This is a genomic window from Streptomyces sp. NPDC006365, assembly GCF_042870755.1.
Classification (GTDB): Bacteria; Actinomycetota; Actinomycetes; order Streptomycetales; family Streptomycetaceae; genus Streptomyces; species Streptomyces xiangluensis.
The window spans coordinates 1-55,188 of sequence record NZ_JBIAHS010000011.1 but is presented as its reverse complement, the minus strand read 5'-3'; the positions used below and the strand labels follow the sequence as shown (position 1 = coordinate 55,188).

Annotated in this window: 50 protein-coding genes and 2 pseudogenes (1 of these 52 only partly in view); 29 read left to right on the top strand and 23 right to left on the bottom strand. The window is 70.2% G+C overall.

The annotated features are described in order from the left end of the window. Positions 1 to 401 carry the 5' portion of a spermidine synthase gene (locus ACFYO0_RS27475; RefSeq protein WP_388681158.1) on the bottom strand. Its footprint begins 295 nt before the window's first position, so only the first 401 of its 696 coding nucleotides appear in the window; its start codon is at positions 399 to 401; the stop codon falls past the left edge of the window. A 98-nt stretch (positions 402 to 499) separates the two neighbouring features. Beyond that, positions 500 to 955 (bottom strand): ASCH domain-containing protein, encoded by a 456-nt coding sequence (locus ACFYO0_RS27470; protein ID WP_388681156.1) that lies wholly within the window; start codon positions 953 to 955, stop codon positions 500 to 502. 47 nt (positions 956 to 1,002) lie between these two features. Between ACFYO0_RS27470 and ACFYO0_RS27465 the strand changes: the two genes are divergently transcribed. The 3 genes from ACFYO0_RS27465 to ACFYO0_RS27455 all read left to right on the top strand — a co-directional run bounded on the left by ACFYO0_RS27465 (position 1,003) and on the right by ACFYO0_RS27455 (position 4,819). Beyond that, the gene (locus tag ACFYO0_RS27465; RefSeq protein WP_388681153.1) at positions 1,003 to 1,506 is read left to right on the top strand and encodes an HAD domain-containing protein; all 504 of its coding nucleotides are present in this window, start codon (positions 1,003 to 1,005) and stop codon (positions 1,504 to 1,506) included. A gap of 140 nt (positions 1,507 to 1,646) precedes the next feature. Beyond that, on the top strand, positions 1,647 to 4,064 hold the full coding sequence (gene lon / locus ACFYO0_RS27460) for an endopeptidase La (protein ID WP_388681151.1): 2,418 nt from the start codon (positions 1,647 to 1,649) through the stop codon (positions 4,062 to 4,064). Between the two features lie 218 nt (positions 4,065 to 4,282). Continuing rightward, the gene (locus ACFYO0_RS27455) at positions 4,283 to 4,819 is read left to right on the top strand and encodes a MarR family winged helix-turn-helix transcriptional regulator (RefSeq protein ID WP_388681149.1); all 537 of its coding nucleotides are present in this window, start codon (positions 4,283 to 4,285) and stop codon (positions 4,817 to 4,819) included. A gap of 30 nt (positions 4,820 to 4,849) precedes the next feature. On the opposite strand, the gene ACFYO0_RS27450 is transcribed toward ACFYO0_RS27455, so the two are convergent. After that, positions 4,850 to 5,635 carry a protein phosphatase 2C domain-containing protein gene (locus tag ACFYO0_RS27450; protein ID WP_388681146.1) on the bottom strand — a complete coding sequence of 262 codons (786 nt, stop codon included), beginning with the start codon at positions 5,633 to 5,635 and terminating at the stop codon, positions 4,850 to 4,852. A 432-nt stretch (positions 5,636 to 6,067) separates the two neighbouring features. Between ACFYO0_RS27450 and ACFYO0_RS27445 the strand changes: the two genes are divergently transcribed. The 5 genes from ACFYO0_RS27445 to ACFYO0_RS27425 are packed head-to-tail and all read left to right on the top strand — an operon-like array spanning position 6,068 to position 11,776. Further along, on the top strand, positions 6,068 to 8,914 hold the full coding sequence (locus ACFYO0_RS27445; RefSeq protein WP_388681143.1) for a nitrate- and nitrite sensing domain-containing protein: 2,847 nt from the start codon (positions 6,068 to 6,070) through the stop codon (positions 8,912 to 8,914). After that, the gene (locus ACFYO0_RS27440) at positions 8,911 to 9,417 is read left to right on the top strand and encodes a roadblock/LC7 domain-containing protein (protein ID WP_388681139.1); all 507 of its coding nucleotides are present in this window, start codon (positions 8,911 to 8,913) and stop codon (positions 9,415 to 9,417) included. The genes ACFYO0_RS27445 and ACFYO0_RS27440 overlap by 4 nt, the downstream gene beginning before the upstream one ends. Continuing rightward, positions 9,414 to 9,827, top strand: a complete 414-nt coding sequence (locus ACFYO0_RS27435; protein WP_388681136.1) for a DUF742 domain-containing protein — start codon at positions 9,414 to 9,416, stop codon at positions 9,825 to 9,827. Before ACFYO0_RS27440 ends, ACFYO0_RS27435 begins: the two co-directional genes overlap by 4 nt. After that, entirely contained in the window at positions 9,808 to 10,446 is a 639-nt protein-coding gene (locus tag ACFYO0_RS27430; protein ID WP_388681134.1) for an ATP/GTP-binding protein, read from the top strand. Before ACFYO0_RS27435 ends, ACFYO0_RS27430 begins: the two co-directional genes overlap by 20 nt. A gap of 34 nt (positions 10,447 to 10,480) precedes the next feature. Then, entirely contained in the window at positions 10,481 to 11,776 is a 1,296-nt protein-coding gene (locus tag ACFYO0_RS27425) for a styrene monooxygenase/indole monooxygenase family protein (protein ID WP_388681132.1), read from the top strand. On the opposite strand, the gene ACFYO0_RS27420 is transcribed toward ACFYO0_RS27425, so the two are convergent. The 4 genes from ACFYO0_RS27420 to ACFYO0_RS27405 all read right to left on the bottom strand — a co-directional run bounded on the left by ACFYO0_RS27420 (position 11,707) and on the right by ACFYO0_RS27405 (position 15,205). Then, complete coding sequence (locus ACFYO0_RS27420; protein WP_388681130.1) at positions 11,707 to 12,915, bottom strand: NlpC/P60 family protein; 1,209 nt, start codon at positions 12,913 to 12,915, stop codon at positions 11,707 to 11,709. The genes ACFYO0_RS27425 and ACFYO0_RS27420 overlap by 70 nt on opposite strands. Positions 12,916 to 13,016: 101 nt before the next feature. Beyond that, the gene (locus ACFYO0_RS27415; protein ID WP_388681127.1) at positions 13,017 to 13,343 is read right to left on the bottom strand and encodes a hypothetical protein; all 327 of its coding nucleotides are present in this window, start codon (positions 13,341 to 13,343) and stop codon (positions 13,017 to 13,019) included. Then, positions 13,340 to 14,074 carry a TetR/AcrR family transcriptional regulator gene (locus ACFYO0_RS27410; RefSeq protein WP_388681124.1) on the bottom strand — a complete coding sequence of 245 codons (735 nt, stop codon included), beginning with the start codon at positions 14,072 to 14,074 and terminating at the stop codon, positions 13,340 to 13,342. Before ACFYO0_RS27410 ends, ACFYO0_RS27415 begins: the two co-directional genes overlap by 4 nt. Before the next feature lie 192 nt (positions 14,075 to 14,266). Further along, positions 14,267 to 15,205, bottom strand: coding sequence for a diiron oxygenase (locus ACFYO0_RS27405; RefSeq protein WP_388681122.1), 939 nt, complete (start codon positions 15,203 to 15,205; stop codon positions 14,267 to 14,269). 143 nt (positions 15,206 to 15,348) lie between these two features. Between ACFYO0_RS27405 and ACFYO0_RS27400 the strand changes: the two genes are divergently transcribed. Then, the gene (locus tag ACFYO0_RS27400; protein ID WP_388681120.1) at positions 15,349 to 16,461 is read left to right on the top strand and encodes a ferritin-like domain-containing protein; all 1,113 of its coding nucleotides are present in this window, start codon (positions 15,349 to 15,351) and stop codon (positions 16,459 to 16,461) included. Positions 16,462 to 16,542: 81 nt separating this feature from the next. Next, positions 16,543 to 17,181: a Uma2 family endonuclease gene (locus ACFYO0_RS27395; RefSeq protein ID WP_388681117.1), complete on the top strand. Its 639-nt coding sequence runs from the start codon at positions 16,543 to 16,545 to the stop codon at positions 17,179 to 17,181. A gap of 5 nt (positions 17,182 to 17,186) precedes the next feature. On the opposite strand, the gene ACFYO0_RS27390 is transcribed toward ACFYO0_RS27395, so the two are convergent. After that, positions 17,187 to 17,693 (bottom strand): DUF3291 domain-containing protein, encoded by a 507-nt coding sequence (locus ACFYO0_RS27390; protein ID WP_388681114.1) that lies wholly within the window; start codon positions 17,691 to 17,693, stop codon positions 17,187 to 17,189. Between the two features lie 236 nt (positions 17,694 to 17,929). On the opposite strand from ACFYO0_RS27390, the gene ACFYO0_RS27385 reads away from it, so the two are divergent. Next, a complete protein-coding gene (locus tag ACFYO0_RS27385; RefSeq protein ID WP_388681111.1) occupies positions 17,930 to 19,891 on the top strand; it encodes a nitrate- and nitrite sensing domain-containing protein in 1,962 nt (653 codons plus the stop codon). 100 nt (positions 19,892 to 19,991) lie between these two features. On the opposite strand, the gene ACFYO0_RS27380 is transcribed toward ACFYO0_RS27385, so the two are convergent. Both ACFYO0_RS27380 and ACFYO0_RS27375 read right to left on the bottom strand, forming a co-directional pair. Beyond that, positions 19,992 to 20,750 carry an SH3 domain-containing protein gene (locus ACFYO0_RS27380; RefSeq protein ID WP_388681108.1) on the bottom strand — a complete coding sequence of 253 codons (759 nt, stop codon included), beginning with the start codon at positions 20,748 to 20,750 and terminating at the stop codon, positions 19,992 to 19,994. Between the two features lie 198 nt (positions 20,751 to 20,948). Further along, positions 20,949 to 21,380, bottom strand: coding sequence for a protein phosphatase (locus ACFYO0_RS27375; protein WP_388681610.1), 432 nt, complete (start codon positions 21,378 to 21,380; stop codon positions 20,949 to 20,951). Positions 21,381 to 21,544: 164 nt separating this feature from the next. Between ACFYO0_RS27375 and ACFYO0_RS27370 the strand changes: the two genes are divergently transcribed. Beyond that, the gene (locus ACFYO0_RS27370; protein ID WP_388681105.1) at positions 21,545 to 22,348 is read left to right on the top strand and encodes a nuclease-related domain-containing protein; all 804 of its coding nucleotides are present in this window, start codon (positions 21,545 to 21,547) and stop codon (positions 22,346 to 22,348) included. Positions 22,349 to 22,495: 147 nt separating this feature from the next. Here the strand turns inward: ACFYO0_RS27370 and ligD are convergent, their stop codons facing one another. After that, the gene (ligD, locus tag ACFYO0_RS27365) at positions 22,496 to 23,377 is read right to left on the bottom strand and encodes a non-homologous end-joining DNA ligase (RefSeq protein ID WP_388681103.1); all 882 of its coding nucleotides are present in this window, start codon (positions 23,375 to 23,377) and stop codon (positions 22,496 to 22,498) included. A gap of 50 nt (positions 23,378 to 23,427) precedes the next feature. Here ligD and ACFYO0_RS27360 point away from each other — a divergent pair, with 50 nt between their 5' ends. Continuing rightward, positions 23,428 to 24,441: a Ku protein gene (locus ACFYO0_RS27360; RefSeq protein WP_388681101.1), complete on the top strand. Its 1,014-nt coding sequence runs from the start codon at positions 23,428 to 23,430 to the stop codon at positions 24,439 to 24,441. 34 nt (positions 24,442 to 24,475) lie between these two features. Here the strand turns inward: ACFYO0_RS27360 and ACFYO0_RS27355 are convergent, their stop codons facing one another. Then, entirely contained in the window at positions 24,476 to 25,435 is a 960-nt protein-coding gene (locus ACFYO0_RS27355) for a helix-turn-helix domain-containing protein (protein ID WP_388681099.1), read from the bottom strand. 349 nt (positions 25,436 to 25,784) lie between these two features. Here ACFYO0_RS27355 and ACFYO0_RS27350 point away from each other — a divergent pair, with 349 nt between their 5' ends. Genes ACFYO0_RS27350 through ACFYO0_RS27330 form a run of 5 tightly spaced genes read left to right on the top strand, consistent with a single transcriptional unit; the run spans position 25,785 to position 30,054 of the window. After that, entirely contained in the window at positions 25,785 to 27,302 is a 1,518-nt protein-coding gene (locus tag ACFYO0_RS27350) for an ATP-binding protein (RefSeq protein WP_388681096.1), read from the top strand. Then, a complete protein-coding gene (locus ACFYO0_RS27345) occupies positions 27,299 to 27,712 on the top strand; it encodes a roadblock/LC7 domain-containing protein (RefSeq protein WP_388681094.1) in 414 nt (137 codons plus the stop codon). Before ACFYO0_RS27350 ends, ACFYO0_RS27345 begins: the two co-directional genes overlap by 4 nt. Beyond that, on the top strand, positions 27,709 to 28,068 hold the full coding sequence (locus ACFYO0_RS27340; RefSeq protein WP_165268595.1) for a DUF742 domain-containing protein: 360 nt from the start codon (positions 27,709 to 27,711) through the stop codon (positions 28,066 to 28,068). Before ACFYO0_RS27345 ends, ACFYO0_RS27340 begins: the two co-directional genes overlap by 4 nt. After that, on the top strand, positions 28,046 to 28,702 hold the full coding sequence (locus ACFYO0_RS27335) for an ATP/GTP-binding protein (protein WP_388681090.1): 657 nt from the start codon (positions 28,046 to 28,048) through the stop codon (positions 28,700 to 28,702). Before ACFYO0_RS27340 ends, ACFYO0_RS27335 begins: the two co-directional genes overlap by 23 nt. A gap of 47 nt (positions 28,703 to 28,749) precedes the next feature. Continuing rightward, complete coding sequence (locus ACFYO0_RS27330; protein ID WP_388681608.1) at positions 28,750 to 30,054, top strand: cytochrome P450; 1,305 nt, start codon at positions 28,750 to 28,752, stop codon at positions 30,052 to 30,054. Here the strand turns inward: ACFYO0_RS27330 and ACFYO0_RS27325 are convergent, their stop codons facing one another. Continuing rightward, positions 30,055 to 31,350: a cytochrome P450 gene (locus ACFYO0_RS27325; protein WP_388681088.1), complete on the bottom strand. Its 1,296-nt coding sequence runs from the start codon at positions 31,348 to 31,350 to the stop codon at positions 30,055 to 30,057. It lies immediately after the preceding gene. 240 nt (positions 31,351 to 31,590) lie between these two features. After that, positions 31,591 to 32,541, bottom strand: a pseudogene (locus ACFYO0_RS27320) (alpha/beta hydrolase family esterase); the annotation flags it as partial. A gap of 477 nt (positions 32,542 to 33,018) precedes the next feature. On the opposite strand from ACFYO0_RS27320, the gene kdpF reads away from it, so the two are divergent. Both kdpF and ACFYO0_RS27310 read left to right on the top strand, forming a co-directional pair. Beyond that, entirely contained in the window at positions 33,019 to 33,108 is a 90-nt protein-coding gene (gene kdpF / locus ACFYO0_RS27315; RefSeq protein ID WP_388681085.1) for a K(+)-transporting ATPase subunit F, read from the top strand. Positions 33,109 to 33,209: 101 nt separating this feature from the next. Further along, positions 33,210 to 33,629 (top strand): annotated as a pseudogene (locus ACFYO0_RS27310) (potassium-transporting ATPase subunit C); the annotation flags it as partial. Between the two features lie 114 nt (positions 33,630 to 33,743). On the opposite strand, the gene ACFYO0_RS27305 reads toward ACFYO0_RS27310, so the two are convergent. From ACFYO0_RS27305 to ACFYO0_RS27295, 3 genes are all read right to left on the bottom strand, one after another. Beyond that, the gene (locus ACFYO0_RS27305) at positions 33,744 to 35,006 is read right to left on the bottom strand and encodes a PP2C family protein-serine/threonine phosphatase (protein ID WP_388681082.1); all 1,263 of its coding nucleotides are present in this window, start codon (positions 35,004 to 35,006) and stop codon (positions 33,744 to 33,746) included. 125 nt (positions 35,007 to 35,131) lie between these two features. Beyond that, a complete protein-coding gene (locus ACFYO0_RS27300) occupies positions 35,132 to 35,890 on the bottom strand; it encodes an IclR family transcriptional regulator (protein WP_388681080.1) in 759 nt (252 codons plus the stop codon). A 457-nt stretch (positions 35,891 to 36,347) separates the two neighbouring features. Continuing rightward, complete coding sequence (locus tag ACFYO0_RS27295; protein ID WP_388681077.1) at positions 36,348 to 37,979, bottom strand: PucR family transcriptional regulator; 1,632 nt, start codon at positions 37,977 to 37,979, stop codon at positions 36,348 to 36,350. A 456-nt stretch (positions 37,980 to 38,435) separates the two neighbouring features. Between ACFYO0_RS27295 and ACFYO0_RS27290 the strand changes: the two genes are divergently transcribed. Next, complete coding sequence (locus ACFYO0_RS27290; protein ID WP_388681074.1) at positions 38,436 to 39,671, top strand: globin domain-containing protein; 1,236 nt, start codon at positions 38,436 to 38,438, stop codon at positions 39,669 to 39,671. A 27-nt stretch (positions 39,672 to 39,698) separates the two neighbouring features. Here the strand turns inward: ACFYO0_RS27290 and ACFYO0_RS27285 are convergent, their stop codons facing one another. Together ACFYO0_RS27285 and ACFYO0_RS27280 are read right to left on the bottom strand one after the other, a co-directional pair. Beyond that, positions 39,699 to 40,928 carry a PP2C family protein-serine/threonine phosphatase gene (locus ACFYO0_RS27285; protein ID WP_388681071.1) on the bottom strand — a complete coding sequence of 410 codons (1,230 nt, stop codon included), beginning with the start codon at positions 40,926 to 40,928 and terminating at the stop codon, positions 39,699 to 39,701. Positions 40,929 to 41,138: 210 nt separating this feature from the next. After that, positions 41,139 to 41,552 (bottom strand): arsenate reductase ArsC, encoded by a 414-nt coding sequence (locus ACFYO0_RS27280; protein ID WP_388681068.1) that lies wholly within the window; start codon positions 41,550 to 41,552, stop codon positions 41,139 to 41,141. Positions 41,553 to 41,644: 92 nt separating this feature from the next. Between ACFYO0_RS27280 and ACFYO0_RS27275 the strand changes: the two genes are divergently transcribed. Together ACFYO0_RS27275 and ACFYO0_RS27270 are read left to right on the top strand one after the other, a co-directional pair. Beyond that, on the top strand, positions 41,645 to 41,953 hold the full coding sequence (locus ACFYO0_RS27275) for an ArsR/SmtB family transcription factor (RefSeq protein ID WP_388681066.1): 309 nt from the start codon (positions 41,645 to 41,647) through the stop codon (positions 41,951 to 41,953). After that, positions 41,950 to 42,744 carry an aquaporin gene (locus ACFYO0_RS27270; RefSeq protein WP_388681063.1) on the top strand — a complete coding sequence of 265 codons (795 nt, stop codon included), beginning with the start codon at positions 41,950 to 41,952 and terminating at the stop codon, positions 42,742 to 42,744. The genes ACFYO0_RS27275 and ACFYO0_RS27270 overlap by 4 nt, the downstream gene beginning before the upstream one ends. 25 nt (positions 42,745 to 42,769) lie before the next feature. On the opposite strand, the gene ACFYO0_RS27265 is transcribed toward ACFYO0_RS27270, so the two are convergent. Then, a complete protein-coding gene (locus ACFYO0_RS27265) occupies positions 42,770 to 43,150 on the bottom strand; it encodes an ArsR/SmtB family transcription factor (RefSeq protein ID WP_388681060.1) in 381 nt (126 codons plus the stop codon). A gap of 248 nt (positions 43,151 to 43,398) precedes the next feature. Between ACFYO0_RS27265 and ACFYO0_RS27260 the strand changes: the two genes are divergently transcribed. From ACFYO0_RS27260 to ACFYO0_RS27250, 3 genes are all read left to right on the top strand, one after another. Next, the gene (locus ACFYO0_RS27260) at positions 43,399 to 44,778 is read left to right on the top strand and encodes an NAD(P)-binding domain-containing protein (protein WP_388681057.1); all 1,380 of its coding nucleotides are present in this window, start codon (positions 43,399 to 43,401) and stop codon (positions 44,776 to 44,778) included. Positions 44,779 to 44,806: 28 nt separating this feature from the next. After that, the gene (locus ACFYO0_RS27255; RefSeq protein WP_388681055.1) at positions 44,807 to 45,211 is read left to right on the top strand and encodes an ArsI/CadI family heavy metal resistance metalloenzyme; all 405 of its coding nucleotides are present in this window, start codon (positions 44,807 to 44,809) and stop codon (positions 45,209 to 45,211) included. A 276-nt stretch (positions 45,212 to 45,487) separates the two neighbouring features. Then, complete coding sequence (locus ACFYO0_RS27250) at positions 45,488 to 45,907, top strand: hypothetical protein (RefSeq protein WP_388681052.1); 420 nt, start codon at positions 45,488 to 45,490, stop codon at positions 45,905 to 45,907. Between the two features lie 84 nt (positions 45,908 to 45,991). Here ACFYO0_RS27250 and ACFYO0_RS27245 read toward each other — a convergent pair whose 3' ends face one another. Further along, positions 45,992 to 46,741, bottom strand: coding sequence for a hypothetical protein (locus tag ACFYO0_RS27245; protein WP_388681049.1), 750 nt, complete (start codon positions 46,739 to 46,741; stop codon positions 45,992 to 45,994). Positions 46,742 to 46,962: 221 nt separating this feature from the next. On the opposite strand from ACFYO0_RS27245, the gene ACFYO0_RS27240 reads away from it, so the two are divergent. After that, positions 46,963 to 49,809 carry an AAA family ATPase gene (locus ACFYO0_RS27240; protein WP_388681046.1) on the top strand — a complete coding sequence of 949 codons (2,847 nt, stop codon included), beginning with the start codon at positions 46,963 to 46,965 and terminating at the stop codon, positions 49,807 to 49,809. Between the two features lie 34 nt (positions 49,810 to 49,843). On the opposite strand, the gene ACFYO0_RS27235 is transcribed toward ACFYO0_RS27240, so the two are convergent. Both ACFYO0_RS27235 and ACFYO0_RS27230 read right to left on the bottom strand, forming a co-directional pair. Then, positions 49,844 to 51,865: a trypsin-like serine peptidase gene (locus ACFYO0_RS27235; protein WP_388681044.1), complete on the bottom strand. Its 2,022-nt coding sequence runs from the start codon at positions 51,863 to 51,865 to the stop codon at positions 49,844 to 49,846. Positions 51,866 to 52,341: 476 nt separating this feature from the next. Beyond that, positions 52,342 to 53,379, bottom strand: coding sequence for a LacI family DNA-binding transcriptional regulator (locus ACFYO0_RS27230; RefSeq protein WP_388681041.1), 1,038 nt, complete (start codon positions 53,377 to 53,379; stop codon positions 52,342 to 52,344). Positions 53,380 to 53,392: 13 nt separating this feature from the next. Here ACFYO0_RS27230 and ACFYO0_RS27225 point away from each other — a divergent pair, with 13 nt between their 5' ends. Further along, entirely contained in the window at positions 53,393 to 53,737 is a 345-nt protein-coding gene (locus ACFYO0_RS27225; protein ID WP_388681038.1) for a carbohydrate ABC transporter permease, read from the top strand. 80 nt (positions 53,738 to 53,817) lie between these two features. After that, a complete protein-coding gene (locus tag ACFYO0_RS27220) occupies positions 53,818 to 54,780 on the top strand; it encodes an alpha-amylase family glycosyl hydrolase (protein WP_388681035.1) in 963 nt (320 codons plus the stop codon). Positions 54,781 to 55,188 lie beyond the last annotated feature (408 nt).

The window sequence follows — 55,188 nt, the reverse complement described above, 5'->3', positions numbered from 1 at the left end:
AAATCGTCTTCGACAATCTCGGTACGCGGGTCCGCGAGCGCCGTCGCCGAGATGTCCGACAGCGGCCCCTCCAGATGCCAGTCGATGACCGCCCGTTCCCGTTCGACCACCGCGATACGCCCCCATCGCGGATCGGCGGCCGCATGAGCCAGCGAGAACCCGACGCCGAGCCCGCCGATCAGCACGCTCGGCTCGCGGCGCCCGTCCAGGGCATCACGAGCGGCGTCGACGAGCAGCCGCTCCGAGCGCCCGTCCGATGTGTCCATCAGGAAGCACCCGTTGGCGATGATCTGCAGCAGTCCGCCGTGGCGACGCAGTACGACTTCGCCGTACGGGCCGTTGCGGCGGTCTATGACTACGGGGGTTTCGGGGTCTACAGGGGTGTCGTACGGGGTGGTCATGGGGCCATCCTGGCAAGTCGCTCCGGTGAGGGGCAGCCGAATTGGCGGGCCACGTGGCGTTCGGCCTTGCGAGGGCGGCGTTGACCGGGCACGGCAGGTCAGTCGGCGGGGCGGAGGTCGGTGACGAGGCGGAAGCGTTCCAGGACCGTGGGCGTCGTGTCGTCCACAGTGAACCCGGGGTCCTCCAGCGCCGCGCGCATCTCCTCGCTGTGCCAGAACCGCTCGTGGCCCGCCCGCCACTCGGCCACGCTGGTGTAGCCCTCGCCTTCGTCCACCGCGTGGGCGAGATCCACCCGAGCCAGCGGTACGACGCGGACGTCGGTCACCTCGATGACTCCCGTCGGCCGGTCTTCGGAGTCGACGACCACCGAACGGCTCCCCACCTCGGGCAGTGGCTCACTCTCGTGCGCGTAATCGACGAGAAGTTCCGTCGTGGACGTCTTGGAACCGTCGAGAATCGCCGCGACAAGCTGGTCGCGCAGCGGGCCGGGGAAGGCGAACTCGGCTTTGGGCAACGATGCGAGGTCTTCGGGTGAGGCCGAGTCGGTCGTCATGCGGGCACGGTAGCCGCCCTCTTGGGGCGAGCCGATAGCGTTCGGCCATGGCCGGACATGCCGAGCGCCCGCTGCTCTTCCTGGACGTTGATGGCACTCTTCTCCCCCTTGGGGGAGCGCGGCTTCCCCCGGCCCTTGAGGACTGGGACGGCTGGCAGGACATGTCGAATCCTCAGCTGGCGAAGATCGACCCTACGCACGGTCCGCGCTTGTCGGCGCTGCCCTGCACCCTGGTGTGGGCCACCGCCTGGATGGACGATGCCAACGAAGTGATAGCTCCGCTGCTCGGGCTGCCCGAACTGCCAGTGGCGGACCTGCCGGACGCGCCGGAGGAAGACGAGGCGCGAGGGCTGCACTGGAAGACCCGAGCCCTCGTCGAGGCCGCGGCGGGACGCCCGTTCATCTGGGTCGACGACGAGCTGACCGATCTCGATCGCACCTGGGTGTCAGCGCACCACCCAGGACAAGCCCTTCTCCACCGTGTCGATTCCACAATCGGCCTCGCTGATACGGACTTTGCCGTACTCGACGACTGGCTGCGCGACGCGTGATCTTTGTTCGCCGCCTTCGACGAAGAAGGGGAACAGGGCTCTGCGATCGCTGACAGCGAACGGTCCTTAGCGACGGGAACATTCGGCAGCCCCTGTGCATTGAGCCTGCATAACTCAACTTGACTGCCATAGGGGAGACCATGACTTCGACGTCCACACCGCTCACCCTGCCCGTGCTGCCGCTCGACGACGAGGTCGTGCTGCCCGGGATGGTGGTGCCCCTGGACCTGAACGATGCCGATGTACGAGCCGCGGTGGAGGCCGCGCAGGCCGCCGCGCGTTCCAGTGGGAGCAGCAAGCCGAAGGTGCTGCTTGTTCCACGGATCGACGGGACGTACGCGAGTACGGGTGTGCTCGGGACCGTCGAGCAGGTAGGCCGGCTGGCCGACGGTGACCCTGGTGCGCTGATCCGCGGGCGTGGGCGGGTGAAGATCGGGGCCGGGACCACCGGGCCCGGTGCCGCGCTGTGGGTCGAGGGGACCCGGGTGGACGAGAGCGTGCCCGACCCGCTGCCGGGTCAGGCCGCCGACCTCGTCAAGGAGTACAAGGCCCTCGCCACCAGCTGGCTGCGCAAGCGCGGTGCCTGGCAGGTGGTCGACCGGGTGCAGGCGATCGATGATGTCTCCGCCCTGGCCGACAACTCCGGGTACTCGCCCTTCCTGACCACCTCGCAGAAGGTCGAGCTGCTCGAGACCGCCGACCCCGTCGCCCGGCTGAAGCTCGCCACCGAGCAGCTCCGCGAGCACCTAGCCGAGCAGGACGTCGCCGAGTCCATCGCCAAGGACGTACAGGAAGGCGTCGACAAGCAGCAGCGCGAGTTCCTGCTCCGGCGGCAACTCGAGGCCGTACGCAAGGAATTGCGCGAGCTGAACGGTGAGCAGGACGGCGAGGAGTCCGACGACTACCGGGCCCGAGTCGAGGCCGCCGACCTTCCCGAGAAGGTCCGCGAGGCCGCCCTCAAGGAGGTCGACAAGCTGGAGCGGTCGAGCGACCAGTCGCCGGAAGGGTCGTGGATCCGGACCTGGCTCGACACGGTGCTCGAACTCCCGTGGAGCGAGCGCACGGAGGACTCGTACGACATCCAGGGCGCCCAGGCGATCCTCGACGCCGAGCACGCCGGGCTGGAAGACGTGAAGGAGCGCATCACCGAGTACCTGGCCGTGCGCAAGCGGCGGCTGGAGCGAGGGCTGGGAGTCGTCGGCGGGCGCCGTGGCGGCGCCGTGCTCGCGCTCGTCGGGCCTCCCGGTGTCGGCAAGACCAGCCTCGGCGAGTCCGTCGCGCACGCGATGGGGCGCAAGTTCGTACGGGTCGCCCTCGGCGGCGTACGCGACGAGGCCGAGATCCGCGGTCACCGGCGTACGTACGTGGGCGCGCTGCCCGGTCGTATCGTCCGCGCCATCAAGGAAGCCGGGTCCATGAACCCGGTCGTGCTCCTGGACGAGATCGACAAGGTCGGCTCCGACTTCCGGGGCGACCCCGCCGCCGCCCTGCTCGAAGTACTCGACCCCGCGCAGAACCACACCTTCCGCGACCACTACCTGGAGGTCGAACTCGACCTGAGCGACGTGGTGTTCCTGGCCACGGCCAACGTCCTGGAAGCCATTCCGGAGGCGCTGCTCGACCGCATGGAGCTCGTACGGCTCGACGGCTACACCGAGGACGAGAAGGTCGTCATCGCCCGGGACCACCTGCTGCCGCGGCAGTTGGAGCGGGCCGGTCTTGAGAAGGCCGAAGTCACCCTCGACGAGAGCGCGTTGCGCAAGCTCGCCGGTGAGTACACGCGGGAAGCGGGTGTACGGAACCTGGAGCGGGCCATCGCACGGCTGTTCCGCAAAGTCGCCGCACAGCACGAACTCGGCGAGCGGAAGCTGCCGTTCACGGTCGGCGAGGGCGATCTGCGCGGGCTGATCGGCCGGCCGCACCATGTGCCCGAGTCCGCCCAGGATCCGGCCGAGCGCCGCACGGCCGTCCCCGGTGTCGCCACCGGGCTCGCGGTCACCGGCGCGGGCGGCGACGTGCTCTACGTGGAGGCGTCGCTGGCCGATCCGGAGACGGGAGCCTCCGGTCTGACCCTCACGGGCCAGCTCGGCGACGTGATGAAGGAGTCCGCACAGATCGCGCTCTCCTTCCTCCGCTCTCGCGGCGCCGAACTCGAGCTGCCCGTGGGCGACTTGAAGGACCGGGGCGTGCACATCCACTTCCCGGCGGGCGCGGTCCCCAAGGACGGACCGAGCGCGGGCGTCACGATGACGACGGCTCTCGCTTCGTTGCTCAGCGGGCGGCTCGTCCGTACGGATGTGGCGATGACCGGTGAAGTCTCACTGACCGGGCGGGTGTTGCCCATCGGTGGCGTCAAGCAGAAGCTGCTGGCCGCGCATCGGGCCGGTGTCACCACCGTCATCATTCCCAAGCGGAACGAGGCCGACTTGGACGATGTGCCCGCCGAGGTTCTGTCGAAGCTCGACGTTCACGCCGTCACGGACGTTCGGCAGGTGCTTGAGCTGGCGTTGTCGCCGGCTACGAACGGGGCTGCTCCGGAGGTTCCGGTGGCGGCGTGACGGACGCCGTCGGGAATGAAGACCCGGTCCCCTCGCGGGGCCCGGGTCTTCGCCATACGGCCGACCGGGCTGGGGACGGTTCGCTGCCGGGTGCGGGTTCGTTGTGGTTGCTCGCGCCCACGCGGCGGAGCTGCAAATGTCACAGCCCCGCGCCCTGAAAAGCCTGCGCCTCCCCGCGCCCTGATCTGCTCCCCGGAAATACCTCCCGAGCTGCGGGAATGACTAAGCTTCCGCAAAACTTTCAGGATCGCGAAGCTGAGTCAGGGGCCGATGTGGGCGAGGGCGGAAACGGTGAGGGACAGCCGTTGCGGTCGGGGCAGGGTGTGGATCAGGAATTCCTCGCCCTGGAGCGGGAGTTGACCGTACTTCTGCGGCGTGCGCGGGCCTCCTCCGGGGAGATGGCCCGGGAGGTTCACCCCGATCTGGAGTCCGCCGCGTACGGACTGCTCGTACGCCTGGATGAGCGCGGCGGTCAGCGTGCCACCGAGCTCGCCGCCTACATCGGCGTCGGCAAGGCCACCATGTCCCGGCAGCTGAGGGCCCTCGAAGAGCTGGGGCTCATCGCCCGCGAGCCCGATCCCGCCGACGGGCGTGCCTGGCTGGTCCACCTCACGGAGGAGGGCCGGGCCCGGTTCCGTACGGTGCGGGATGCGCGGCGGGCGCGCTACGTGCGCCAGCTCGCGAACTGGGACCGCAAGGAAGTTGCCGAACTGGCCCGGCTGCTTCATCAGTTGAACCGGCGGAGCGAGGGCTGAGCTCTGGGGGTGCGGGCGTAGAGGACGCCGTCACAACTCCACGTAGACCACCGTCGCGTCATCATGCCTCTTGCTCCGCTCCAGGAACTCCCGCCCCGCATCCTCCCGTTCCAGCGCCCGCACCCGCTCGACCAGCGCCTGGGCCCCCTCCTTCCGCACCAGCGTGACGAGTTCCGCCCAGTCGCCCTGGTGGAACTTGTCCACCCACCGCGTGGCGCCGTCCGTCAGGGCGGTGAGCGTGCGGACCTCGGTGCGCGGGAGCGTGCCGGTCACCGCGCGGGCCGCCACCGACGGGTCCGCGGCGGCTGTGAAGAAGCCGCCCTCCTTGTTGCGGATCGTCGCGTCGGTGATCGCGTGTGTGGCCAGGGAGGCGCGGGGGACGCGGGAGAGGCGGTCGTCGAGGAGGGGGACGACCGTGCCGGAGGGGGACTCGGCCAGGAGGGCGGAGTCGGAGAGGACCAGGTACTCGACCTCGTGTGCGGACCAGCGGGCGAGGACCACGGTTGCCTGTGGGGTTCGTGGGTGAGAAAGGTCACAAGTGAACCGATGGGCTTCCGCGGTTCGTGAGATGGCCTGGCCCAGTACCTCGGTGAGGGGCAGATCTCGGCGTGAAGTGGACAGTTCACCCAGCGCTCCGCCGAGCCGCGCCGTGAACCAGGGGACCGAGTGCCGACAGCCCACTTCCGTCGCCGGTGGAGTGACTCCGTCAAGCACGACAAGCGAACCGCCCTGACCCGAGGCCGGGACTCCGGCCGCCGCGTAGTCCTCGTTCGGACGGGCAGAATCACCGGGGACCGAGATCAGTTCCGTGCGCATTCGGCCAGTCTGCACGAGCTCTTCACAAGCTTCGTCAAAGGCTGGCAATTGTCGCCGAATTGGCGAGAAGTGGCAGGTCACCCGCCTGAAATGGGGCGGAATAAGTGGCTCCGCCGGGGCACGGCGGCGCATCTTGCCACCGGATGCCGCGGGAGTCCAACAGGCCCACCGTGCGAGGTGGCTGCACTGGCCAGAGGAACTTGCTCACCTCTGCCCCACCGATGTTCACTCCTTTGGGTGGCGGGTCAGGCGATGCGCGGCCACTGCCCACCGGCACTGGGAGGGTCGGGAGCCGTAACGGTGGCGACGCGTTTGATGGCGAATCGTCACCCGGGCCCATGGGTACACGAGTCAAGAATGCGAGCATCGGTGCAGAAGATGCGGCCTCGGCGCAAAGGCAATCAGAAGGCCTCGGACGAGGCCTCCGGGCGCATGTCGAGCTCCCAGAACTCCCCGGCAGGACAGCCGAGGAACCCGGACCCCGCCGGAAAGAGCCGCCCCGCCCACGTACGCACCCGGCTGATCGTCGCCGTCGCCGTCGTGGCCGTCGCGATCGCCGGAGCCGGTGCCCCCTCCGTCGTCGCCGCCTCGAGCGACCTGAACGACTCCCAGAACCTGGTCACGCTCGCCGACCAGACCAAGGACGCGCTGACCCTCGCCCACGCGCTCGCCGACGAACGCGACGAGGTCACCTCCTACATCGCGGCCGGCCGCCCCGATGGCGAAGGCCCCTCCGAGCGGCACAGCGCCCGCGTCGACCGGCAGGTCGACGAGCTGAGCACCGAGGAGGCGCCCGCCGAGCTGCGCAAGGACCTCGACGAGATCTCTTCCGTACGCAGAGCAGCGCTCACCGGCAAGAGCACCGCTCTCGAAGCGCATCAGGCGTACTCCACCGCCATAGCCGAACTCCACGCCCTCGCCGAGGACCTGGCCGAGCGGCTGCCGCCCCGCGCGGGCGCCGGCGCGCACGCACTCGCCGACCTCGACACCGCCGTCCAGCAGGCCGCCGCCACCCGCGGACTGCTCCTCGCCGCGCTGAACGTGCCCACCAGGACCGAGACCGTCACCGACCCGGTCACCGGCGCGACCAGCAGGGAGACCACGTCTTCCGCGGCCGACACCAGGACGCGCAACGCCCTCAGTGCCGCCGCCCAGCAGGCGAACGTCCGAGAGCAGGCCGCGCTCGCCGACTTCCACGACGCCGCGCCCACCGCGAACAGCGCGTCGTACTACTCCACGGTGACCGGTCCCGACGTCACCTCCGCCGAGAGGTACCTCGCGACCCTCGTCGACCGGGCGACCCTCTCCGAGTCCGAACTCGGCACCAACACCGAGAAACTGGACGCAGCGCTCTCCGCGCGCGTCGAGCAGATGCGTGGCATCGAGGCGTCCCTCAACAGCCAACGGGCCAAGGATCTCGCCCAGTTGCGCGACGACGACGTCACCGCCCTGGAGATCCGTATCGCACTCCTCGGCTTCCTGATGCTGGTCGCCGTCGGCGTATCCACGGCCATGGCCCGTACGCTGACCCGCCCGCTGGCCGTGCTCCGCCTCGGTTCGGCCCGGCTGGCCGCCGACCCGGCCGCCCAGGAGCCGGTGAAGTTCACCGGCCGCAACGACGAGTTCGCCCAGGTCGTACGCTCCGTCAACGCGCTGCACGCGCACGCCGCCGCGCTCCATGAGCGGCTGACGAGCCTGGAGAGCGACCGCAAGCACCTCATCGGCCAACGCCAGCTCATGGCCGACGAGCGCGACAAGCTGCGCAGGGAACTCGCTGAGGCCGCCGCGCACTTGGCGCAGGTACGGCAGAGCATCCACGGCACCTTCGTCAACCTCTCGCTGCGCACCCTCGGTCTCGTCGAGCGGCAGCTGTCCGTCATCGAGCAGCTCGAGGAACGCGAGCAGGACCCCGACCGGCTCGGCACGCTCTTCCGCCTCGACCACTTCGCCACCGTCATGCGCCGCCACAGCGAGAACCTGCTGGTCCTCGCCGGCGCCGAACACGGCCACCAGCACCCCGAGCCGGTCCCGCTCATCGATGTCGTACGCGCCGCCGTCAGCGAGATCGAGCGCTACGAGCGGGTACGGATCGCCGCGCTGCCGCCGCACGCGCACCTCGCCGGGTTCGCGGCGGACGACATCAGCCACCTGATGGCCGAACTCATGGAGAACGCCGCGTCGTTCTCGCCACCCGACATCCCCGTCGAGGTCTCCGGCTGGCTCCTGGAAAGCGGCGAGGTCATGCTCTCCGTACAGGACGAGGGCATCGGCATGACCACCGACCGGCTCGACCAACTCAACGCCCGCCTCTCGGACTTCGACCCCGAGGATTCGTACGACCAGGAGAGCGGCGAGGGTCTCGGGCTCGGTCTGTACGTGGTCGCGAGGCTCGCGCACCGGCACGGCGTACGGGTACGGCTGCGCGAGCAGAAGCAGGGCGGCATCGCGGCGGTCGTGGTCCTGCCCAAGTCGCTGCTCGCCGCCGCACCCGCCGTGACGGTCCCCTCGGCGACCCACCCGGCACTCGGCAGCGCCGGCTCACTGTCGTTCCCCGGCGCCGACTCCGAGGTCAACTCCAACGTGCTGCCCGGCCGTCCGAGCCGGGACCCGCTGATCGCGGCGGCGGAAGAGGCGGTACGGGAGGACACCGGCGCCGATACCGACACCGGCGCCGAAGAAGAAGTCGTACGGGACGAAGCACCGTCCTCCGCGCCCGCCGCACCGGAAGCCGAGCCCGCGCCCGCGGAATCCGCTCAGCCCGCCGAGGCCCCAGAGCCCACGGAGCCACCCGAGCCGTCCGGGCCCGAGACCACCATGGCGCTCATCGCCATCCCCGCTCAGGCCGGCGATCCCGACCCGTACGCCATCGGCCCCGACTCCCACGAGCGGGCCCACGACGACCGTTTCGTAGACGAACGGGTCGCAGACGAACGGGTCGCAGACGAGCAGGTCGTGGACGAGCAGGCCGCGGACGAACCCGAGCGGGTCACCGACAAGGGCCTGCCCAAGCGGACGCCCAAGATCAACGCGCCCGCACCGGCCGCCAGGCCGCGCGCGGCGTCCGTGGACGCCGAGGCGCTGCGTCGCAGGCTGGGCGGGTTCCACCGGGGCGCGATCGAGGGCCGCCGCGACGTCGAGGCGGAACTCGCCGAGCAGGCGCCCACAGCGGAACGCGCAACAGAAGCCGCAGCGCGGCCCGCAGGGGAACGCGCACCAGAAGTCGTGGAAACCGAGGGGGACACAGTCCAGGGGGACACAGTCGAGGAGGCAAGCAGTTGACAGCGCCGAGTACCTTCGGACTGAGCAATGAGGCCCGCAATCTGCACTGGCTGCTGACGAACCTCGTCGAGGAGGTGCCGGGCATCCTGTCGGTCGCGGTGGTCTCCTCCGACGGTCTGCTCCTGCTCTCCTCCGACGCCGGGAGGAACGCGGAGGCCGTGGAGGTGGCGGGCACCGCCAGTCCCAGAGGCCCCAGGGGCTCCTCCGCCGACCTCGCCACCGTCGTCTCCGGCATCGGCAGTCTCACCATCGGCGCCGCCAGACTGATGGACTCCGGCGGCGTCAAGCAGACCATGGTCGCGATGGAGGAGGGCAGCCTCTTCGTCATGTCGATCAGCGACGGCTCGCTGCTCGGCGTGCACGGTGCGCCCGACTGCGACATGAGCGTCGTCGCGTACCACATGGCGCTCTTCGTGGGCCGCGCCGGGCACGTCCTGACCCCCGAACTCCGCAGCGAGCTGCGCCAGTCGATAGAGGACGCGTCGATAGGGAGCACCCAGTGAGCAGCCAGGCGCCCAGGCTTCCCGTACGCGGCAGCGACCGCAAACCCGCCCGCGTACGCCCGTACTCGCTCACCGGCGGCCGTACGCGCTTCGGCCACGTACTGCTCGTCGAGACCTTCGTGGCGAGCACCGCCGCGCTCGAAGCCCCCGACGAACGGCGGGAGCTGACGAACGGCTCGCTGGGCACCCGTGTGATGCCCGAAATGCGGGCCATCGTCGAACTCTGCCGCCGGATGCGTACGGTGGCCGAGATCGCCGCGCTGCTGAAGATGCCCCTCGGCGTGGTTCGCGTACTCATCAGCGATCTGGCGGACCAGGGAAAGATCCGCGTGTACGGAACCGGTCACGGCACCGGACAGCCGGACCGCGCACTGCTCGAAAGGGTGCTGAATGGACTCCGCCGTCTCTGAAGCCGCCGCAGGCCCCGTCGCCGTCCCGGACGCGGACGAGAACCTTCAGGCCTGGCAGACGGACCCGACGCGCGCCCCGATCGCCACGAAGATCGTGGTGGCGGGCGGCTTCGGTGTCGGTAAGACCACGCTCGTCGGCGCCGTCTCCGAGATCACGCCTCTTGAGACCGAGGCGCTGATGACCGAGGCGAGCGAGGACACCGACGACCTCACCGCGACGCCCGAGAAGCTGACGACGACCGTGGCCATGGACTTCGGCCGCATCACGCTCGACGACGACCTGGTGCTCTACCTCTTCGGCACACCGGGCCAGCAGCGGTTCTGGTTCATGTGGGACGACCTCGTCCGCGGGGCGATCGGCGCGGTCGTCCTCGCCGACACCCGCCGACTGAAGGACTGCTTCCCCGCCCTTGACTACTTCGAGAGCTGCGGACTGCCGTACGTCGTCGCCGTCAACCACTTCGACGGCACCGAGCGGTACGAACCCGAAGATGTGCGCGAGGCCCTCACCGTGCCCGCACACATACCTGTCATGATCATGGACGCGCGCCGCCGGATCTCGGTGATCGAGACATTGCTGGCCCTCGTCGGCCACGCGCTCGCCGTCAGCCCCGAGTAGTTACCAGTAGTTGCAGGTAGGAGACAGGACCCGCATGCGGAAGATACTCGTCGTCGGAGCCGGTCAGTCCGGACTCCAGCTCGCCCTCGGACTCCAGTCGAACGGGTACGAGGTCACCCTGATGTCCAACCGGACGGCGGACGAGATCCGTGCCGGCCGCGTCATGTCCACGCAGTGCATGTTCCACACGGCCCTGCAGCACGAGCGCGATCTCCAGCTGAACTTCTGGGAGTCCCAGGCCCCGAAGATCGAAGGACTCGGTGTCTCGGTCGCCGCCCCCGGCTCGCACGACCCGGGCCCCACCCAGCGGGCGATCGACTGGATGGGCAGGCTCGACGGGTACGCGCAGTCCGTGGACCAGCGCATGAAGATGGCCGGCTGGATGGAGACGTTCGCACAGCGCGGCGGTCAGCTCGTCATCCACGGCGCGGCCGTGTCGGACCTCGACTACTTCTCCCGTACGTACGACCTGGTGCTGGTATCGGCGGGCAAGGGCGAGCTCGTCTCCATGTTCGGCCGGGACGCCGCCCGTTCCCCGTACACCGAGCCGCAGCGCGCGCTGGCCGTCGCGTACGTCCACGGCCTGGGCCCGCGCCCGGAGCACCCGGACATGGAGGCGGTCCGCTGCAACCTGGTCCCCGGCGTCGGCGAACTCTTCGTCATGCCCTGCCTCACCAACTCCGGCCGTGCCGACATCCTCTTCTGGGAGGGCATACCCGGCGGCCCGCTCGACGTTTTCCAGGGCGTCAAGGACCCCGCCGAACACCTCTCCCTGACCCTGGAACTCATGGAGAAGTTCACGCCCTGGGAGTACGCGCGGGCCACCAAGGTCGAGCTGACCGACGCAGGCGGCACGCTGTCCGGCCGTTACACCCCCACCGTCCGCAACCCCGTGGGCCGCCTCCCCGGCGGCGGACTGGTCCTGGGCGTCGCGGACGTGGTCGTGGCGAACGACCCGATCACCGGCCAGGGCTCCAACTCCGCCTCGAAATGCGCCGCTTCGTACCTGGACTCGATCCTCTCGCACGGTGATCAGCCCTTCGACGAGGCCTGGATGCGGGCCACCTTCGAGCGCTACTGGGACACCGCCCAGTACGTCACCAAGTGGACCAACGCGATGCTCGGCGCACCGCCGGAGCACGTCCTGAACCTGATCGGCGCCGCGGGCCAGCTCCCGCCGGTCGCCGACCGCTTCGCCAACGGCTTCAACGACCCGGCCGACTACGAGAACTTCTTCTATGAGCCCGAGAAGACCGAGGCCTATCTGGCGTCGGTCGTGGGCGCGGCAGCCGCCGAAGGAGCTTCGCCCTCGGAGCCTTCGCCCTCGTAGTTCTCGCCTTCGTACCCCTCGTCGGACCCGTCCGTCGCGCCCGGGGGGAGCTTCGGTGGCGTGTACTGCCGCAGGGGCTCCCCGGCCGGGTCCGGGCGGACCGCGCCCAGGACGGGGTTGGCCGCGAGCGGTGAGACCTTGACCGTCGCGCCGGGCCGGGGCGCGTGGACCACCATGCCGTTGCCCAGATAGAGGGCGACGTGGGTGGCCTCGGGGAAGTAGACGACGAGGTCCCCGGGACGCAGCTCGTTCAGCGGCACCCTGTCGAGCTGCTCCCACTGCTCCTGGCTGGTACGCGGGACGGTCTGCCCCGCGTACGCCCAGGCCTCGGACGTCAGCCCCGAGCAGTCGTACGTGTGCGGACCTTCGGCGCCCCACTCGTAGGGCTTGCCGATCTGTTCCACGGCGTACCGCAGCGCCGCCTCGCCCTTCCGTGAGGGAGGGCGCGCTCTGCTGCCGAGTGCGCCGGAGGCCACGAGTTCCTCCTGTGCCTCGGCCTCCGAGGCCTTCTGCAGCTCGGCCAGTTCGGCGAGCTGGTCGGCAGTGAGGGAGGCGAGCAGTTTCTCGACATCCACGAGGCGCTTCCGTACGGCGTCACGGTCCTTCTTCTTCCGTTCGGCGAGGGTGAGTTGGCCGTCGAGGGCCTTGCGGGCGGCGCGGGCGAGCCTGTCGGTCTTCTTCTCGTTCCCGGTCAGCCGCTGCACCGTCTCGGCCCGCCGCTTGGAGAGCTGCCGGATCACATGCGCCTGGTCGAGGGCGTGCTGCGGGTCGCGGGCGAGGAGCAGGCGTACGTACGGGGAGATCTCGGTGCTGCTCTGGTACTGCTGCCGGGCGAGCCGTGCGGCGGCGCTGCGGCTGTCGTGCAGGGAGAGCCGGGCCCTGGCGAGCCGCCGGTTCAGCTTCGCGACCTGGGCGCGCTGCTTCTTCAGCTTCTCCTCGGTGGCGTTGTAGGTCTCGGTGGCCTTCTCGGCTTCCCGGTAGAGGCGCTGAAGGTCTGTCAGCAGCTCGGCGACGGGCCGTTCGCCGGACTCGCCGGGCTCCGCCGCTGCTGCCGCGGGTGCGGGTCCCGGTGCTGGTGAGATGACTGCGCCGGTCGCGATCGCCGCCGTACAGACCAGACGCAGAAGCCTTCCTGACACGTCTTCACCTCCGGTACGAGGTGGCCCCTCCACCCCGTACCGCGAGCATCAGACGGCTGCGTCGCGCTCGCGCGGGCAGTGGTCGGTTCGGCTCAAGGCGGTCACTCGTCGGCGTCGTCGGGCCTGCCGTGCGGCGTGGCGTCTGGCTTGGTGTCCGGTGTGGTCTCCGGCTTGGACCACGGCCATTTGAGCTTGCCGCCCTTGTCGCCCTCGGGGTCGAACTCGTACTTCCACCCCGGGTGCAGGGCGAGCTTTCTGCCCTGCACCGACGGTACGCGCCGGTAGACGAGAACCGTCGGCGGACCGCCCGCCGCGTCCGGGACCGGAACCCGGTACACCTTCGGCGGGTGCCCGGTCATGCCGAGCAGCACGGGCAGTACGCGGCCGTCGAGAGGCCCGCCCACGAACGGAGTGTCTTCGCTCTTCACGGGGCCAGTCTCACAAACGGGGCGTCGCCCACCACGGGGAGCACCCGGCGGACCAGCGAGCCGAGCGCTCCCTCGGCGTTCTCCAGCGCGAGCGCGGCCCGTACGACGCCGGCGGTCTGCGGGTCGCGTCCCGCGGTCGCCACGAGACAGGCCACGAACTGCTCGACCAGCCAGTCGCGCAACTCGTCCAGCGGCGGTTCCTTGTCCTCGTCCAGCCAGATGAGCGAGGCGGCCTCGACGGCTGTGATCCACATCCGCACGGTCATCCGGAGCCGTGGGCCCGGCTCCTTCACGTCCAGGTGACTCAGGATGTGGTCGGCGGCGGCTCGTCGTACGCCGTCCACGATGGACGTGGTCCGGGACGTTTCGATGACGCTCCCGCCCTGGAGGAGGGCGCTGAACCCCGCGTCGTGTTCGTCCACGAAGGCGAGGTACCGGTCGAGCGCGCGAGCGAGCCTCTTCGTCAGCGCGCCCTCCGGGGGCTCGGCGAAACAGTGCTCCAGCTCTTCGGCGGCGGACCGCAGGGCGGCCTCGTACAGTTGCTGCTTCCCACCGGGGAAGTACCGGTACACGAGCGGCCGCGACACCCCGGCGGCCTCCGCCACATCGTCGAGGGACACGTCCTCCGGGACCCGTCGGGCGAAGAGCTCCAACGCTGCGTCGAGTAGCTGGCCGCGTCGTTCTTCTACTGTGAGGCGCCGGTATGCGGGGGTGGGGGCCTCGGAGGTCATATCGGCCAGCGTAGCCCTCCGGAGGTTGAGCAGGGGGTTCGTTCTCGGGTGCGGGTTGTGTGCGGCTGGTCGTTCCCCCCACTCTCGGCTTCTCCCCACTCTCGGCTTCGCTCGAGCGGGGGGACCCCCATCAGCGGGCGACCCCCATCGCGGCGGAGCCCCATGTGTCCCAGCCCCGTGCCCCTGAAACCGTCACGCCAGCAAGCCCGACGACCTCCACAGGCGCCGCCCCGCTCCCCTGAGCACCCCGATGTCGTCGAGGAAGTCGGTCAAACGCTTGGCCCCGGTCTGCATCACCTCGCGCCGGTGCCCGCTGGACCGGACCTGGTCCAGCGCCTCGCGCCGGTCGAGCCCGACGTTCGCATAGACGTCGGGGTTGACGAACGCGACGGAGAAGACGCAGGCGAACTCACCGGAGCTGATCCGGGTGAACTCCTGGGACCAGCGCGGAGCGGTCACCATCTGCCGGCGCAGTTCCTCACGGGCGTACCGCACATGACGGGACTCCTCCACGACGTGGATCCGCGTCACACCCCGGATCAGCGGCTGGACGCGTTCGTCCGGAAACGTGAGGCGCTGCATCCAGTCGAGGACCTCCTCACCGAGCAGCGTCGCCGTGAAGGAACCCGGGGTCGTGGAGATCGTCTTGAAGAGGCGCCCGAGGTTCTGGTGGAGGCGGCTCACCGGGTAGTACGGGGTGCCGCCCCGGCTGATGAGACGGGCGAACATCTTCGAGTGACGGCACTCGTCCTCGATCTCGGTCAGCGCGTAGCGCACGTGCGCACTCGTCGCCGCCTTGTCATAGATGTGCCGTACGAGCAGCTGCATCAGGATGATCTCGAACCAGATCCCCAGCGAGGCCAGCGCCGCGGCCTCATGCCGGGAGAGCAGGATGCGCTGTTCCTCGGACATCCGCCGCCACAGAGGCGTGCCGTACAGCGACACCAGTTCCGGCGGCCAGAACCACTTGCCCTCCTCGAAGGGCGCGTCCCAGTCCAGCTCCTTGTCGGGGTCGAAGGAGTGCTTCGCGGACGCGTCGAGCAGCCGCGCGGCCACCTGTTCCCGGTCCTTGAGCAGGCCGAGCGCATCGCGGGCACCCGCGAGCGCATCGGCTTCCGTCACGGTCGTCATGGCCGAGCCACCTCTTCGAAGATCCGGACAGGTCAAGGGAGTTACCGGTGGTCAACGCTTATGAGACCGCCTGTCAGCAAGCTCGTCAATCCCTTGCGTGAGACTTGTTGACACTTCGTCTAGCACGCGAGAGTCTGCGCACCATGCCGACCTTTGACCTCTACGCCCAGGACCCCGGAGACTCCCTCTGGCAGGTGCCCGCGAGCGGTGCGGCACGGTTCAGCTGGGAGTACGACGACGGACGCGACCGGCTGCTGGCCCTGTACCAGAAGGGCAAGGACAAGCAGTGGGACGGACAGCGGCGTATCGACTGGGACCTGGAGGTGGACCCGTACGATCCGCTCGGCATCCCCGACGAGTCCCTCACCCTCTACGGCACCCGGCACTGGGCGAAGATGACGGAGCGGGACAAGGGCGAGCTGCGCAAGCACTACGCCTCTTGGAACTTCAGTCAGTTCCTGCACGGCGAGCAGGGCGCGATGGTGTGCGCGGCCCGGATCGTCGAGTCCGTGCCCGACCTGGACGCCAAGTTCTACTCCGCGACCCAGACGATGGACGAGGCCCGGCACGCGGAGATCTACGGACGCTTCCTGCACGAGAAGATCGAGCTGGTCTATCCGGTCAACGACAACCTCCAGTCGCTGCTCGGTGACACACTGCGCGACTCGCGCTGGGACATGCCGTACCTCGGAATGCAGGTCCTGATCGAGGGCCTCGCTCTCGCCGCCTTCGGCATGATCAGGGACACGACCGACAAGCCGCTGCCGCGGCAGATCCTCGCGTACGTCATGCAGGACGAGGCCCGTCACGTGGCCTTCGGCCGTATGGCGCTGCGCGACTACTACAAACAACTCTCCGACGCCGAACTGCGCGAACGCGAGGAGTTCGTCATCGAGGGCTGCTACCTGATGCGCGACCGGCTGCGCGGCGTCGAGGTCCTGGAGAACTTCGGCATCCCCAAGGCGGAGGCCGAGGAGTACAGCGAGCAGTCCGAATTCCTCGCCCTCTTCCGCCAGTTGCTCTTCAGCCGCATCGTCCCCTGCGTCAAGGACATCGGCCTGTGGGGCAAGCGCCTCCAGCAGGCGTACGTCGACATGGGCGTCTTCGAGATGGGCAACTCCAACCTGGACCTGCTGATGGCCCAGGACGAGGAGGTCGCGGAGAAACTGGACGCGGAGCGGTTCGCGGTGGAGGAGCGGGAGCGGGTGGCGGAGGTGGAGGGGGCGATCGAGGAGGGTCAACGCCCTGCGGAGTGATCACTCGATCGACGGGCGAATCGGCATATTCCCCTGGGTACGCTGACTGTGCCAGGCAGACTCCGTCACATGGGAGCAATCATGAGCGCCGCACGCGACTACGGGGTGGATGCGGACTACGAGTGGGTCCGTCCACCGGAGGGTGGCTGGACGGCGGACGACCTCGACGAGCTTCCCAACCTGCCTCCGCACACGGAGCTGATCGACGGGAGTCTTGTCTTCGTGAGTCCGCAGACCCGCTTTCACCTGCGCACGATCCGGCTTCTGGAGTATGCCCTGCTCAGCCAGGCACCGGATGCGTACGACGTCGATCGGGAGTTCAGCGTCAGGCTGGACGGACGCAACCGGCCCGAGCCTGACGTCCTCGTGTACCGGGCGGACGCAGCTACCGGACCGCATCAGACCTGGCACCACTCCGATGCCGTCGTCCTCGCCATCGAGGTCGTCTCCGAGGACTCCATGGCACGTGATCGTGAGGTCAAGCCCCGCAAATATGCGGCAGCGGGCATTCCGTACTTCTGGCGGGTGGAGGAGAGCGAGGGCCTGCCCGTGGTCTACACCTACGAGCTCGATCGATCCACGAACACCTACAGCGTCACCGGCATCCACCACGATCGGCTGAAGCTGGCCGTCCCGTTTCCCCTTACCATCGATCTCACTGCCATCAACCGCCGACCGTCAGTCGCGCCCCCCTCGGAGTCCCCGGACCTACAGGCCTGAGCCTCCTAGACGGAGCAGCCCAACCCCTCCGGCACCTCCCCCGGCACCGGCTCCGCTCCTTGCGGCGGGAACGACGTGCGCAGGGTGAAGGCGTACGGGGTCGGGCCGTTCGTGCGCAGGTGCAGCAGGCGGGACTCGGCCTCCGTGACCGTCGGGCGGTGGCCCGGCGGGACCCACCACAGAGCCGTCACCGCCTCCTGGAGCTTCTCGAACCACTCGCGGCGTCGGGACAGCAACTCCCGGTGCCGACCCTGGTACATGAAGGCCGTGAGGGCGTTGGTGTCGCGCCACACCGACATGTTGACGATGAGCCAGTCGTCCCCGAAGACGGGGACGTCCGTCGCGTTGCCCGAGTCGCTCTGCAGGCGCCAGACGAAGCCGTCCGAGGAGTCGGCGACCGCGTTCACCGGGTCGAGGGCGTCGACGAAGTCCTTCAACTGAGGGGAATCCAGGGGGGCCTTGAGGCGGGCGATGTTGATCTGGGCGAGTTCGTACGCGGCGGGTTGCGTCATGAACCGAACGATAGGTCGGTTCGGCGGCGTACCCAAGGGCTTTCTCAACCCTTGAGCACGGACCCGTCTCGCCGGGCGGGGTGTGCGATGTGGTCGCGGGCCGCGCCTTCCATCCCCGTACTTCCCCTTCCCTCCTCTTCTCACAACTGCCTCTGGCGCAGGGTGAGTTCCTGTGCACCGATGTCTTACGGGCGGGAAACCGCCGCCTCACCGGCCCGCCCGTAGCCTCGCGGGGCATGACGGGGAACGTGCTGACCAAACTTCCCACCCTTCCTGCCCTTCCCGGCTGGAACTCCATCCGTGGGCGCATGGCCATCGTGCTGGCCGTACCGACCTGCCTTCTGCTCGTGCTGACGGGGCTGGGCGTCGCCGACCGTGCCGCCGACTGGTCCGCCGCGCGGGGGACCGAGGCGCAGGTGGGCGTGCTGCTGCGGGTGCAGGATCTCGTACGGGAGCTGCAACGCGAACGCGGGCTGAGCAACGGGCTGTTGGGCGGTGCCGAGGAGTACCGGGACGACGTGCGGAAGCAGCGGGACCGCACCGACGACGCCCACTCCGCATTGCGAGCGGTGCTCTCACAGGAGAGCAGTGATCTGCCGGACGCCTCCGCCTCCGCCCTCGACGATGCCCAAGTGCCGCTCGCCGACCTCTCCACGACCCGTACCGACGTCGACGCCGGTACCGCCGACCGGGCCGACACTCTGGCCTACTACACGAAGGCCGTCACCGCCCTCATCGACGCCGAGTCCGCGGGCGCGGCCCATGGCGAGCGCCGTATCACCGAGGGCGTCCAGGCCCTGCAGGCCCTGGCCCGCGCCACCGAGGCCGTGGCCCTTGAACGCGGCTCGCTCAACGGGGTGTTCGCGGCCGGGAGCTTCCGGGGCGGCGAGTACCTCGATTTCACCGAGATCCGTGCCACCCGCCTCGCCGCGCTCGGCCAGTTCCGCCAACTCGCCACCCCCACCCAGCAGTCCGACCTCGACGCCGCCTTCAAGACGGCCGCCGCCCGGCGCGTCGGCGGCTACGAGACGCAAGCCGAGCGCGGTGCCGACCGCTCACCTCTGAACGTCGCCCCGGCCCGCTGGTGGCGGGACATGACCACCCTCGTCGACGATCTGCACGACGTGCAGCGCACCGTCGGCGACGACGTACGCGCCGTCGCGGAGGACAGCGGCGCCGCGGCCACTCGCGAACTCGCCGGCTTCCTCGGGCTCGGCGCGCTGATCGTCGCCGTGGCCACCGCGCTCGCCGTCATCTCCGCGCGCTCCATCACCCGTCCCCTCGGAGCCCTCGCCGACGAGGCCGACGCGGTCGCGGGCACCCGACTGCCGACCGCCGTCAAACGCATCCAGGAAGCCAACCCGGACACGCCCCATCCGGGCGGCCCGAACGATCCAGGTGGGCCCCAACTCCCCGGCACCGCACGGGAGATCACCCGTCTGGCCGCCGCCCTGCGCAATGTCGAGCACACCGCCGTTGGCCTTGCCGCCGAACAGGCCGTCCTGCGCCGCAACAGCACCGAGTCCCTGGCCAGCCTCGGCCGCCGCAACCAGACGCTGCTCAGGCGCCAGCTCGGCCTGATCACCACTCTGGAGAACCAGGAACTCGACCCGAACGCCCTCGCCGAACTCTTCGAGCTCGACCATCTGGCCACGCGCATGCGCCGCAACGCCGAGTCCCTGCTCGTCCTCGCCGGCGAGGAGGCTCCCGCCCGCTCCTGGCCGGGCATGGTCACCGTCGCCGAGGTCGTGCAGTCGGCTGTCGCGGAGGTCGAGCAGTACCGCCGGGTGGCGGCCGTCGACGTCGAGGCCTGCCGAATCCGCGGCCATGCCGTCGCCGAGCTGTCCCATCTGCTGGCCGAACTCGTCGAGAACGCCCTGATGTTCAGCCCGCCGCAACAGCAGGTCGAGGTCTACGGCTGGCGGGACGGCGCCGAATACTGCCTGGCGGTCGTCGACCGCGGCATCGGCATGACCCTGGAACGCATGGCCGAAGCCAACGCCCTGCTCTCCGGCAGCGGCTCCTTCCTCACGGCACCCACACGTTTCCTCGGCCACCACGTCGTGGGCGCGCTCGCCTCCCGCCTCGGTGCCCATGTGGAGCTGCGCCCCACCGCCGGTTCGGGCGTCACGGCGTACGTGGCCCTGCCTGCCGCACTCGTCCGGGAGCCGTCGTCAACGGCCGCGGTGAGCGGGTGAGCCGAGTGCCGCGAGTTCGCCAGGCTCCGCCCGGCGTCGTAACCGACGGCGCCGGGGGGCGCGTACGGCGGGAGTTGGGCGGGGCCGCGTTATGCCGGCTTCAGCACGAGCGGGGCACTTGGCCGAAGGTGTCGATGTAGCGGGCCGAGCCCCAGGCCCAGACGCCGTCCGCGAGGAGGTACCAGAGGTGGTTGCCGTCGACGGTGGCGCCCGGCGTCTGGCAGAAGACGCGGACGGTCGAGCCCTGGGGAGCGAGGCCGATCGCTCTGCTGTCGGGGGTGGGCCTGTCGCGGAGGGTGAGTCCGCCGACGGCGGTTACACGGCCCTCGGTGAACTCTTGGTTGTTGTCTTGGTTGTCGGGGCGGCCCGCGTCGCCATTGTTGTCTGGGCGGCCCCAGTTGTTGTCGTTGGTGTTGTCCTGATCGTCCGGACGGTTCCAGTTGTTGTTGGGGCGGCCCGAGTTTGTGTCTTGGTTATTGGGGCGGCCCCAGTCGTTGTTGTTCTCAGGACGGCTCCAGTTGTTGTCGTTGCCATTGGTGTCCGGGCGGCTCCAGTTGTTGTTGTTCTGTGGGCGGCCAGAGTTGTTGCTGTTGTTGTCGGGGCTGTCAGAGTTGTTGCCGGCGTCAGGGCGAGTCGAGTTGCTGGCGTCGTTGTTGGGGCGGCCCGAGTTGTTGGCGTTGCTGTCCGGGCGGCCCGAGTTGCTGCTGTTGTTGTCGGGGTCGTCCTGGCGGCTTTGCCGGCCGCCCCAGTCGGTGCCGTCGTCGTCGCCGTTCGCGAGGGCGGGGCTGGGGGTGGCGAGGGCAAGAGTGACGGCGGCGGTGGCTATACCGAGGCGGGTGACAGCGGAACGCAGGGACATGGCTGGGCCTCCTGAAGGGCGCAGGGGTGACTGGTAGTGACTGATCGCCACGCTAGGAGTCGACCTTGGGGGTCGCCTCTCCTGCTGCGCCATCGGGGTGCGTTCCGGTTCTGAGCTCCCAGCGCGGAGCCAATTCAGTGTTCCGGCGGAAGCCCATTCCGCTACATGGCTGGAGTTCACGCTCCGTGACTCAGCTGGTCACTCGGCCAGTTCCTCGAGGACTCGGACCGTGTCGAGGCCGGTTTTCAGGTACTCCACGAAGAGATCGTTGTGCAGGGCCCACCGGGAGCGGCGGCTACGGATCAGGCGGATCGCCTCGTCGGCGGTGCGGCCCGCGCTGATCAGGGCGTGGGCCACGACCAGCCCCGAGCGGTTGTAGCCGTGGTAGCAGCGGACCAGGACCCGACGGCCCTGCGTCAGCCCTTCGCCCGCGGTCCGCGCGAGCCGCAGGACGCCCGCGAGCTGCGTACCGTCCAGGGGGCCGTCCGGGATCGGCCACACATGGTGTTCCACGTGGTCGTCGGGCCCGTGACCGGGTAGTCGGAGCAACGTCAGGACCAGGTCGAACTCATCGCGTACGACGGCGAACTCCAACCCACCGGACCGGCCTGTGTACTCGTGCCCGCCCATCCACAGGCCGGGCACGATCTCGCTCCACGGGCTGTCCGGGGCCGGCGCACCGGGTCGCTTGCTACTGGGCTGCAACGGCGCCTCCCGCTCACGTCGTGACAAAGGTAACTGGGTTCTTGCCCCTGGAGTACCCCGCCTGTTCCCATGGTCTGGGGTGATGGTGCATGAGCGGACTGCGCGTTGTACCGACCTGGCGGCACGGTCAGGAACGGCTGTACGTCTGTCTCACCGACGGCAGGAACGTCGCCTGGTACGACAGGGAGGCGGGCCGGGTCAACCTGCTCAGCGACGACCGGCGCGAGGACGTTCTCGACGCGCTCGGCCCGTTTCTGAGCGGTCCTGTGACCGTCGGGCCGCCGCCGGTCCCGACCCCCGCGGAGCTCGTCCGGCTCACCCTGCACCCGGACGACGACCTTGCCCCCAACCGCCCCGGTGAGGCCCTCCAGATAGCTCTGGACCGTGATCCCTCGTCCCCCCACCGGCTGCGGCCCGATCCTCGGCGGCGGGCGCTCGCGGCGGAGCTGACGGTGGGGGAGGCGCTTGATGAGCTGGAGGGCGCGGGGTGGCATGCGCTGCATTCGCTTCCGCTTCCTGGTGGCGACCGTCTTCATCACCTGGTGATCGGGCCTGGTGGGCTTTTCGCCGTCCATACGCTGTACGCCCGTAAGCAGCGGGTGCTGGTCGCTGATCCCATGGTGACGGTGGGGCGTCGCGAGCCGTCGCCGTTGTTGCGGAGGGTTCGGTCTGTTGCCGACCGGGCGTCGTATGCGCTGACAGCTGAGGTGCATCCGGTGCTGGCGCTTTTCGCGCCGTCTCACGTCTCGGTGGCGACGCCGGTGCGTGAGGTACGCGTTCTTTCGGACGTGGATGTCGCTTCCCTGGCTCGCACGGGGGGTGTGCTCAAGCCGGCGGATGTCGAGGCGCTGCATGCGATGGCTCGGGACCGGGGGACTTGGCTTCGGGTTTGAGTTTCGGGCGCGACCAACCACGACGCACCCGCAGCCGCGACACGACTGCCACCCCCACCCCTGGCGGGGACCTGGGGCGCAGCCCCAGTTTCGGGAAGGGGCGGGCCTGGGGAAGAGAACCGGCCCGCACCGCAACCGCCGGGCGCTTTACGGAAGGGACGCAGACCGGGCCGTGTCGAACAGTGGGGACAACAGGTCGCCGTGGGCGCGTAGGCGCGGCGCGATGTCCGGGGCGTGGAACGTCAGGTCGGTGGGGTGGGAGCAGCTCGTGATCTCCGGCCACGTCACCGGCGCGGAGACCGTGGGGGCTGGGCGAGCCCGCAGGGTGTAGGGCGTCGCCGTGGTTTTGCGGGCGGCGTTCTGGCTGAAGTCGACGAAGACCTTCGTGGGGCGCAGGCTCCTGGTCATGCGATGCGTGACCAGGGAGGGAAGCTCCGCCTCGGCCTCCATCGCCAGCGACTTGGCGTACGACGTGACCTCGGAGGACGAAGTCGGCTCCAGCGCGGCGAGGAGATGCAGCCCCTTGGAGCCGGACGTCTTGGCATAGGCCTGCAAGCCGTCAGCGGCCAGGCGATCCCGGAGCCACAACGCCACCTGGCAGCACTCGACGATCGTGGCGGGAGCGCCCGGGTCCAGGTCGAAGACCAGACGGTCGGCAAGGTGGGGGGTGTCCGCACGCCACTGGGGAGTGTGGAACTCCGTGACCAGGTTCGCCGCCCACATCAGCGAGGCGAGGTCCTGGATCAGGACCATACGGGCCGCCCCCTCCGACCGCGGAACCTCCGTCGTACTGACCCACTCGGGCGTACCCGGCGGAACGTTCTTGGCGAAGAAGACCTGGCCCTCGGGCCCGTCGGGGTAGCGCAGGAAGGAGAGGGGGCGGTCGCGGAGGTGGGCGAGCAGCGGGTCCGCCACCGTGGCGTAGTAGTGCAGCACCTCGCCCTTGGTGAAACCGGTCTCCGGATAGAGCACTTTCCCCAGGTTGCTCAGCGCGAGCTTTCGCCCCTCCACCTCCGTGATCGGCGTCATACGATGAGAATCCCACGGAATCGGGAGAAAACACCTGAAAGGTGTCGAACGTGAGATCCATCTGGAACGGCGCCATCTCTTTCGGCCTGGTCAGCATCCCGATCAAGCTCGTGAACGCCACGGAGCACCACTCGGTCGCCTTCCGGCAGATCCACACCGAGGACGGCGGCCGTATCCGCTACCGCAAGGTGTGCGAGCTGGAGGAACGGGAGGTCACATCGGACGAGATCGGCAAGGGGTACGAGGAGCCGGACGGCACGATCATCCCCATCACCGACGACGATCTGGCCGCGCTGCCCCTGCCGACCGCGAAGACGATCGACATCGTGGGGTTCATCCCGGCCGAGCGCATCGATCCGCTCCAGATGGACGCCGCGTACTACCTGATGGCGAACGGAGTTCCCGCCGCCAAGCCGTACACGCTGCTGCGTGAGGCGCTGAAGCGGAGCGGGCGGGTCGCCATCGCCAAGTTCGCGCTGCGGGGGAGGGAGCGGCTCGGGATGCTACGGGTCGTCGAGGATGTCATCGCCATGCACGGCCTGCTGTGGCCTGACGAGGTCCGCGCCCCCGAGTCCGCGACCCCGGACGCGAGCGTCACCGTCCGCGACAAGGAGCTCGACCTCGCGGACGCCCTGATGGACACCCTCGGCGAGGTCGACTTCGAGGAGCTCCACGACGACTATCGCGAGGCCGTCGAGGAACTCATCGCCGCGAAGGCCTCCGGCGAGAAGGTCCCCGCCCCTCCCGCCGTCGACCGCGGCGGCAAGGTCATCGACCTCATGTCCGCTCTGGAATCCAGCGTCCGCCAGGCCCGCGCCTCCCGCGGCGAGGAGGAAGGGGAGGGCGAGGCCGAGCAGCTTTCCGCCCGCAAGAGGCCCGCCCGCAAGACGTCCCGCACGGCGCCCAAGGAGACCACCGGCAAGAAGTCGACCTCCACGGCCAAGAAGACGGCGGGGAAGAAGACAGCGGCCAAGAAGTCCACCGCGGAGAAGACCAAGACCGACTCCACGACCAAGAAGCAGACGGCGAAGAAAGCCTCGCCTCGCAAGAGGGCCTCGGCTTGATCGCGCTCAGCAGCGCAACCGCCGGAGGCGACCGTCAGCGAGCGGAGCGCATCGCGCGAGGGCTTACCCCGAACCGCTGCCGAAACGCCGTGCTGAGCGCGCTCGAAGAGGAAAATCCCGACGAGTGCGCCAGGTCCGTGATCGTCAGGTGGTCGCATTCGCGGCAGCGGAGCCGGTCGCGCACCAGCCGGAGCCGTTCCTCACGGATGAGTTCGCGAGGCGTCGTGCCGACGCGCTGCAGGGCCAGCTGGATCTGGCGCAATGACCAGCCGAGGGCCCGGGCCATCGAGGTGCCGGTCAGGCCGGGATCGGCGGCGTGCTCACGTACGTAGCGACGGACCATCGCCTCGACCTCCGCCAGATGCCCCGAGGCATCCGGACGGTCGTCCTCGACCGTGAGCATGCACAGCAACTCGACGACACGGTCGGAGACGGCGTCGAACTCCCTCGCCGTGAGGTGGTCGCGCTCCTGGGACAGACTCCGCAGCATGGTGTGGACGACGCGCCCGAGCCCCGTGGTCAGATCGAGGCCGGTGGCCAGCGGCGACTTCCGGTTCAGCGGGCCCTCGATCTCCCGCGCGGGGATGGAGAAGATGATCCCCCGCAGGGACGCGTCGTGGAGTAGCTCAAAGGGCTCGCCCAAGGTCATCAGGCTGCCCATGCCCGGCGTCAGCCGTGCCTCCTGGCCGTCCTGGCGCAGCACCGCCTCCCCGGCCAGCGGCAGCAGGAAGCGGTAGTCCGGGTCGGGCTCCTGGCGCACCTGGCGGGGCGTACGGCTGTACTCGATCTGGTCGCACTGCCAGTGGACGAGCTGGTAGGCGTCGGTGCGCTGCCGGATGGACCGGCCGCGGAAGGCCGCCGGGTCGGGGTCGGCGTATCTGAAGTCCAACGAGGTCTGGAGCGACATGATGTGCTCGCTCCAGAAGTCGGTCCGCTCTCGCGGATCGACCTCACCGGTGGTCTGTGAGTCCACGACGTAGCTTCCCGCGGGCAATGCTCTCCTCCGCCACAGAGTGTGTCCCGGCCATGACCGTCCGCAGTCCGCGCCTGGCTGCACCCGGTTGCACCTGGCGTCAACTGGCTTGTCGGCAACGGCAGTTACAGGCAGTAAATGTAATGCACGCTTTCCGTTTGTGTGGTCGAGGGGTCGAACGTCACAGTGCACGGGCCAACAGAAGCGGGCCGGCTGTAAAGGGGCGTACGGGTGCGTATGCGCGCCCTGTGGCAAGTGGTGCGCCTGTGGGCAACTTCCCTGCGCGCCCGGAAAAGTGTGCGCGCCCCCGCTGGGCTAGCGTCTTGCGCTCCGCCAACTCACGCCCGCCTTTGAGGACTTCTGAGGATCCATGAGAGAACTGGTACCGGAGGCGGTGTTCGGATGCGTGGCCGTCGGCCTGCTCGCCGTCACCGTGCTGCTGGTGCGGCAGCGCGGGATCACCGCGCGGCTGCGCCGGCGCAACGACGAGCTGTCGGAGGACCTGCGCTCCCGCGAGGAGGAGGTCCGCCACCTCGTCGCCGTACGCCTTCCGGCACTCGAGGATGCGCCACAGCAGCCCGGCCTGCACCCCGTCCCCGGCCTCGGCCTGCTCGACGGACGGTTGTCCGGCACCGGCTTCGCGAAGGCCCTCGACCATGTCCTGGAGCGGTTCTCCACCGCGGTCGAGCACGCACAGGCCCGCGCCGACCAGTCCGCGAAGGCCGCTCTGAAGTCGTCGATGCGCTCCATCCAGGCCCTCGCGAACGAGCAGCAGGTCGCCATCTCCGAGATGCAGGACCGGCACGACCACCCCGACGTACTGCACGACCTGCTCGAAATCGACCACGCCAACGCCCAGTTCGGCCGCCGAGCCCAGGCCATCGCCGTACTGTGCGGATCCTGGCCCGGCCGGCAGCGCACCACCTCCGCGCTGATCGACGTCGTACGCGGCGCCACCTCCCGTATCCGCGACTACCGGCGCATCCAGATCCATGGCCAGGCCGACATCGCGGTGGTGAGCAGGGCCGTGGAGCCGGTCGTGCTCGCGGTCGCCGAACTGCTCGACAACGCCGCCCGCCACTCGCAGCCCAACACCACGGTCGAGGTCAACGTCCGGACGGTGCACAACGGCGCCTGCGTGGTGATCGACGACGCGGGTGTCGGCATGGACGCGACGGCGACGGATCGCGCCGCCGAACTGCTCTCCGGCCGCCACCCGGTGGACGTCACCCGGCTCGACGACCCGCCCCAGTTCGGCTTCGCCGTCATCGGCGTGCTCGCCGCGCGCTACGGGTTCAGCGTCTCCGCGGACACGCGCTCCCCGTACGGCGGCGTACGCACCGTGCTGTTCCTGCCGTCCGCCCTGCTCACGCACCGGGATCCCGCGGAGGAGCTGCCCCCCGTGACCGTTCCCCCTGCCCGCCGCACTCCCGGGCGCACGCCCGAGAGTGCGCCCACCCCCACGCACGAGCCCGCGTCCGAAGCACCGGAGCCCGTGCCGGCCCGGTCGACGGGCCGGCGCCGACCTGCCGAGACAACGGCGGACACGACGGCGACGGCCCCGACGAACGCCCGGTCGGCCCAAGGGGCGACCGGCGAGACCAGTTCGGCCGGGTCGACCACGGCCGGCGGACTGCCCAAGCGCCGCCGCCGGGCCCCGCAACCGCAGCAGCCGCCCGCCGACGAACAGCACGCGCCCGCCCCGCTCGACGACGCCGAGGCCCGCTCGGCCGAGGAGACCGCACGCCGCCTCGGCGCATTCGCGCGTGGCACCCGCCACGGCCGCGCCGCCGATGACGACGTATCGGATCCTGGCCGCGCTGCCCAGGACGACGTAACGGACCTTCCCGGCACCCCGCACGAAGACGAAGGGAACACCCCGCGATGATCGAGCCCACGAACAACGAGCTGGGCTGGATGCTCGATGAGGTTCTGAAGGTTCCCGAGGCGCGCCACGCGATCCTGCTCTCGGCCGACGGCATGCTGCGGGCGCACTCCGCGGACATCGGCAGGGACGACGCCGAGCGGCTCGCCGCGGGACTCTCCGGCGTCCAGTCGATCAGCCGCAGCACGGCCGAATTCTGCGGCAGTCCGCACACTCCGTGGCGGCAGACCCTGATCGAGTTCGCGCACGGTTACGTCTTCCTCGTCGCCGCCGGAGAGGGCGCCTACCTCGCGGTGTCCACCACCGAGCGGGTGGACATGGAGGCCGTCTCGTACCGCATGCACAAACTGGTCGACCGGCTCGGTCAGGTGCTGATCAGCCCGGCCCGGTGGGACACCGGCAGCAAGGCATGACAGCGGCCAGGCGCCCCGGAGACCGGCTGGTACGGCCGTACGTCGTCACGGACGGCCGCTCCCAGCCCACCCGCAACACCCTGGACCTGGTCACCCTGCTGATCGCCGCCGACGATCTGCCGCTGACCGGACTGAGCCCGGAGAAGCGGGCGTTGATGGAGCTGTGCCGGCCCGGAGCGCTGTCGGTCGCCGAGGTGGCCGGGCATCTGCAGCTGCCCGTCAGCGTCACCAAGGTGCTGATCGCCGACCTCATGGACAGCGGGCACATCGTCACCCGCGCCCCCATCCCGTCCGCCCGGCCGACCGAGGCCCGCATCCTCCAGGAGGTCCTCGATGGGCTCCGCGCCCGCCTCTGAACACGACGCCGCCTCCGACGACGTATGCGCCGTGTCCCAGAACGTCTATCTCCCGCGCAGTGTGCAGACCGCCGCCAAGCTCCTCGTCGTCGGCCACTTCGCGGTCGGCAAGACCACCTTCGTCGGCGCGCTGTCCGAGATCCGGCCGCTGCGCACGGAGGAAGTGATGACGCAGGCCGGCGCGCTCGTCGACGACCTGGCGGGCACGAAGGACAAGACGACCACCACGGTCGCCCTCGACTTCGGCCGGCTCACCCTCAACGACAGCCTGGTGCTCTACCTCTTCGGCACCCCCGGCCAGCAGCGCTTCACCCAGCTGTGGCAGGACATGACGCGCGGCGCGCTCGGCGCGCTCGTCCTCGCCGACACCCGGCGCCTGGGCCAGTCCTTCGACGTCATGGGCGTACTGGAGGAACTGGACCTGCCGTACGCGGTGGCCCTCAACGAGTTCGACGACGCTCCCGAGCACGACCTGGCCGAGATCCGAGAGGCGCTCGACCTGCTCCCCGAGACTCCCCTCGTACGCTGCGACGCCCGTGACCGGATCTCCTCCACCCGGGCCCTCATCGCTCTCGTCGAGTACCTCCTGAACCGCACCAGCGACACCAGCGACAGCGAACTGGAGCATGCGTGACCTCCGAAGCCTCCGTCCCACCCAAGGGCTGCCCCTTCCACGAGCCGATGTACGGGCCCGGTTTCGCCGCCGATCCGTCCGCCGTCTACCGCAAGCTGCGTCAGCACGGGCCCACCGCCCCGGTCGAGCTGGCCCCCGGCGTCCGGGCCACGCTGATCACCGGTTACGAAGCCGCCCTGCACGTCCTGCGCAGCCCGGAGATCTTCTCCAAGGACCCCCGCCGCTGGCGCGATCTCGCCGAGGGCACCGTGCCCATGGACAGCCCGGTCGTGCCGATGATGATGTACCGGCCGAACGCCCTGTTCACCGACGGCGAGGAGCACCGTCGGCTGCGCGGGGCGATCACCGACAGCCTGGCCCGCGTCGAGCCGAACACGCTGCGCGGATACGTCGAGCGCAGCGCCGACACGCTCATCGACCGGATCGCGCCGCGCGGCGGGGCGGACCTCCTCGGTGAATACGCCCAGGTGCTGCCGCTGCTGGTGTTCAACCGCCTCTTCGGCTGCCCGCCCGACCTCGGCGAGCGCCTGGTCGAGGGCATGTCCGGGATCTTCGACGGCGTGGACGCGGAGAAGGCCAACGAGCTGCTCACCATGACCCTCCTCGACCTGGTCGCGCTCAAGCGCGCCCAGCCGGCGCAGGACATGACGTCCTGGCTGCTGGCCCACCCCGCCGGTCTGGGCGACGAGGAGATGGTCCATGAACTCGTCGTCCTCATGGGCGCCGGTACCGAGCCCCAGCAGAACCTGATCGCGAACGGTCTGCGGCTGCTGCTCTCCGACGACCGGTTCGCGGGCAGCCTGGGCGGCGGCAGCCTGCCCGTGGAGGATGCCCTCGACGAGGTGCTGTGGACCGACCCGCCGATGGCCAACTACGCGGTGCACTACCCGGTCCGGGACGTCATGTACGAGGGCAGGCTGCTGCGGGCGGGCGACCCGCTGGTCGTCTCGCTCGCCGCCGCGAACACGGACCCGGCCCTGACGACCGACCAACGCGCCGGAAACCGTGCCCACTTGGCGTGGAGCGCGGGCCCGCACAACTGCCCCGCGCAGAGCCCGGCCCGGCTGATCGCGGCGGTTGCGGTCGAGAAGCTGCTCGACCGGCTGCCCGACGTCGAGCTGACGGTTCCGGTCGACGAACTCGTATGGCGGCCGGGCCCGTTCCACCGGGCGCTGGCCTCGCTGCCGGTGCGGTTTCCGCCGGCCGACGTGGTGGGTTCCCGTGGCAGCGCGTCGTACGCGCCACCGCCTCCGGCGTTCACCGGCGCGCCGGAGTCTCCTCTGGCGTCCGCCGTGCCCACCCGCCCGACGGGTGGCTGGGCACGGCTGAAGGCCTGGTGGCGCGGGGAGTGATCAGGCTCCGGCGTCGCGGCGTACGGGGCCGAGACGTGCGGGGTCGAGATGTGCGGGGAGGGAGCGGTGCCCGTTGGAGATGAAGGACTCCACCGGGTTCAACTCCTCGTCCGCGACGGCGAGTCGGAGGTCCGGGAACCGTTCGAAGAGCGCCGGGAGCGCGATCCGGGCCTCCATCCGTCCCAGCGGAGCGCCCAGGCAGAAGTGCACACCGTGGCCGAAGGCAAGGTGCTCCTTGTCGACCCGTGTGACGTCGAAACGGTCGGCGTCCTTCCCGTACTTCCCGGGGTCGCGTCCGGCAGCGGCGTACGCGGCGAGGATCGCGTCACCCTTGCCGATCACCATGCCCTCCGGGCCGCCGAGTTCACCGAGGGCCAGCTCCTCCACTGCGTACCGCAGCGGCAGGCTGGCGACCGGTGCCTGGACGCGCAACGTCTCCTCGATGACGTCGTCCCACGAGGCGGTGCCCGCGCGGACGAGGGCGAGCTGCTCCGGATGGGTGAGCAGGGCGTGGATGGCGTTGTCGATGAGGTTGACGGTGGTCTCGTGTCCGGCGCTGATCATCAGCACCAGGGTGTCGAGCAGTTCCTGTTCGCTCAGCCGGGTGTCACCCTCGTCGTCGCGGGCGGCGATCAGCCCGGACGTCAGGTCATCGCCGGGGAACTCCCGCTTGGTGGCGACGAGTTCGCTCATGACGGCGTACAGCCGGGTGTAGGTGTCGGTCACCTCCTCCGGAGTGGCGGCGGTGTGGAAGATGCTGTCCACGATGGCCCGCAGTTCGGCGCCCTTCTCCTCGGGCAGCCCGAAGAGTTCGCTGATCACGCGGATCGGCAGCGGATAGCAGAACTCCTCGCGCAGATCGACTGGTCGACCCCCGCGCCCCGCCTCGTCCATATGGTCGAGCAGTTCCCTGGTGATCTCCTCGATACGAGGCTGCAGCGCGGCGGTGCGGCGTGCGGTGAACGCCTTGGCGACGAGGGTGCGCAGCCGTTTGTGCTCGCCGCCGTACGCCGTGAACATGTTCTGCACCGCGACCCAGGTGAACAGCGGCCACTCGGGGGAGATCTCCCCGTTGATCCACGCGGGCCAGTGCTGCCGCGGGTCCTTGGACACCCGGGGATCGGTGAGCAGCCGCTTCAGCAGCTCCGTACTGCTGACCGCCCAGGCCTGAACGCCGTCGGGCAGTTCGACGCGCGCCACCGGCCCGCGCTCCCGTATCCGCGCCGCCTCGCCGTGAATATCACGGCCGGCCGGATCGATGACGATGGAGCCCTGCGATAAGCCCTGTTGTCCCATGGGAGCCTCCCACTGATCGAACGCCGGTACGGCGAGTGACGCTACGCGGCAGTAGCGTTCCCGAACGAGCCCGTCCGACGCGCACTGCGCGCGCCCACAAGTTCCCTACGCGTATCGGCAAGTTGGGGGTGTGCTCCCGGCTCCAGGGTCGTGCCACCCAGAGCTCCCGCCCCGGGCCGATCCTGAGCCCGGCCCGGGGCGGGCCCTTCCACTGGCTGAAGTGCCGTGCGGGGCCTAGCTGTCCAGGCCGAAGAACGTGATCACATGGCTCCCCATGCCCCACGCGTACAGGTTGTGGCCGACGCCCTGGAGGCTGACGGCCTCGACGGGGGCCCGGTCACCGGAGGAGCCGTAGCGGGTACGGGTCCAGCCCGCCTGCGGAGAGTCGGTGTGGGACGGCGTCTGGCTGAGCCCGTGCACGTTCGTCCACTGCTTGATCTCCTCCCCGAAGTTGGGATAGCGCAGAACGTCGTCCTCGGTGCCGTGCCAGAGCTGCATACGCGGACGGGGCCCGTTGTAGCCCGGGTAGGCGCCGCGGACCAGATCGCCCCACGCCTGCGGAGTGCGGGTGAGGTTGCCGTTGGAGCAGTCGCTGTTCCACTCGGACCCGTTGGTGGTGGCGAAACAGGCGAACGGCACGCCCGCGAACGCGGCGCCCGCCGCGAACACGTCCGGGTAGTCGCCCAGCAGGACGTTCGTCATCATCGCGCCGGAGGAGATGCCGGTGGCGAAGATCCGGTCGGTGTCCGCGTCGTAGGTGCGGGTGACCCAGTCGACCATGGACTTGATGCCCACCGGGTCGCTGCCGCCGTCCCGGCGCAGCGCCTGGGGCGAGGAGACGTCGAAGCACTTGCTGGCGCGGGTGACGGACGGGTAGATCACGACGAAGCCGTGACGGTCGGCCAACCGGGCGTACTCGGTGCCGGAGTACATCGCCGGACCGGAGCCCGTGCAGTAGTGCACGGCTACCAGGACCGCCGGGTTGGGGGCGACGTTGTCCGGGACGTACACGTACATCTGGAGGTTGCTGGGGTTGGTGCCGAAGTTGGTGATCTCGGTGAGGGCCGCGGTGGGGGCGGCTTCGGGGGGAGCCTTCGTACGGGCGGAGGCCGAAGCTGCGGGCGCGGTGAGGAGGGTGGCCGCGAGTAAGGGCACCAGCGCGCCGAGCAGCGCGACAAGTGCCGAACGCATGGGTCTCCTCGGGGTGTTGCGGGCAGCGATGAACACGTCGTTGTCCCTTCTTGGTCAGGGCTCTTGAGGGCGACTGAGGAAGATCGAGGACGTCGTTCAGCATGAGGAGTCGGCCTGGGTCAACAGGCCCAGCCGCCAGGGCATCGTGACATGAACACGTCTCTCATGGAAGCGCTCCCACACGGCTGTCGGTGCGCGCCTTGCGAACCCAGCCGCCAAAGCGAACCCAGCCGCCGAAGCGAACGCTGTGCCGTGGCGCCAGAGCCGTAGGAGAAGCGTCAAGGGCGTAAGCGTCGGCGTATGGGACCCGTCAACGGCGGCCGGATTGGGTCGGAGTGGGGGTTTCCTCGAAGCGTCATGTTGATCCCCGCATTCCGTACCTGATCCAGGAGCTCCGATGGCCGACGTGGCTTTCGTCGTCACCACGATCGCGGTGTTCGCGTTGGTGGCGCTCATCGCCGAGGGGGTGGCGAAGCTGTGACCGCCGAGAACATTGCCGGCCTCGTCGTAGCCGTCGCCCTGCTGGGCCATCTCCTCCTCGCGCTGATCTTCCCGGAGAGGTTCTGACGGCCGGCATGAGCCCCGAAGTTGCAGGCGTGCTCCAACTGCTCGCGCTCATCGCGGCGCCGGCGCTGGCCTGCCGATCCCTCGGCGACTACATGGCCCGGCTCGGCACCAACGGCGTCAACACCCAGTACAAGCTGATCCTGTCCGGCGCGACCAACCGCGCCGGTGACAACCCCGAACTCATCAAGTGGGTCCGGGAGGCCAAGGCCAAGGTCGTCAAGGACAACTCGACGGCGGACTACAAGGTGCGGCCCTCCCAGGTCCCCGCCGACGCGGTCACCTCCTCCGGCTCGGGCCTCGACCCGGACATCTCCCCGGCGTACGCGGACCTCCTGGTCCACCGAGTCGCCGAGCGGAACGGGCTGTCCGTCGCCCAGGTCCAGAAGCTGGTGGATGAGCACACCGAAGGCCGCACCCTCGGCTTCATGGGCGAGCCCCGCGTCAACGTCCTCGAACTCAACATCGCGCTCAAGGAACTCGTGGCGAAGAGCTGCCCCCCCCGACGGGACAGCCCTCGATGAGACGACACCATGGGACGCGGCGGACTTCGGGCGGGCTGCGGCAGACTTCGGGCGTGCTTACGTTGCCGGCGGCGCCGGTGGGGGCGACGGCTGAGGCGGACGTTTCGGCTGTCGTTACGCCGTAGCAGGGTCGGTGCTGCGACCCGTGCCCTCGGCGGAGGACCGGGCGTGGGGCGGGACGGAGCGCGAGCTGCCCGGGGTGTGCGACGCCGCTTCGGGAACCGTTGCCACCTCAGCAGCCGTCGGCTTGCGGAGCAGTAGCAGCGCCGCGTCGTCGTGCAAGTCGCCGCCCACGTGGGCGAGCAGTTCGTCGTGGAGGGCTGTGAGGGTGCGGGCCGGGTCGTCGGTCAGGTGCCGTTCCAGGCCCTTGGCCAGAGGGTAGAAGTCGCCGTTGTGGTCCCGGGCCTCCGTGACGCCGTCTGTGTAGAGCAGCAGTTGGTCTCCGTCCGTGAAGGGCAGGACCTGGAGGGCGGGGGCCTCGCCGGTGAGGGCTCGCAGGCCCAGGGGCGGGGTCGGGTGCGTGGGGTCGACCGGGGCCACGTCGCCGTCGCGTACCAGCAGCGGGGGTGCGTGGCCGCAGTTGACCACCTCCAGGCGGCCTTCGCGGGGGTAACCGGCGACGACGACCGTGACGAAGTCGTCGGAGCCCAGGTTGCGCGCCAGGCTCCGCTCGATCCTGTCGACGACGGTGAGGAGATCGGGTTCGTCGTAGGCGGCCTCGCGGAAGATGCCGACCACGAGGGCGGCGGTTCCCACGGCCGGCAGACCCTTTCCTCGCACGTCGCCGACGATCAGTCGCACCCCGTACGGCGTAGGAACCAGCGCGTAGAGATCGCCGCCGATACGGGCCTCCGCCGCCGCGGCGCTGTAGCGGACCGCAGTCTGGAACGGGCCGACCGTCGCCGGTACGGGCTTGAGCAGCGCGTGCTGGGCGGCCTCCGCCACCGAGCGGACGGCTGCGAGCACCTTCTCCCGGCGCCCGCGCAGCGCGCTGGCCAGGGCGCTCGCCAAGGTGACGGCCGCCAGGGCGGACAGCACGATGACCAGCTCGTGCCACGGCACACCGTCACGGATGCCGAGTGCGGTGCCCAGCACCACGGCGAGGAGCCCGACCCCCAGGACCCCGGATGGCCCGTTGGTGGTGGCGGCCAGAGCCGGCCCGGCGGCAAGCAGCGGCAGCCAGATCATCCCCGGACCGCCGACGAGATCGACGAGCACGATGACGGAGACGACCAGTACCGGCAGTACGGCCGTACTCGCGGCCATGTGCGTGGCGGCGCGTAGCCGGGCCCTCGCCCCGGGACCGGCCACTCGGTTACTGAACGGCCGTATCGGCCACTGGTAGTGGTCGCCACCGTGGTGTCGGGCCTGAGTCATGTGGTGTCCGCAGTCCTCACCTGTCGCGGGGTGCGCCCCTGAAATGTCTGATTAATCCAGGAAACGGGTTCGATGGGGGTCGCCGCAAGGAGCGCGATTTCAGATGGTGAGCAAAGGTTCCCCGGTCACTGGGTGAGCGAAAGACTCCTGGTCACACGGCTCGCGGTCGGGATCAGCCGCGCCCGGATCTCCTCGAGCCGGGACAGCCGGTCCTTCGGCAGCGACACGCCGAGTGAGCCGAGCGTGTTCCCGCTGTAGACCGGCACCGCGACACAGACCGTGCCGAGGGTGTACTCCTCCAGGTCCGTGACGGCCGGGGCCACGGGCGAGGAGTCGACGCGCCGGAGCAGTTCCGGAGGGCTGGTGATGGTACGGGGCGTGAGGTCGGACAGGGTGTGCCGGGACAGGTACTCCCTGCGGGACTCGTCGTCCAGCTCCCGCAGCACGGACTTGCCCAGCGCGGTGGCGTGCCCGGCATCCTCGAAGCCCACCCAGAGATCGACCCGAGGTGCCCGGGGACCGTCGACGATTTCGGCGACCCGGATCTCGCCGTCCTCGTAGAAGGTGAGGTAGGCGGCGGTCGAGAACTCGTCCCGCAGCGCCGCGAGGGTCGGACGGATCCGGCTGAGCAGCGCCTGCCCGCGGCCCGCGGTGTGCAGGGACTGCAGCTTGTCGCCCAGGACGAAGCCGCCGTCGTCCAGCTTCCGTACGTATCCGTCGTGGACCAGAGTCCGCAGCAGGTGGTACGCGGTGGCCAGCGGCAGCTCCGTCTCCCGCGCCAACTGCTTCGCCGGCGCCCCGTTTTCATGCGCACTCACGGCCTCCAACAGCCGCAGCGCCCGCTGCACGGAGCCGATGAGCGTGGGGCCCTCACCACCAGCCATAGGAACAGCGTGCGCCTGGCACACGGCATGGGCAACACTCGCGTCCCTACGGGGGCGCCCCCGTAGGGACGCGTCCAGTGAGTGGTTGTGAGTGCCGTGCGGGGCGTGGCTGTCCGGAACGCCGGGTCGACTGGATGGCGGGGGATGGGGCGGGCCGGGCTGCGCCGTGGGGCATGCGCAGGGGAGAGCGGTCAGGGCACTGACGATTCCCGTAAGCGTTCACGGTGCGGTTCGCGGTATCCGGATGGCGTGCTGGTGAGTTGGTCGTCACCAGCACGTCCGCGATTCGCTCCGTCTCCTCGGGGGAGGTGGGCCGCATCACTTGCGGAAATGGATTTGCGCAAGCGTATGGAGAGTCATGGAGCCACGGGTTTGTGAAGGCTGAACAAACTCGCCGTTGATGGCTGTACGACCGGCCAATGCGGAACCAGCCTCAGGCCCTCGGCAGCAGTCGGCCTCAGACGGTGGGCGGCAGCCTCAGCTGGAGCATGGCCAGCAGCCGCTGATCAGGGCGGCTGAGATCGAGACCGGTCAGCTCCTCGGCCCGGCGCAGGCGGTAGCGCAGCGTGTTGGGGTGCACATGGAGCTGGGCGGCGGCGGCCCGTACGTCACCGAAGGAGTTCAGGTACGTCAGGAGGGTCTCGGCGAGGCGGCCCTGATGCCGGCTGTCGTGCGCGACCAGAGCGGTCAGCCGTGGATCCCGTATCTCGGGGTGCGCGGAGAGCAACGTCAGCATCTCGCTGACCAGCACTTCCGCCTGGATGTCGGGCAGCGCGGCGACCGCGGCGGACACCCCGGCGCTCACCATGGCGTCGAGGATGCGGTCGGCCTCCCTGCGCGACTCGGGTACGGCCCCGAGCCCCGGCACCACGCAGCCGACCGAGCCGCGCAACGGCAGCCCCAGGTGGCGGCGCGCCGCGTCGGTGATCTCCAGGGCCCAGCCGCGCAGGGTGTCCGTGTCGATGCTGCGGGGCAGCTGCGGCAGGAGCACGTAGATGCGGGAGTCGACCTGGGTGACCAGGGAACTGCGGTGCCGGGCGGCGATGTGCACGGAGACCAGGTTGGTGACCTCGGTGTGGGCGAGCTCCGGTGCGGAGACGGTGTCCGCGTCCTCGTACGCCTCCGTCGTCCCGTACGAGAAGCCCAGCACGGCGGCCGGGCGGGCCGGGTCGAAACCCAGGTGGGTGGCCAGCGGCTGCGGTCCGGTGCTGCCGTCCAGGAGTCCGGCGAGCAGGGTCCGGGTGAACGTCACGTCGTCCGAGAGTTCCCGGCGGCGGCGTACGAGATGCAGCGCGGCGACACGGGCGGCGCCCAGCAGCGCCTGGCGTGAGCGTTCGGACAGCGGGGCCGAGCTCTCCTGCACCCAGATGGTGCCCAGCTGCCGGTCCCCGGAGCGGATGGCCACCGCGAGCCGGCGGCGGATGCCCAGCTCGGCGTGGCTGTCTATGGCGATCACTTCGTCGCTGGAGTGCAGGTGCTGGAACACGCCCCACTCGCGCAGCTTCGCCAGATACGCCTCGGGCCCCTGCCAGCCGAGGATGGAACGTCGCCGCAGGTCGTCGGCCTCGTCGGAGTCAGTGGTACGGGAGTACGCCAGTACGCGGTTCGCGGCGTCCTCAATGCTGACGTTGCCGTTGGTCAGGATGGCGGTGGTCTGGGCGAGCGAGAACAGGTCGCCCTCCTCGGCCCCCGCGCCGGGGTCGTCCGGCGGGGCGTCGTCCAGGGCGGCGCGGGCCAGTGCGCTGACCTGCTCCCAGCGGGCGTCGCCGCGCAGCGAGAGCAGGGCGACTCCGGCCTCGGTGGCGGTCTCGCTGAGGCCCGCGGCCTGGGCGGGGGCGTCGAGCTTGACCACGACGGCGGTGGCGCCGTCGCGGCCGGCGGCCCGTAGCGCGGGGAAGGCGGCCCTTCCGCGGGAGCCGATGGCGAGGACCAGGACGCCGGGCAGGGCGGTGGGGGGATCCTCGGCGTCGAGGAGGGCGACGCCGTTGATCTCGACGTCCAGGCCGGCGGGGGCGGCCTGGACCTCCAGCAGCGAGTCGCCCAGCGCCATGACGAGCTGGCGCAGGGTGATGGTCGCGGCCGGGTCCATTTGCTGTCGCCTTTCCCGGTTGGGTTCGTTGTCGGGCGCGGGGCCGTGGGCCGGTGCGTCAGCCCGTCGCAGGGTGGGCGTACGGCCCTTTGCTGGTAACAGGGTGCGGGTCTCCTGAGACAGAACCTACGCGACGGGCATACGACGCACGGCCACGACGAACCCCGCACTCGCCCATGAACCGAACTCGCCCTCCCGGTGGGCGTCCCCGCTTCACTGCCGGAGGCAACCCGTCCAGGGCCGGTCGGCCCTGATCCGGACCGTTCGTTTGGGCCGGAGGCCCTCTCCCCTGGGGCCGGTGGTCCTCGCTTGGGGCGCCGGGCCCCGTTACCCGGCGAAACGGCCCTCTCCGCTTGCTATACAGGTTCAGCGGACGCCAAGTCCGCGATACCGCAGCCGAGTTCACCTCAGCTTCGCTACCCCCTCGTTCCCCCTGTCCCGTTGCTGGGAGGCTTCATGCTGTCCGCAGAGTCCGCCGCTGTCATACGGGCCACCCTTCCCGTGGTGGCCGAGTCGCTCGATGAGATCACCACCCGCTTCTATGGCGCGATGTTCCGCGACCGGCCCGAACTGCTCGACGGCATGTTCAACCGGGGCAACCAGGCCAGCGGGGCCCAGCGCCGCGCCCTGGCCGGTTCCATCGCGGGCTTCGCGACCGCGCTGCTCGCGGATCCCGAGTCCCGGCCGGACGCGCTGCTGGCGCGGATCGCCCATAAGCACACCGCGGTCGGGGTCACCGAGGACCAGTACGTGATCGTCCACAAGTACCTGTTCGGCGCGATCGCCGAGGTGCTGGGCGACGCGGTCACCCCCGAGGTGGCCGCCGCGTGGGACGAGGTGTACTGGCTGATGGCCGGTGCCCTCATCGCCCGTGAGGCGTTGCTGTACCAGGAGGCGGGCGTACGGCCGGGAGAAATCTGGCGGCAGTGGACGGTCGTCGAACGCCACGAGGAGACGGCGGACGTGGCCTCCTTCCTGCTCCGGCCCGCCGACGGCGAGCCGGCTCCCCGGGCCCGCGCGGGCCAGTACGTCAGCGTCCGGGTGCGCATGCCGGACGGAGTGCGCCAGCTGCGCCAGTACAGCCTGTCCTCCGACCCGGGCGGCGACCTGCGCCGAATCACCGTCAAGCGGGTCGCGGGCGACGACGGCTCCCCGGACGGCGAGGTCTCCACACTCCTGCACCGGCGGATACGGCCCGGCGACGAACTCACCCTCTCCGCGCCGTTCGGCGACGTGGTGCTCGACGAGGACGACACCCCGGTCGTCCTGGTCTCCGCGGGCATCGGCTGCACCCCGATGGTGGGCATGCTCGACCGGCTCGCGGCGACCGGCTCCGACCGGCCCGTACTGGTCCTGCACGCCGACCGCTCCCCGGCCGAGCACGCACTGCGCGCTCAGACGCGGTCGCTGGCCGCCCGGCTGCCGCGGGCGAGCACCCGCTTCTGGTACGAGCAGCCCGGGCCCGGCAACACGGCCCCCGGTGACCGTTTCGGCCTCATGGACCTCGCCGGGGTCGACATCCCGGCCGACGCAACGGTCTATCTGTGCGGCCCGCTGCCGTTCATGCGCTCCGTACGCACCCAGCTCCTGCACGCTGGAATTCCCGCCCGCAACATCCGCTACGAGGTTTTCGGCCCGGACATGTGGCTGCCGAGCACGGAGGAGGCTGCCGACACAGCCGACGCGGCCTGAGCCCCGGCGGTTTCCAGACCATGATTTCTAGAGGCGGATGACGACCAGGGCCGTGTCGTCGGTGCTGCCCGTGGACGGGAGCAGGTCCGCCAGGAGGGCGTCGGCCAAGGGCTCCGGGTCGGCTTGGCGGTGGCGGGTGAGGGAGTCCGCGAGGCGGGCCAGGCCGACGTCGATGTCCTCGTGCCGGCGTTCGACCAGGCCGTCGGTGTACAGGGCCAGGGTGGCGCCGTCGAAGAAGGGCGCACATGCCTCAGGGCGGGGAACGGGTTCGGGGCGGGCGCCGAGCGGCGGGTCGGTGGCCTGGTCGAGGAAGGTCACGGTGCCGTCGGGGTGGAGCAGGGCGGGCGGAGGGTGGCCGGCGCAGCTGTAGGTGATGGTGTGGCTGTTCCAGTCGATGAAGGTCGTCACGACGGTGGTCGACTCGGCGCCTTCGACGAAGCGGGCGTACAGGCCGAGGGCCTTCAGGGCCTCGGCCGGTCCGTCGGTCACGCGGGTGGCCGCGCTCAGCGCGCTGCGCAGCTGTCCCATGACGCAGGCGGCCGTGAGGCCGTGGCCGACGACGTCGCCGACGGCGACCGCGAGGCTGTCGCCGGGCAGCTCGACCAGGTCGTACCAGTCGCCGCACACGTTCAGGGCGCCGATGGCGGGCCGATAGCGCACGGCCGCCCGGTGGTGGGGGAGCGGGCTGGGCGCGGGCAGCATCGCCGCCTGCAGGGCCAGCGCGACCTCGCGTTCGCGGGCGTGGGCCTGGCGCAGGCGTTCGTTGACTTCCTGCAGTTCACGGGCGCGGGTGTAGAGCTCGGCCTCCAGCACACGGGCCCGGTTGTCGTCGCCCGGGCCCCCGCGGGCGCGGATGAGTTCGGTGACCTCCTCCACCCGGTGCACGATCAGCACCACCTGCCCGTCGGAGTCGAGGACGGGCGCGTTGACCGGGCTCCAGTACCGCTCCTGCCAGTGGCCGGGCCGCTGGGGATCCTCGACGTCGTAGCGTTGCAGCGCCATGGTGTCGCGCTCGCCGGTGGCCACCGCGCGCAGCATCGACGCCTTGACGTCACGCATGCCGGTCGCTGCCGGGTCGTTGGGGTTGTCGGGAAAGACGTCGAAGATATAGCGGCCCAGCAGCTGCTCACGGGTGCGCCCGGACAGTCGCAGGAAGTCGTCGTTGGCGTCGGCGTACACCAGGTCCGGGGTGAGCAGCGCCACCATGCCGGGGAGAGCCTGGAAGACCGCCGCGTAGTCGATCTGCGGTTCCCTCATGAGCTGCCCGCCTCGGCGCCGACCGTTCAGTGTGCTTCCACGATAGAAGCGAACAGTGCGGGCGGCCCGGTCACGGCGTCGGACGGTTCCGGCAGTCCCGGTACACCTGCCGAATTCCGGTGCGCGCCAGCGCTCAATAGCGCGGTGAACGCGGGATAGGTCACCCACTCCTGACGGGCGGACAAAGCGGTTGGCCGGTCTTGCCGCTGCTCAGGCCGTCTTCTCCGGGGCGATCTCCTCGATCAGCCCCTCGACCAGCTTCTTGATCTCGTCACGGATGGGCCGTACGGCCTCGACGCCCTGGCCCGCCGGGTCCTCGAGCTCCCAGTCCAGGTACCGCTTGCCGGGGAAGACCGGGCAGGTGTCGCCGCAGCCCATGGTGATGCAGACGTCCGACTCCTTGACCGCGTCGACGGTGAGCATCTTGGGGACCTCGGCGGAGATGTCGATGCCGACCTCGCGCATGGCCTCGACGGCGGCCGGGTTGACGTTGGTGCCCGGGTTGGAGCCCGCGGAGCGGACCTCGACACGGTCCCCGGCCAGGTGGGTCAGCCATGCGGCGGCCATCTGGGAACGGCCGGCGTTGTGGACACAGACGAAGAGCACGGAGGGCTTGTCGGACATCAGCAGGTCTCTCTTGTCTCACTTCGACATCAGGCGCGCATGACGTCAGCACCCGGTGGTGTCAGCCACCACTGATGTGACAGTATCAGCCCATGATGACGTCAGTCGACACTGACCTGATCCGGGTGCTGGCCGACCCGCTCAGGCTCCAGATCGTGACCCTGCTCGCCAAAGAGATGCTGTGCACCACTCACCTCGTGGAGGAGACCGGTGCCCGGCAGACCAACCTCTCCAACCACCTGAGAGTGCTGCGCGAGGCCGGGGTCGTCGAGACGGAGCCCTGCGGGCGGTTCACCTACTACCGGCTCAAGCCCGACGTCGTCGCTGGGCTAGCCGGTCAGTTCGCCGACCTGGCCGAGTCCGCTCGCACCGCCGCCGAGAACAAGAGGGCCTGCCCATGACCCCCGCCGAAGCCGCCCCCACCGAGCAGGCCGCTATGCCCGCTGCCGAACCCGGCTCCGTCGCGCCCGCACCGGGTGCCACTCCGCCGCGAAACCCCTTGGTCTCCCGGGCCGCCGCCGAACTCGTGGGTACGGCGCTGCTGGTGGCGGTGGTGGTCGGCTCCGGCATCCAGGCCACGGATCTGACGGATGACGTCGGCCTGCAACTGCTGGCCAACTCCACGGCCACCGTCTTCGGCCTCGGCATCCTGATCCTCCTGCTCGGCCCGGTCTCGGGCGCGCACTTCAACCCGGTGGTCACGCTGGCGGAGTGGTGGACGGCCAGACGCGGCGGCGCCGGTGTCACTTTGCGCGAGGCGGCCGTGTACGTGCCCGCGCAGATCGTCGGCGCGATCGCGGGTGCGATCCTGGCGGACGCGATGTTCGGCGAGCCGCTGGTGAGGTGGTCCACGCACGACCGTTCGGCCGGTCACCTGCTGCTCGGTGAGGTCGTCGCCACGGCGGGTCTGATCCTGCTGATCTTCGGTCTGGCCCGCGCCGACCGGTTGCAGTACGCACCGGTGGCCGTCGCCTCCTATATCGGCGCCGCGTACTGGTTCACTTCGTCGACGTCCTTCGCCAACCCGGCGGTGACGGTCGGCCGCGCCTTCACCGACACCTTCGCGGGCATCGCGCCCGGCTCGGTCGTGGGCTTCATCGGCATGCAAGTCGTCGGCGCCGTGGTCGGACTGGCGCTGGTGGCCCTCATCTTCATGCCCGGACGGTCCGTGCCCGGACGATCGGCCGAATGAGCCGCAGAACGCGGGTCGGGTGGGGTCAGGCCGCGGGGGCGGCTGCGGTCAGCATCTGCCCCATCGCGGCCATCACCGACGGCTCCACCCGGTAGTACACCCAGGTACCGCGGCGCTCGGAGGAGAGCAGGCCGGCCTCCTTGAGTTTCTTCAGGTGGTGGGAGACGGTCGGCTGGGAGACGCCGACGTCGGAGATGATGTCGCACACGCACGCCTCGCCGCCCGCGTGCGAGGCGACCAGGGAGAACAGGCGCAGGCGGACCGGGTCACCGAGCGCCTTGAACATCGCGGCGGTCCGCTCGGCCTCCTCGGCCGTCAGCGGCCGCTCGGTGAGCGGCGGGCAGCACGGCACGACACCCGCGTCGACCTCGGGTTCCAGCAGTGGCAGCGCTTTAATGTTCGACATACGTCTATGTTGACATACGTCTATGTTGACATACGTCGAACCAGAGCTATCCGTAAGGGGTGCGGTGCTGTGGCGTTCGCGGCTACGCCGCGGGGTGCGCTCGGCCGCGACGGACCCGCAGCTTCAAAACCGGCTGTCAGTGGACCGCCCGGCTCCTGATTTCGATGAATGTCTATGTTGACGCCCATCGAATCAGATGCGATGCTGGGAGCGCAATGGATCGACACTTATCGAAATAAGGAGACCCCGTGGTTGCGTCCACCAGCAACGCGCTAAGCACCGACCGGCTGCCCGTCGTGGTCATCGGTGCCGGACCCATCGGCCTGGCCGCCGCCGCTCACCTCGTCGAGCGCGGCATCGAACCCCTCGTCCTCGAAGCCGGCCCCGCTGCGGGCAGTGCCGTACGGGAGTGGTCGCACGTGCGGCTGTTCTCCACCTGGGGCGAGCTCGTCGACCCGGCGGCCGAGAAGCTGCTCGCCCCGACCGGCTGGGTCCGCCCCGACGCCTCGGTCTACCCGACCGGCGGCGATTGGGCCGAGCGCTACCTCCAGCCCCTTGCCGACGTCCTGGGTGACAAGGTCCGCTACGGCGCCACGGTGACCGGCGTCGCCCGGACCGGCCGGGACCGGATCGTCGACGCGGGCCGCGACGAGCAGCCGTACACGGTGCACGTCAGGTTCGCCGACGGCGCCGAGGAGCGGCTCACCGCCCGCGCCGTCGTCGACGCCTCCGGGACCTGGACCGTCCCGAGCCCCGTCGGCGCGAACGGCCTGCCCGCCCTCGGCGAGAAGGCGTCCGCCGACCGCATCTCCTACCGTGTTCCGGACCTGAAGGACCCGGCCGTACGCGCCCGTTATGCGGGCAGGCGCACGGCCGTCGTCGGCGCCGGTGCCTCCGCCTTCAGCGCCCTCGCCCTCCTCGCCGACCTGGCCGGGGATGAGGAGGGGACGCACGCGGTGTGGATCCTGCGACGGGGCATCGGCGCGAGCACGTACGGCGGCGGCGAGGCCGACGAACTCCCCGCTCGCGGCGCCCTCGGTCTGCGCGCCAAGGCCGCCGTCGAGGCCGGCCACGCGAGCGTGGCCACGGGATTCCGTACGCAGGCCGTGGAGCGTGACGACCGGCTCGTCCTTGTCGCCGAGGACGGCCGCCGTCTCGACCCGGTCGACGAGGTGATCGTCCTGACCGGCTTCCGCCCGGACCTCTCCTTCCTCTCCGAGGTCCGCCTCGGCCTCGACGAACGCCTCCAGGCCCCGACCGCGCTCGCCCCGCTGATCGACCCGAACGTCCACTCCTGCGGCACGGTCTATCCGCACGGCGTGCGGGAGCTCTCCCACCCGGACCAGGGCGTCTACCTGGTGGGGATGAAGTCGTACGGCCGTGCCCCCACGTTCCTCGCGATGACCGGCTACGAGCAGGTCCGCTCCATCGCGGCGGCGATCGCCGGCGACCAGGAGGCCGCCGAACGTGTCGAGCTCACTCTCCCCGAGACCGGAGTGTGCGGCGGCGCGGGCCTCTTCGACGAGCCGGAGAACGCCGAACAGTCCGGCGGCGGCTGCTGCGCCGCCCCCACCACCCTCCAGATCGGCGTCGGCGCACCGACCACCACCGCGTCCGGTGGCTGCTGAACTCCCCACCCACCCCAGGAGGTTCGCCATGACGTCCCGCGTACAGCTCGCCCTCCGCGTACCCGACCTCGCCGAATCCGTCGCGTTCTACACGAAGCTCTTCGGCACCGAGCCCGCCAAACTCCGCGACGGCTACGCCAACTTCGCCATCGTCGAGCCCCCGCTCAAGCTCGTCCTCATCGAAGGCACCGCGGGCGAGGCGACCCGCATGGACCACCTCGGCGTCGAGGTCGACAACACCGAGGCGGTCCACGCCGCCACCGCCCGACTGAGCGAGGCGGGCCTGGTCACCGACGAGGAGAACGACACCACCTGCTGCTACGCCCTCCAGGACAAGGTCTGGGTCCACGGCCCCGGCCAGGAACCCTGGGAGGTGTACGTGGTCAAGGCCGACGCCGGCTCCCTGGCCAAGCAGGTCAGGGCCCGGGCTTGACGGTGTCCCGTTCCGGTACGCCGTCCTCGACTGGACGGACCGCGGCATCTGGGAGCCGACGCTGCAGGGCGTGACGGGGATGTACCTGGCGCGCCAGGCCGCGGCCGCCGGAGCCCAGCACGCGGTGCTGCTGTCCACGCCCAACGACGCCTGGGCCCTGCCCAGGACCATGTCCTGGCCACCGACGAGCGCTGGAGCACGCGGGTCTGGAGTGGACCGTCCTGCGGGTTGCGCTGGTTCTTCCAGAACGTCAGCGGGACTTCCTGTACGACCCGTGTGAGCGGCGAGGTGCGGCTGCCGGCCGGGGACGGCAAGGAGGCGTTCATCGACGCCGAGGACATCGCCGAGGCGGCGGTCAACGCCCTCATCGAGTCCGGGCACGCCGGCTGGTGCTACGAACTCAGCGGCACCCGCCTGATGTCCTTCGCCGACGCGGTCGCGGAGATCGCCCGGGCCACCGACCGCGGCATCCGTTACGTACCGCTGACCCCGGAGGCGTACGCGGCGCGTCGTCGAGCATCTGCTTGGCGGAGGGCTCCTCCGCGGTGGCGCCGTCCGAGCAGCCGGCCATGGCGGCGCCCACCACTAAGCAGCCGAGTGCGGCCGTCACTACAGCCGATTTCGTTCGCACACGACCCCCCCCACGGTTCGCACAAGATCCCCCAGGCTTTGAGCCGATCAGGCTACCGGAGCTGATCGCACACCCGGTTCAGGCGCGCGTCGCGGAGGGCACCTCCGTGGCAGAACTCGCTCAACCCGCTGTCTGCTTCCGGGAATTCCCTACTGCGCCGCGGTGAGCAGTTCGAGGACGCGCCTGGTCTTGGACCCCTGCTCGCAGTCCGCCGGGTCGACACCGCGTCGACGCAGACCGCTTTCCAGGGCGAGTTGGGCGATCTCCGCACCTTGGCGGTCGACGCGGCGGGAGAGTTCGACGAGTTCGAGACGCGCCCCCGACGCCGCGGTGACCACCCAGCGTTCGACAGCGAGCGTCATGTGGGACCACATGAGGGCGGGCCACCAGCACGCGTCCACCGGGCCGAGGGCCCTCACATGCCCGAACGGCACAGGACGGTCCGCGCAGTCGGCGAGAAGTCCTCGCTGCGCGGAGTCGAACAGCCGGTCCGGCGGAGCACCTGAGGCCAGGGCGCGGGCAATTGCACCTGTCGGGTGGCGGGCCGTGACGGACACGGAGAGCCGCCGTCTGTCGCCGCACCAGTCGGAGGCGACGTCCAGCCGCTCGCCGCCGGTGTCCCACGGCGTGGACCAGTCGGCGGTCAGCCGGGACCGGCGGCACGGGCGCAGTCGCGCGGTGGTCTCGTCGGGCCGCGCCCGCGTCTCACGCAGGCGCAGGATGACGCCGGAGTCCAGCAGCGGCAGCCGGGTGGAGGACGCTCCGGACTGCTCGCAGAACCAGATCCGCCGGGACAGGCCCTGCCCCGGAGCGGCAGCCCAGATCCCCGCACCATGTGCCTGCTCCGGGGACAGGGTCACCTTGAGCTCGACGACGTCCAGCGGGCTTCGAGCAACCACAACGTCGCCTCCTACACAGAGCGCGCAACCTTCCGACAGATGACCGCCCGCGCACGCCGTGGCGCATCGGGGAACTCCCCGACTTCCGTGCGGGACACGGCGGTCAGCCGGATGACGTATTGCGGAACGAAGCGCTGCCGGTGACTCCCGGCGACCGTCGCGAGGGAGCATTCTGGTCGGGCGGCGCAGAGCCGCGGCGGTGGCGCGCATACGGGGGCATCATGATGGAGCCGACGCTGCGAAGGATTCCCGGCGAAGAGCGGGTCGCGGAGGACAACGGGGTGCAGGTGCCGGTCGGGCGCGACCGGGAGTGCGCGCTGCTGGACGGTTTGCTCGACTCGCTGCCCGACCGGGGGGCCGGGCTGCTGCTGCTGGGTGACCCCGGCATCGGGAAGAGCACCATGCTCGACCACGTCGCCCGGCGGGCGAGGAGCAGGGTCCTGCGGGCGCGCGGCGTCGAGTCGGAAGCGGTACTTCCCTACACCGTGCTCGCCGACCTGTTGCTGCCGTTACGGTCGCACTTCGCCGAGCTGCCGTCGACGCAGCGCAGGGCACTGGAAACGTGCTTCGCGCTGGTGGAGGCCGATGAGCCGAATCCGTACGCCGTGTGCGCCGGCACGCTGGGCCTGCTGGCCGCCGCCGGTGAGGCCGAGCCGCTCGTACTGCTGGTGGATGACCTGCACTGGTCGGACCCCTCGTCGCGGCAAGCCCTCCAGTTCGTCGCACGCCGTCTCGCCACCGAGCGAGTGGCCCTGGTGATGGCCGCGCGGCCGGGGCCCGACGACGACGTCACCTGGGAGGGCGTGCCCCAGCTGACCATCGCGTCGCTGGAGGAGGACGACTGCCTGCGGCTCCTGGAGCGGGACGGAGTGGATCCCGCGGAGCCCGCGGCCACCCAACTGGTCCGGCTGAGCCTGGGAAACCCGCTGGTACTCGTGGAGTACGCGGCAGCGCTCGTGGACGCCAGGAAGCGCGGCGACGAACTGTCGGACACCGCCTGGGAGACACCGGGGCCATTGGTCGAACGGGCCTGGTGGGGGCGGATGCGGACGCTGTCGCGTGAGACACGTACGGCACTCGTGTACGTCGCTGCCTGCCGCGTCCCCGAACTCACGGTGCTGGAACGGGCGTTGACCGCGGACGGGCTGTCGCTCGGCACCCTCGACGAGGCCTTGGAGAGCGGACTGATCCTTGCCCTGGACGACGGCTACGAACTGCGGCATCCGGTGCTCAGACCCCTGGTGTTCAGGCACTGCTCGGTCGCCCAGCGCCTGCGCGCGTACCGCACGCTGGCAGATCTCTCCTCCGGCGAGATACGGACCTGGTACCTGGCCTCTGCCGCGGCCGGCCCCGACGAGAGCGTGGCCGCGGCACTGGCGGATGCGGCCGAACGATCCCGTCGCCGCGGCGCACTCGGTGAGGCGGCACACGCCTGGCATCGCTCCGCCGAGCTGTCGCCGTCGGCCGCGGACAGGGCCGAGCGGTTGCTCAACGCCGCGCGGGACGCCTTCTACGGCGGCGCCTCCCACGATGCCGTCGACTGGTGCGAGCAGGCACTGCGCTGGAGCCAGGACGAACGGCTGACGGCGGACATCGAGTTGCTGCGCGGCCAGGCCTGCGGCTGGCTCGGAGACCCCGACAGGGCGCACCGTTCCCTGGTCGCCGCGGCCGAGGCGGTGGAACCGGTGGACCGCGCCCGGGCCTGCGCGCTGTATGCGGCGGCCACCCTGCCCGCGACGATGGACGGCCGGATCAGGTGGGCGCTCGACACCGCCGCCCGATCCGCGGGCCTGGCCGACATCATCGAGGCGGAGGCGGGCCCGGGATCGGGATCGGGATCGGGCACGATCCCGTCCCGGCACCTCGCCAACGTGATGCAGGGCTGCGCGCAGGCAATCGCCGGGAACGTGCCGGAGGGCCGCGACCTGCTGCTGGCCGGGCGGGCCGCACTGCATGGCGACTGGCCCTTGGAGGAACAGCAGTTGGCCGTGCAGATCGGCCAGGCGCTCTCCTGGGTGGACGAGCGGGAGGCGGCGACGGCGGTGCTGGACGCGGTGGTCGACAGAGCCAGGCGGGAAGGGGTTCCCGCCCTGTTGCCGTACGCCCTGATCGGTCGGTGCGAGGCACTGTCGTGGAGCCACTGGCCGATGGCCCGGGCCGCGGGCGCCGAGGCCCTGCGCTGGGCTCAGGAACTCGGGCACCGGGCGATGACCGGATACGCACTGCTCCTGATGGCGCGGCTCGACGGGCTGCGCGGCGACCGCGCGGCCTGCGAGGACCGTATTACGGCCTACGGGCGGCACTGCGGCAAGGTGCGCGGACTGGAGGTCTTCGCCCAGGCGGCCCTGGGATCGGCGGCACTCACCGGAGGGGAACCGGATGCGGCCGCCGGGCACCTGAACCGGGCCCTGTCACTCGCGAACGAGATAGGGCTCGGCAACCCGAACCTGATGCCGTTCCTGACCGAACTCGCCGAGGCACACATCCGTACCGGAGACCGGGACAGCGCGCACCGGCTCGCCAACTGGCTCGAGGGCAGGGCCCGGGCCACGGGACTCTCCTGGCCGGCGGCCGCCCACGCGCACTGCCAGATCATGCTGTCCCAGTCCGCGGACGAAGCGCAGGCCTGGCTCAGAACCGCTGAACACGTCCACGCGCGCGAGGAGATGACCTTCGAGCTCGCGCGCACCCAGCTGGTGTGCGGAGAGCTGTTACGCCGCTTCAGGCGGCCCATGGCCGCCCGCGGGCTGCTCCTGGCCTCCCAGTTGGCCTTCGCCGGCCTCGGCGCGACCCCCTGGCGGTCCCGTGCGGCCGTGGAACTCGCCGCGGCCGGGCACCGGGCCATCGACGCACGCGCACCGGTGTCGCAGATCGACCGGCTCACCGCCCAGGAACTGCAAGTGGCGCTGGCCATCGGAGACGGGCTGAGCAACGGAGAGGCCGCCGCGGCCCTGTTCGTCTCGCGCAAGACCGTGGAGGCCCATCTGACCCGTGTCTACCGCAAGCTCGGCGTGCGGTCCCGCTCCGAACTGGCCCGGTACCTGGTACGCGCCGACGTGGTGCGCTGACCTGACAAGCGCCCTCGTGACACCCCGCCCGGTGTCACGGGAGCAGCCCCCGCACCACGGCCCGGGCGACGTGCGGATGAGCAAGGTACTCGTGGATGTCGTGTGCCTGTTCGCGGGGGTTCGTGACCACCGACTCATGGATGTCGGTACCCCACCGGGTGCGGAGCGGGCATCCGATGGTGACCGGGTCGGCCGGGCACCAGACGTTGTCCCAGCGCCCCACCCTCTCCGGGCGACGCAGTTGCGGGGCGAGCAGCCGCTCGTACACGGTGTCCAGACCGAGCGGACTGCCGGCCGTGACGAGGAGTCGTACATCGAGCGCACTGCCCAGCTGCGTCAGCAGATCCATGGCCACGACACTTCCCAGACTGTGCGCGACGATGGTCAGCCCGCCCGAGTCGGGCACGCTCTCACACACGGCGTCGAGCACCGCCTGCCGGACCGCCCGGTTGTCGAGATAGCGGGCCACGTCCCCCAGAACGGCCGACACGAAAAGGGCATCCAGATCCGTGCGTGCGGCCAGCCAGTCCAACGAGCGCCGCAGCACCCCGGACGCGCCGCCGGGCAGGCTGAAGCCCTCATCCGCCGTGAGCAGTTCCTCCGGCATACCGGCCTTGACCGCGGCCTCCCGGACCATCCGCTCGTAGAGCACCCGGGTCGTGGGATCGACGGGCGGCGCGGCCGAGGCGACCCCTGGCGCCGACGCGTCACCGAGCAGCGCCTCGCGGCCCGCAGTACCAGCCATGCGGTTGCCGTAGAACGGGAAACATACGTCGACCGGATCCACCGTCGGCAGACCGGCGAGGGTGAGCCCCCGGTTGAGCCCCGCCGTCCAGGACCGACGCATCCGCTCCGGGTCCGCCTTCTCCTGGCCCCGCCCATGCAGGAACAGCAGGGTGCCGCGCCCCGCGAACGCTCCTGTACGACCCCGGAGCCCGCGCCGAGGGGAAGCCGCCGCGGTGGTTCCCACGGGCGGTGCTTCGGTGGCGGACAGCCCCATAGGTGCGATGGCGGGGAGCAGACCCAGGTCGCCGAGCACCTGCTCCCGCGCGGTCCCGCCCAGCGAGGCACGCAGGTGCGCCACGATGCGACTGACCCGGGCACCTTCGTTGGCGGCCCAGTCCACCGCGTCGTCCGGATCGCCCGGCTGTACGAGGGTGCCGTCGCGCCGCAGCAACCTGCCCTGGGCATCCGTGCGAGGGACACCGGCATGATGCAGTGCCACGACTTCCCATTGGTCGTTGAACACGGGAGAACCGGAGTTCCCCGGTTCGGTGTCCGTCAAGTACTGCAAGAAGTCCTCGAGCTGTACCTGCAGTTCGTTGCGGCGGATGGAGATCTCCTTGAGGCGCCCGCTCGGGTGCCCCACGATGTTGACGGACTCTCCGATCACCAGTTTTCCCTGCGCCCCGATGAGCCGGTTCCAGCCGAACCGCGCTCCTGGCGGGCGACCGTCCGGCCCGGCCTCGACGCGTACGAGGGAGAAGTCCAGGTTCTCGTCGGTGACGGGGGCGAAGTCCGCGACCAGCCGGTACACGGTCGGCTGCGCCGGGGTGTTGTCGATTCCGGTCTCGGCGGCGAACTCCACGACGGCCATGGCGGCCGTGTCCCCGTCCGGGAGCACATGGTGATTGGTCATCAGCAGATCCGGAGAGACGAGGAACGCCGTTCCCAGCGGCAGTAGCCGGCCGCTGTCGAGCACCGAGACGCGGCCCACGGTCGCGGCGGCACGCGACCCGCGCGAGAGGAAGTTGACCGCCTGGAGGTCCTTGGAAGCGCCGATGATGCGCTCCAGCAGCCGCCGGCCAGGCTTTTCCTGCGCTGCGAGCGACATCACCGTCTCCATGGGCAGCGCACCGCCGCTGATCAGGTGCTCCGCGCGTGCCTGGAGCTGGATTTCGGTGTCCGGCAAGGACACGCCCTGCCCCGTCAGCCGCTCGGCGGCCTCACGCTGCGGGAGCGCTTCGCTGTAGCGCGCGGAGGCCGCTTCGTCATGGCGCCGGCGGGCGGCCTGCACTCGCTCGTGCACGTCTGCGGTGAAAACGTCGGAGTCCATGACCACCATCCCGAAGGCGAGGCTGAGGAGGAAATCGGGCTGGTTTCTGCATAGCCGGATATTCCGCCGCGTCGCATTGGGGAACTCCCCATGAAATCGCATGCCGGCCCTGCTCTTGGTCCGGTCCCGGCTCCCGCGTCCCGCTCATGGCAGGAGTTGGCGTACGAGCACGTCCGCCCACCGCTCCCACCGCGAGGGTGACCAGCCGTGGCCGACGACCAGCCAAGCTGTCGGCCGCTGGCACCGGGCCCGAGCAGCCCTGGCCACGCTGTTCCGCGAACACAACCAGGACGACGACGGCAGCGTCCACGACTGTTGGTGCTGGAGGAACGCCGCTAGTGCTGGAGGAATGCCGCGTCGGCCGGCTTGGGGGAAAACGCCAGGCTCAGGTCGACAGGTGCCTCCCGCAGCGACCGACAAAGGCTCCCGATGCCCTCGGCATAGCCCTTGCCTGCGAATCTCGGATGACTCGGCCTTCAGCCGTTGCCCTCGCGTTCGCCCTGAGGGGCGGGCGGCGGGGCTGTGGTCCCGCGTGGGATCAGGTGGGTGGGCAGGACGATGTGCCGGCCGCGGTCCGCCTCCGAGTCGTTGATGAGCTCCAGCGCTAGTTCAGCGGCGACGCGGCCCATGTCCGAGGGGGACTGCGCCACCGTGGACAGGTCGAGCCACTCGGCCATCAGCTGGTCGTCGAAGCCGAGGACGGAGATCCGTTCGGGCACCTCGATCTGGACCGTACGCAGGGTCGAGATGACGGAGGCGGCCAGGTCGTCCTGCTCGGCGAAGATCGCTGTGGGCGGTTCGCGCAGGCTCAGCAGGTTGCCGACCGCCTGGGTGGTGCCGCGCTTGTCGCGGGGCGGCGTGGTGACGACCAGGTCGTCGTCCAGAGGTATGCCCGCTTCGGTGAGCGCCTGCCGGTAGCCGAGCAGGCGATCGCGTGAACTGAAGCTGAAGCCGCGGGCGTTGACGGTGTGCGCGAAGGCGATCCGGCGGTGTCCGAGGTTGATCAGGTGGCGGGTGGCCCTACAGGCGCCGGCGACGTCGTCGACGTAGACGCTGGGGCGGCCCTCGACGTGCTGGCTGATGTAGATGACCGGCACGCCGAGGTCGTCCAGCCGGGCGGTCTCCTCCTTGTTGAGGTCGAAGCAGAACACCAGCAGCGCGTCCGCGTTGCGCCGGGCGGGGAGCCGCTCGAAGAACTCGGCCCGCTCGGCCAGGTCCGGCACCACGTAGACGGTCATCTCCATGCCGGCGCCACGCAGCAGCGGGCCCAGGCTGGACAGCGCCGCCCCCATGAACCACGAGTCGAGCGTGGGCACGAGCACCGCCATGACGCCGGTCCTGCCGGTGACCAAGCTCGACGCCTGCCGCGAGATCGCGAAGTTCAGCTCACGGGCGGCCTCCTCGACCCGGGCACGGACCTGCGGGGAGACCGATGTCAGACCACGCAGGGTGCGCGAGACGGTGGACGGGGAGACCCCCGCCCGTTCGGCTACGTCGGCCAGCCTGCGCCGCACCTCGCTCCGGCAGATGCCCGACGAACTGGAACAGGACGCGATGATCGACGGCTGCACCCGTGGCCAGGCCTTCCGCAAGATCATCGTTCCGCTCGCCGCACCGGGCATCTTCACGACCGCGATCATCACCTTCATCGCCGCCTGGAACGAGTTCATAATCGCCCTGTCGATGACCAACCGGCCCAGCATCCAGACCGCGCCGGTCGCCATCTCCAAGTTCTCCGGCGCCAGCCAGTTCGACGTCCCGTTCGGCAGTCAGATGGCCGCGGGCGTCCTGGTCACCATCCCTCTGGTGATCATGGTGCTCCTCTTCCAGCGCCGCATCGTCGCCGGACTCACCGCGGGCGCGGCCAAGTAGCCGTCCCTTCTTACGGTGGGTTCCCCCAACAGTCCCCTTCTCAAAGGACCCTTCAGCACCATGTCCCCCACCACGCCCTGGTGGCGCAGCGCCGCCCGCACTGGGACCGTGACGAGGTTCACGACATCTACCGGGCCTGGCGCAAGGTGGCCGACGAGTTCGACGGCGACCGGGCCTTCGTCGCCGAAGCCTGGTCCGACACTTGGGCCGACACCCCCGAACGCCTCGCCGCCTACGTCCGGCCCGGCGGCCTGCACACCGCGTTCAACTTCGACTTCCTCATGGCCGGCTGGGACGCCAAGGACCTCCGAGCGGTCATCGACGACTCTCTCGCCATGCTCAGGGGGGTGGGCGCACCGGCCACCTGGGTGCTGTCCAACCATGACGTCATGCGCCACACCAGCCGCTACGCCCGTAAGACTGTCGCACGGTGGGTGCCCAACGAGCGCTACCAGCCCCAGGGCCCCGTCGACCTGGACCTCGGCATCCGCCGTGCGCGGGCCGCAGCCCTGCTGATGCTCGCCCTTCCCGGCGGCGCCTACATCTACCAGGGCGACGAACTCGGCCTGCCCCAAGTCGAGGACCTGCCCGAGTCCGTCCTCCAGGACCCCATCTGGGAACGCTCCGGCAACACCGACCGAGGTCGCGACGGCTGCCGCGTCCCCCTCCCCTGGTCCGGGCAGACCGCACCCTTCGGCTTCAGCCCCGAAGGCGCTTCCGCCGAACCCTGGCTGCCCCAGCCCGCGAACTGGAGTGAGCGCAGTGTGGAGGCACAGACCGGCGACGAGACCTCGATGCTGGAGCTGTACCGCACCGCCCTCCGCCTGCGCAGCGAGAACTCCGCCCTCGGCGACGGCACCATGACCTGGCTCGACGCCCCCGCCGGAGTCCTCGCATTCCGCCGCGGCCCAGGCTTCGCCTGCGTCGTCAATCTCTCGACCGAGGCACAACCGCTGCCCGAACACACCACGATCCCGCTGGCCAGCGGCCCGGTCGCAGACGGACTGCTGGCACCGGACCACGCGGTCTGGCTCGAGGTGTAGGCAGCCCGCACCCGGGGGCAGCGCCCCCTCTCAATGCGCCGGGGCCCGTCCGGTGTCACTCCCCGCTGACCGGACGGGCCCTGGCCCGCATGGACAACGGACAGCACCGAACCCTGTCCATGACTTCGGCTCGTAGTGCCGGCTCGCCCCGCCGGCTGCCCGGCTGGACGGAAGGAATGCCGGCTGGGCCGACTGGCCGGCACACGGGCGGTCTCGGGCGGTCTCGGGCAGTTGGACCTCTCCAGGGCGCATCACCCGTACCCTTCATGGTGTCTACGGCGTCATAAAGCGGGCGCCAAACACTGGAGGCAATACCCCGTGCTGATTGCTCAGCGTCCCTCGTTGACCGAAGAGGTCGTCGACGAGTTCCGTTCCCGGTTCGTGATCGAGCCGCTGGAGCCGGGCTTC

What these genes read in the sequence shown, in the direction of transcription:
- ACFYO0_RS27400 (WP_388681120.1), top strand. Translation starts at nt 15,349, where the DNA reads ATGCCGACCTTTGACCTCTACGCCCAGGACCCCGGAGACTCCCTCTGG.
- ACFYO0_RS27385 (WP_388681111.1), top strand. Translation starts at nt 17,930, where the DNA reads ATGACGGGGAACGTGCTGACCAAACTTCCCACCCTTCCTGCCCTTCCC.
- ACFYO0_RS27375 (WP_388681610.1), bottom strand. Translation starts at nt 21,380, where the DNA reads ATGGGCGGGCACGAGTACACAGGCCGGTCCGGTGGGTTGGAGTTCGCC.
- ligD (WP_388681103.1), bottom strand. Translation starts at nt 23,377, where the DNA reads ATGACGCCGATCACGGAGGTGGAGGGGCGAAAGCTCGCGCTGAGCAAC.
- ACFYO0_RS27430 (WP_388681134.1), top strand. Translation starts at nt 9,808, where the DNA reads ATGGACTCCGCCGTCTCTGAAGCCGCCGCAGGCCCCGTCGCCGTCCCG.
- ACFYO0_RS27335 (WP_388681090.1), top strand. Translation starts at nt 28,046, where the DNA reads ATGGGCTCCGCGCCCGCCTCTGAACACGACGCCGCCTCCGACGACGTA.
- ACFYO0_RS27405 (WP_388681122.1), bottom strand. Translation starts at nt 15,205, where the DNA reads ATGACGACCGTGACGGAAGCCGATGCGCTCGCGGGTGCCCGCGATGCG.
- ACFYO0_RS27285 (WP_388681071.1), bottom strand. Translation starts at nt 40,928, where the DNA reads ATGAGGGAACCGCAGATCGACTACGCGGCGGTCTTCCAGGCTCTCCCC.
- ACFYO0_RS27380 (WP_388681108.1), bottom strand. Translation starts at nt 20,750, where the DNA reads ATGTCCCTGCGTTCCGCTGTCACCCGCCTCGGTATAGCCACCGCCGCC.
- ACFYO0_RS27425 (WP_388681132.1), top strand. Translation starts at nt 10,481, where the DNA reads ATGCGGAAGATACTCGTCGTCGGAGCCGGTCAGTCCGGACTCCAGCTC.
- ACFYO0_RS27445 (WP_388681143.1), top strand. Translation starts at nt 6,068, where the DNA reads ATGTCGAGCTCCCAGAACTCCCCGGCAGGACAGCCGAGGAACCCGGAC.
- ACFYO0_RS27465 (WP_388681153.1), top strand. Translation starts at nt 1,003, where the DNA reads ATGGCCGGACATGCCGAGCGCCCGCTGCTCTTCCTGGACGTTGATGGC.
- ACFYO0_RS27300 (WP_388681080.1), bottom strand. Translation starts at nt 35,890, where the DNA reads ATGGCTGGTGGTGAGGGCCCCACGCTCATCGGCTCCGTGCAGCGGGCG.
- ACFYO0_RS27395 (WP_388681117.1), top strand. Translation starts at nt 16,543, where the DNA reads ATGAGCGCCGCACGCGACTACGGGGTGGATGCGGACTACGAGTGGGTC.
- ACFYO0_RS27255 (WP_388681055.1), top strand. Translation starts at nt 44,807, where the DNA reads ATGACGTCCCGCGTACAGCTCGCCCTCCGCGTACCCGACCTCGCCGAA.
- ACFYO0_RS27280 (WP_388681068.1), bottom strand. Translation starts at nt 41,552, where the DNA reads ATGTCCGACAAGCCCTCCGTGCTCTTCGTCTGTGTCCACAACGCCGGC.
- ACFYO0_RS27450 (WP_388681146.1), bottom strand. Translation starts at nt 5,635, where the DNA reads ATGCGCACGGAACTGATCTCGGTCCCCGGTGATTCTGCCCGTCCGAAC.
- ACFYO0_RS27370 (WP_388681105.1), top strand. Translation starts at nt 21,545, where the DNA reads ATGAGCGGACTGCGCGTTGTACCGACCTGGCGGCACGGTCAGGAACGG.
- ACFYO0_RS27325 (WP_388681088.1), bottom strand. Translation starts at nt 31,350, where the DNA reads ATGGGACAACAGGGCTTATCGCAGGGCTCCATCGTCATCGATCCGGCC.
- ACFYO0_RS27265 (WP_388681060.1), bottom strand. Translation starts at nt 43,150, where the DNA reads ATGTCGAACATTAAAGCGCTGCCACTGCTGGAACCCGAGGTCGACGCG.
- ACFYO0_RS27340 (WP_165268595.1), top strand. Translation starts at nt 27,709, where the DNA reads ATGACAGCGGCCAGGCGCCCCGGAGACCGGCTGGTACGGCCGTACGTC.
- ACFYO0_RS27330 (WP_388681608.1), top strand. Translation starts at nt 28,750, where the DNA reads ATGTACGGGCCCGGTTTCGCCGCCGATCCGTCCGCCGTCTACCGCAAG.
- ACFYO0_RS27270 (WP_388681063.1), top strand. Translation starts at nt 41,950, where the DNA reads ATGACCCCCGCCGAAGCCGCCCCCACCGAGCAGGCCGCTATGCCCGCT.
- ACFYO0_RS27290 (WP_388681074.1), top strand. Translation starts at nt 38,436, where the DNA reads ATGCTGTCCGCAGAGTCCGCCGCTGTCATACGGGCCACCCTTCCCGTG.
- ACFYO0_RS27410 (WP_388681124.1), bottom strand. Translation starts at nt 14,074, where the DNA reads ATGACCTCCGAGGCCCCCACCCCCGCATACCGGCGCCTCACAGTAGAA.
- ACFYO0_RS27295 (WP_388681077.1), bottom strand. Translation starts at nt 37,979, where the DNA reads ATGGACCCGGCCGCGACCATCACCCTGCGCCAGCTCGTCATGGCGCTG.
- ACFYO0_RS27240 (WP_388681046.1), top strand. Translation starts at nt 46,963, where the DNA reads ATGATGGAGCCGACGCTGCGAAGGATTCCCGGCGAAGAGCGGGTCGCG.
- lon (WP_388681151.1), top strand. Translation starts at nt 1,647, where the DNA reads ATGACTTCGACGTCCACACCGCTCACCCTGCCCGTGCTGCCGCTCGAC.
- ACFYO0_RS27455 (WP_388681149.1), top strand. Translation starts at nt 4,283, where the DNA reads ATGACTAAGCTTCCGCAAAACTTTCAGGATCGCGAAGCTGAGTCAGGG.
- ACFYO0_RS27345 (WP_388681094.1), top strand. Translation starts at nt 27,299, where the DNA reads ATGATCGAGCCCACGAACAACGAGCTGGGCTGGATGCTCGATGAGGTT.
- ACFYO0_RS27390 (WP_388681114.1), bottom strand. Translation starts at nt 17,693, where the DNA reads ATGACGCAACCCGCCGCGTACGAACTCGCCCAGATCAACATCGCCCGC.
- ACFYO0_RS27350 (WP_388681096.1), top strand. Translation starts at nt 25,785, where the DNA reads ATGAGAGAACTGGTACCGGAGGCGGTGTTCGGATGCGTGGCCGTCGGC.
- ACFYO0_RS27470 (WP_388681156.1), bottom strand. Translation starts at nt 955, where the DNA reads ATGACGACCGACTCGGCCTCACCCGAAGACCTCGCATCGTTGCCCAAA.
- ACFYO0_RS27225 (WP_388681038.1), top strand. Translation starts at nt 53,393, where the DNA reads ATGCCCGACGAACTGGAACAGGACGCGATGATCGACGGCTGCACCCGT.
- ACFYO0_RS27305 (WP_388681082.1), bottom strand. Translation starts at nt 35,006, where the DNA reads ATGACTCAGGCCCGACACCACGGTGGCGACCACTACCAGTGGCCGATA.
- ACFYO0_RS27235 (WP_388681044.1), bottom strand. Translation starts at nt 51,865, where the DNA reads ATGGACTCCGACGTTTTCACCGCAGACGTGCACGAGCGAGTGCAGGCC.
- ACFYO0_RS27275 (WP_388681066.1), top strand. Translation starts at nt 41,645, where the DNA reads ATGATGACGTCAGTCGACACTGACCTGATCCGGGTGCTGGCCGACCCG.